The sequence below is a fragment of the Geobacillus sp. PK12 genome, assembly GCF_004123125.1.
In the GTDB taxonomy this organism is placed as follows: domain Bacteria; phylum Bacillota; class Bacilli; order Bacillales; family Anoxybacillaceae; genus Geobacillus; species Geobacillus zalihae.
Genome location: NZ_SDKL01000033.1, coordinates 54643 through 107316, shown reverse-complemented (window position 1 = coordinate 107316; position 52674 = coordinate 54643). Strand labels below are relative to the sequence as shown.

The 52674-nt window shown below is 55.0% G+C and carries 59 protein-coding genes and 1 rRNA gene (1 of these 60 only partly in view); 11 read left to right on the top strand and 49 right to left on the bottom strand.

What is annotated here, in order from left to right; all coding sequences use genetic code 11:
• Window positions 1–138 (bottom strand): 16S ribosomal RNA (locus tag ETR37_RS12150); the annotation flags it as partial.
• 576 nt (window positions 139–714) lie between these two features.
• On the opposite strand from ETR37_RS12150, the gene ETR37_RS12145 reads away from it, so the two are divergent.
• Together ETR37_RS12145 and ETR37_RS12140 are read left to right on the top strand one after the other, a co-directional pair.
• A complete protein-coding gene (locus ETR37_RS12145; RefSeq protein ID WP_081212822.1) occupies window positions 715–1005 on the top strand; it encodes a hypothetical protein in 291 nt (96 codons plus the stop codon).
• 64 nt (window positions 1006–1069) lie between these two features.
• Window positions 1070–1513, top strand: coding sequence for an Hsp20/alpha crystallin family protein (locus tag ETR37_RS12140; RefSeq protein WP_033006456.1), 444 nt, complete (start codon window positions 1070–1072; stop codon window positions 1511–1513).
• A gap of 16 nt (window positions 1514–1529) precedes the next feature.
• Here the strand turns inward: ETR37_RS12140 and ETR37_RS12135 are convergent, their stop codons facing one another.
• The 4 genes from ETR37_RS12135 to ETR37_RS12120 are packed head-to-tail and all read right to left on the bottom strand — an operon-like array spanning window position 1530 to window position 6306.
• Window positions 1530–2552: a LacI family DNA-binding transcriptional regulator gene (locus tag ETR37_RS12135; protein ID WP_020756380.1), complete on the bottom strand. Its 1023-nt coding sequence runs from the start codon at window positions 2550–2552 to the stop codon at window positions 1530–1532.
• Window positions 2553–2608: 56 nt separating this feature from the next.
• Window positions 2609–4135, bottom strand: coding sequence for a UDP-glucose--hexose-1-phosphate uridylyltransferase (gene galT, locus ETR37_RS12130; protein WP_129447305.1), 1527 nt, complete (start codon window positions 4133–4135; stop codon window positions 2609–2611).
• A 3-nt stretch (window positions 4136–4138) separates the two neighbouring features.
• Entirely contained in the window at window positions 4139–5125 is a 987-nt protein-coding gene (gene galE, locus ETR37_RS12125) for a UDP-glucose 4-epimerase GalE (protein ID WP_020756378.1), read from the bottom strand.
• The gene (locus tag ETR37_RS12120) at window positions 5122–6306 is read right to left on the bottom strand and encodes a galactokinase (RefSeq protein ID WP_129447304.1); all 1185 of its coding nucleotides are present in this window, start codon (window positions 6304–6306) and stop codon (window positions 5122–5124) included. Before ETR37_RS12120 ends, galE begins: the two co-directional genes overlap by 4 nt.
• A gap of 141 nt (window positions 6307–6447) precedes the next feature.
• Here ETR37_RS12120 and ETR37_RS12115 point away from each other — a divergent pair, with 141 nt between their 5' ends.
• Window positions 6448–7230 carry an EcsC family protein gene (locus tag ETR37_RS12115; protein ID WP_081132678.1) on the top strand — a complete coding sequence of 261 codons (783 nt, stop codon included), beginning with the start codon at window positions 6448–6450 and terminating at the stop codon, window positions 7228–7230.
• A gap of 64 nt (window positions 7231–7294) precedes the next feature.
• On the opposite strand, the gene ETR37_RS12110 is transcribed toward ETR37_RS12115, so the two are convergent.
• From ETR37_RS12110 to ETR37_RS20025, 7 genes are all read right to left on the bottom strand, one after another.
• Complete coding sequence (locus ETR37_RS12110) at window positions 7295–9481, bottom strand: alpha-galactosidase (protein WP_129447303.1); 2187 nt, start codon at window positions 9479–9481, stop codon at window positions 7295–7297.
• A gap of 108 nt (window positions 9482–9589) precedes the next feature.
• Entirely contained in the window at window positions 9590–11248 is a 1659-nt protein-coding gene (locus ETR37_RS12105; protein ID WP_033006057.1) for a glycerol-3-phosphate dehydrogenase/oxidase, read from the bottom strand.
• 159 nt (window positions 11249–11407) lie between these two features.
• Window positions 11408–11962, bottom strand: coding sequence for a glycerol-3-phosphate responsive antiterminator (locus tag ETR37_RS12100; RefSeq protein WP_020755754.1), 555 nt, complete (start codon window positions 11960–11962; stop codon window positions 11408–11410).
• Between the two features lie 15 nt (window positions 11963–11977).
• Window positions 11978–12133 carry a hypothetical protein gene (locus ETR37_RS19160; protein WP_164832333.1) on the bottom strand — a complete coding sequence of 52 codons (156 nt, stop codon included), beginning with the start codon at window positions 12131–12133 and terminating at the stop codon, window positions 11978–11980.
• Window positions 12134–12149: 16 nt separating this feature from the next.
• Complete coding sequence (locus ETR37_RS12095; protein WP_020755752.1) at window positions 12150–13547, bottom strand: HAMP domain-containing sensor histidine kinase; 1398 nt, start codon at window positions 13545–13547, stop codon at window positions 12150–12152.
• On the bottom strand, window positions 13544–14218 hold the full coding sequence (locus ETR37_RS12090) for a response regulator transcription factor (protein WP_013144934.1): 675 nt from the start codon (window positions 14216–14218) through the stop codon (window positions 13544–13546). The genes ETR37_RS12095 and ETR37_RS12090 overlap by 4 nt, the downstream gene beginning before the upstream one ends.
• A gap of 167 nt (window positions 14219–14385) precedes the next feature.
• A complete protein-coding gene (locus ETR37_RS20025) occupies window positions 14386–14508 on the bottom strand; it encodes a hypothetical protein (RefSeq protein ID WP_013524106.1) in 123 nt (40 codons plus the stop codon).
• A gap of 231 nt (window positions 14509–14739) precedes the next feature.
• On the opposite strand from ETR37_RS20025, the gene ETR37_RS12085 reads away from it, so the two are divergent.
• Window positions 14740–15204, top strand: coding sequence for an Hsp20/alpha crystallin family protein (locus ETR37_RS12085; protein ID WP_011231644.1), 465 nt, complete (start codon window positions 14740–14742; stop codon window positions 15202–15204).
• A gap of 115 nt (window positions 15205–15319) precedes the next feature.
• Here ETR37_RS12085 and ETR37_RS19155 read toward each other — a convergent pair whose 3' ends face one another.
• Window positions 15320–15481, bottom strand: a complete 162-nt coding sequence (locus tag ETR37_RS19155) for a hypothetical protein (RefSeq protein WP_015375249.1) — start codon at window positions 15479–15481, stop codon at window positions 15320–15322.
• A gap of 83 nt (window positions 15482–15564) precedes the next feature.
• Here ETR37_RS19155 and ETR37_RS12080 point away from each other — a divergent pair, with 83 nt between their 5' ends.
• Both ETR37_RS12080 and ETR37_RS12075 read left to right on the top strand, forming a co-directional pair.
• Window positions 15565–15750 carry a hypothetical protein gene (locus tag ETR37_RS12080; protein ID WP_011231645.1) on the top strand — a complete coding sequence of 62 codons (186 nt, stop codon included), beginning with the start codon at window positions 15565–15567 and terminating at the stop codon, window positions 15748–15750.
• Window positions 15750–16004: a sigma-G-dependent sporulation-specific acid-soluble spore protein CsgA gene (locus tag ETR37_RS12075; protein WP_015375250.1), complete on the top strand. Its 255-nt coding sequence runs from the start codon at window positions 15750–15752 to the stop codon at window positions 16002–16004. The genes ETR37_RS12080 and ETR37_RS12075 overlap by 1 nt, the downstream gene beginning before the upstream one ends.
• Window positions 16005–16087: 83 nt before the next feature.
• Here the strand turns inward: ETR37_RS12075 and ETR37_RS12070 are convergent, their stop codons facing one another.
• Window positions 16088–16432, bottom strand: coding sequence for a YppG family protein (locus tag ETR37_RS12070; protein ID WP_013144931.1), 345 nt, complete (start codon window positions 16430–16432; stop codon window positions 16088–16090).
• A gap of 192 nt (window positions 16433–16624) precedes the next feature.
• Here ETR37_RS12070 and ETR37_RS12065 point away from each other — a divergent pair, with 192 nt between their 5' ends.
• Window positions 16625–16825 carry a YppF family protein gene (locus ETR37_RS12065; protein ID WP_011231648.1) on the top strand — a complete coding sequence of 67 codons (201 nt, stop codon included), beginning with the start codon at window positions 16625–16627 and terminating at the stop codon, window positions 16823–16825.
• A gap of 119 nt (window positions 16826–16944) precedes the next feature.
• Window positions 16945–17115, top strand: coding sequence for a hypothetical protein (locus ETR37_RS19150; protein ID WP_013144930.1), 171 nt, complete (start codon window positions 16945–16947; stop codon window positions 17113–17115).
• A gap of 81 nt (window positions 17116–17196) precedes the next feature.
• Here ETR37_RS19150 and ETR37_RS12060 read toward each other — a convergent pair whose 3' ends face one another.
• Both ETR37_RS12060 and ETR37_RS12055 read right to left on the bottom strand, forming a co-directional pair.
• A complete protein-coding gene (locus ETR37_RS12060; RefSeq protein WP_081132673.1) occupies window positions 17197–17580 on the bottom strand; it encodes a YppE family protein in 384 nt (127 codons plus the stop codon).
• A 116-nt stretch (window positions 17581–17696) separates the two neighbouring features.
• The gene (locus ETR37_RS12055) at window positions 17697–17939 is read right to left on the bottom strand and encodes a hypothetical protein (RefSeq protein WP_013144928.1); all 243 of its coding nucleotides are present in this window, start codon (window positions 17937–17939) and stop codon (window positions 17697–17699) included.
• Window positions 17940–18163: 224 nt separating this feature from the next.
• Between ETR37_RS12055 and recU the strand changes: the two genes are divergently transcribed.
• Together recU and ETR37_RS12045 are read left to right on the top strand one after the other, a co-directional pair.
• Entirely contained in the window at window positions 18164–18766 is a 603-nt protein-coding gene (recU, locus tag ETR37_RS12050) for a Holliday junction resolvase RecU (RefSeq protein WP_011231652.1), read from the top strand.
• A 33-nt stretch (window positions 18767–18799) separates the two neighbouring features.
• Window positions 18800–21490: a penicillin-binding protein 1A gene (locus ETR37_RS12045; protein WP_129447302.1), complete on the top strand. Its 2691-nt coding sequence runs from the start codon at window positions 18800–18802 to the stop codon at window positions 21488–21490.
• A gap of 103 nt (window positions 21491–21593) precedes the next feature.
• On the opposite strand, the gene nth is transcribed toward ETR37_RS12045, so the two are convergent.
• The 18 genes from nth to ETR37_RS11955 form a co-directional block, all read right to left on the bottom strand.
• Window positions 21594–22265, bottom strand: a complete 672-nt coding sequence (nth, locus tag ETR37_RS12040; RefSeq protein WP_011231654.1) for an endonuclease III — start codon at window positions 22263–22265, stop codon at window positions 21594–21596.
• 103 nt (window positions 22266–22368) lie between these two features.
• Window positions 22369–23070, bottom strand: coding sequence for a DnaD domain-containing protein (locus ETR37_RS12035; protein WP_011231655.1), 702 nt, complete (start codon window positions 23068–23070; stop codon window positions 22369–22371).
• Between the two features lie 67 nt (window positions 23071–23137).
• Window positions 23138–24466 carry an asparagine--tRNA ligase gene (gene asnS / locus ETR37_RS12030; protein WP_020278328.1) on the bottom strand — a complete coding sequence of 443 codons (1329 nt, stop codon included), beginning with the start codon at window positions 24464–24466 and terminating at the stop codon, window positions 23138–23140.
• A gap of 28 nt (window positions 24467–24494) precedes the next feature.
• Entirely contained in the window at window positions 24495–24635 is a 141-nt protein-coding gene (locus ETR37_RS19145; RefSeq protein ID WP_020278327.1) for a hypothetical protein, read from the bottom strand.
• A 24-nt stretch (window positions 24636–24659) separates the two neighbouring features.
• A complete protein-coding gene (locus tag ETR37_RS12025; RefSeq protein WP_129447301.1) occupies window positions 24660–25841 on the bottom strand; it encodes a pyridoxal phosphate-dependent aminotransferase in 1182 nt (393 codons plus the stop codon).
• A gap of 21 nt (window positions 25842–25862) precedes the next feature.
• Window positions 25863–26339 carry a cell wall elongation regulator TseB-like domain-containing protein gene (locus ETR37_RS12020; protein WP_015375254.1) on the bottom strand — a complete coding sequence of 159 codons (477 nt, stop codon included), beginning with the start codon at window positions 26337–26339 and terminating at the stop codon, window positions 25863–25865.
• 5 nt (window positions 26340–26344) lie between these two features.
• The gene (locus tag ETR37_RS12015; protein WP_011231659.1) at window positions 26345–26515 is read right to left on the bottom strand and encodes a YpmA family protein; all 171 of its coding nucleotides are present in this window, start codon (window positions 26513–26515) and stop codon (window positions 26345–26347) included.
• A gap of 336 nt (window positions 26516–26851) precedes the next feature.
• Window positions 26852–29581: an ATP-dependent DNA helicase DinG gene (dinG, locus tag ETR37_RS12005; RefSeq protein WP_129447300.1), complete on the bottom strand. Its 2730-nt coding sequence runs from the start codon at window positions 29579–29581 to the stop codon at window positions 26852–26854.
• 47 nt (window positions 29582–29628) lie between these two features.
• Window positions 29629–30012: an aspartate 1-decarboxylase gene (gene panD / locus ETR37_RS12000; RefSeq protein ID WP_011231662.1), complete on the bottom strand. Its 384-nt coding sequence runs from the start codon at window positions 30010–30012 to the stop codon at window positions 29629–29631.
• Window positions 29994–30896 carry a pantoate--beta-alanine ligase gene (panC, locus tag ETR37_RS11995; RefSeq protein ID WP_011231663.1) on the bottom strand — a complete coding sequence of 301 codons (903 nt, stop codon included), beginning with the start codon at window positions 30894–30896 and terminating at the stop codon, window positions 29994–29996. Before panC ends, panD begins: the two co-directional genes overlap by 19 nt.
• Window positions 30893–31732 carry a 3-methyl-2-oxobutanoate hydroxymethyltransferase gene (gene panB / locus ETR37_RS11990; protein ID WP_011231664.1) on the bottom strand — a complete coding sequence of 280 codons (840 nt, stop codon included), beginning with the start codon at window positions 31730–31732 and terminating at the stop codon, window positions 30893–30895. Before panB ends, panC begins: the two co-directional genes overlap by 4 nt.
• Window positions 31733–31998: 266 nt before the next feature.
• Entirely contained in the window at window positions 31999–32988 is a 990-nt protein-coding gene (locus ETR37_RS11985; RefSeq protein WP_011231665.1) for a bifunctional biotin--[acetyl-CoA-carboxylase] synthetase/biotin operon repressor, read from the bottom strand.
• The gene (locus tag ETR37_RS11980) at window positions 32946–34160 is read right to left on the bottom strand and encodes a CCA tRNA nucleotidyltransferase (protein ID WP_015375257.1); all 1215 of its coding nucleotides are present in this window, start codon (window positions 34158–34160) and stop codon (window positions 32946–32948) included. Before ETR37_RS11980 ends, ETR37_RS11985 begins: the two co-directional genes overlap by 43 nt.
• Window positions 34157–35293, bottom strand: coding sequence for an N-acetyl-alpha-D-glucosaminyl L-malate synthase BshA (bshA, locus tag ETR37_RS11975; protein ID WP_011231667.1), 1137 nt, complete (start codon window positions 35291–35293; stop codon window positions 34157–34159). The genes ETR37_RS11980 and bshA overlap by 4 nt, the downstream gene beginning before the upstream one ends.
• The gene (gene bshB1 / locus ETR37_RS11970) at window positions 35290–36000 is read right to left on the bottom strand and encodes a bacillithiol biosynthesis deacetylase BshB1 (protein WP_011231668.1); all 711 of its coding nucleotides are present in this window, start codon (window positions 35998–36000) and stop codon (window positions 35290–35292) included. Before bshB1 ends, bshA begins: the two co-directional genes overlap by 4 nt.
• Window positions 36001–36005: 5 nt before the next feature.
• Window positions 36006–36440, bottom strand: a complete 435-nt coding sequence (locus ETR37_RS11965) for a methylglyoxal synthase (protein ID WP_011231669.1) — start codon at window positions 36438–36440, stop codon at window positions 36006–36008.
• Window positions 36441–36471: 31 nt separating this feature from the next.
• The gene (gene dapB, locus ETR37_RS11960; protein ID WP_013524123.1) at window positions 36472–37269 is read right to left on the bottom strand and encodes a 4-hydroxy-tetrahydrodipicolinate reductase; all 798 of its coding nucleotides are present in this window, start codon (window positions 37267–37269) and stop codon (window positions 36472–36474) included.
• Window positions 37266–37601 carry a nucleotide pyrophosphohydrolase gene (locus ETR37_RS11955; RefSeq protein WP_011231671.1) on the bottom strand — a complete coding sequence of 112 codons (336 nt, stop codon included), beginning with the start codon at window positions 37599–37601 and terminating at the stop codon, window positions 37266–37268. The genes dapB and ETR37_RS11955 overlap by 4 nt, the downstream gene beginning before the upstream one ends.
• Before the next feature lie 160 nt (window positions 37602–37761).
• Here ETR37_RS11955 and ETR37_RS11950 point away from each other — a divergent pair, with 160 nt between their 5' ends.
• A complete protein-coding gene (locus ETR37_RS11950) occupies window positions 37762–38634 on the top strand; it encodes a YitT family protein (RefSeq protein WP_011231672.1) in 873 nt (290 codons plus the stop codon).
• Between the two features lie 137 nt (window positions 38635–38771).
• On the opposite strand, the gene ypjB is transcribed toward ETR37_RS11950, so the two are convergent.
• The 15 genes from ypjB to trpC all read right to left on the bottom strand — a co-directional run.
• On the bottom strand, window positions 38772–39560 hold the full coding sequence (gene ypjB, locus ETR37_RS11945; protein WP_129447299.1) for a sporulation protein YpjB: 789 nt from the start codon (window positions 39558–39560) through the stop codon (window positions 38772–38774).
• A 350-nt stretch (window positions 39561–39910) separates the two neighbouring features.
• The gene (lhaT, locus tag ETR37_RS11935; RefSeq protein ID WP_129447307.1) at window positions 39911–40531 is read right to left on the bottom strand and encodes a lipoprotein heptaprenylglyceryl N-acetyltransferase LhaT; all 621 of its coding nucleotides are present in this window, start codon (window positions 40529–40531) and stop codon (window positions 39911–39913) included.
• A gap of 78 nt (window positions 40532–40609) precedes the next feature.
• Window positions 40610–41374 (bottom strand): menaquinol-cytochrome c reductase cytochrome b/c subunit, encoded by a 765-nt coding sequence (locus tag ETR37_RS11930; protein WP_011231675.1) that lies wholly within the window; start codon window positions 41372–41374, stop codon window positions 40610–40612.
• A 49-nt stretch (window positions 41375–41423) separates the two neighbouring features.
• Window positions 41424–42098, bottom strand: coding sequence for a menaquinol-cytochrome c reductase cytochrome b subunit (gene qcrB, locus ETR37_RS11925; RefSeq protein WP_011231676.1), 675 nt, complete (start codon window positions 42096–42098; stop codon window positions 41424–41426).
• 3 nt (window positions 42099–42101) lie between these two features.
• Window positions 42102–42611, bottom strand: a complete 510-nt coding sequence (locus ETR37_RS11920) for a Rieske (2Fe-2S) protein (protein WP_011231677.1) — start codon at window positions 42609–42611, stop codon at window positions 42102–42104.
• A gap of 144 nt (window positions 42612–42755) precedes the next feature.
• Window positions 42756–43211: a YpiF family protein gene (locus ETR37_RS11915; protein ID WP_011231678.1), complete on the bottom strand. Its 456-nt coding sequence runs from the start codon at window positions 43209–43211 to the stop codon at window positions 42756–42758.
• Window positions 43212–43299: 88 nt separating this feature from the next.
• Window positions 43300–43833, bottom strand: coding sequence for a ReoY family proteolytic degradation factor (locus ETR37_RS11910; protein WP_013144907.1), 534 nt, complete (start codon window positions 43831–43833; stop codon window positions 43300–43302).
• A gap of 56 nt (window positions 43834–43889) precedes the next feature.
• On the bottom strand, window positions 43890–45146 hold the full coding sequence (locus tag ETR37_RS11905) for a tetratricopeptide repeat protein (RefSeq protein ID WP_023634018.1): 1257 nt from the start codon (window positions 45144–45146) through the stop codon (window positions 43890–43892).
• A 270-nt stretch (window positions 45147–45416) separates the two neighbouring features.
• A complete protein-coding gene (aroA, locus tag ETR37_RS11900; protein ID WP_021322190.1) occupies window positions 45417–46700 on the bottom strand; it encodes a 3-phosphoshikimate 1-carboxyvinyltransferase in 1284 nt (427 codons plus the stop codon).
• A 27-nt stretch (window positions 46701–46727) separates the two neighbouring features.
• Window positions 46728–47831 carry a prephenate dehydrogenase gene (locus tag ETR37_RS11895; RefSeq protein WP_129447297.1) on the bottom strand — a complete coding sequence of 368 codons (1104 nt, stop codon included), beginning with the start codon at window positions 47829–47831 and terminating at the stop codon, window positions 46728–46730.
• 87 nt (window positions 47832–47918) lie between these two features.
• On the bottom strand, window positions 47919–49016 hold the full coding sequence (gene hisC / locus ETR37_RS11890) for a histidinol-phosphate transaminase (protein WP_081212530.1): 1098 nt from the start codon (window positions 49014–49016) through the stop codon (window positions 47919–47921).
• A 31-nt stretch (window positions 49017–49047) separates the two neighbouring features.
• The gene (gene trpA, locus ETR37_RS11885) at window positions 49048–49854 is read right to left on the bottom strand and encodes a tryptophan synthase subunit alpha (RefSeq protein ID WP_015375265.1); all 807 of its coding nucleotides are present in this window, start codon (window positions 49852–49854) and stop codon (window positions 49048–49050) included.
• On the bottom strand, window positions 49838–51052 hold the full coding sequence (trpB, locus tag ETR37_RS11880) for a tryptophan synthase subunit beta (protein ID WP_015375266.1): 1215 nt from the start codon (window positions 51050–51052) through the stop codon (window positions 49838–49840). The genes trpA and trpB overlap by 17 nt, the downstream gene beginning before the upstream one ends.
• Window positions 51053–51401: 349 nt before the next feature.
• Window positions 51402–52046, bottom strand: a complete 645-nt coding sequence (locus ETR37_RS11875) for a phosphoribosylanthranilate isomerase (protein WP_011231686.1) — start codon at window positions 52044–52046, stop codon at window positions 51402–51404.
• A protein-coding gene (gene trpC / locus ETR37_RS11870) for an indole-3-glycerol phosphate synthase TrpC (RefSeq protein WP_033005824.1) crosses the window boundary here: on the bottom strand, window positions 52033–52674 show its 3' portion. It continues 135 nt past the right edge of the window; only the last 642 of its 777 coding nucleotides appear in the window; its start codon lies beyond the right edge, outside the window; its stop codon occupies window positions 52033–52035. Before trpC ends, ETR37_RS11875 begins: the two co-directional genes overlap by 14 nt.

The following is a 52674-nucleotide window of genomic DNA, read 5'->3' as shown; positions in this document are numbered from 1 at the left end:
GCGGGCAGGTTGCCCACGTGTTACTCACCCGTCCGCCGCTGACCGAATCAAGGCAAGCCCCAATCCGGTCCGCTCGACTTGCATGTATTAGGCACGCCGCCAGCGTTCGTCCTGAGCCAGGATCAAACTCTCCAAAAGAAAGTTGATTGGCTTTTGCTTCGGCCCATGCGGACCTCCGCTTTTCGTCGCGCTTCGTTTCGTTCAGTTTTCAAGGAACGACAGTTACTATTATAAACAATCTTTCAAAAATGTCAACTACTGATTCTCTTCTAATTATTACCGCGTTCATTTCGTCGCGGCAATTATTCATTATACGCAGTGTTAACTATTTGTCAATAGTTTTTTTATTTCATGATTGTTCGATCGTTGCACTCCGACATTCCGTCGAAGCGCGATTTTTATTTTATACACTATCTCACCTTATGTCAACTACTTTTTTAGGTTGAACGCTCTCCCACCTACGCTAACGCTTAGAGGTGGGAGATTTTTGGGAACACCCGCCCCACGGCAGGCTGTCAACCAATCCATCCTCGTGCGTCCCACGGTTCGACTGCCTTACAACGACAGCAAACGAAACCAGCCCCCACTATCTACATTCGACTTGGCCTCCCGAATCGCTTCGACTGCTGTATGATATAATTTCTTAAAAAGAATATGTTGCAAGGAGCAGACCTCGAGGATCGCTATGTATATTTTTTAAGGAGGGAAGCAGCCGTGACCTATCCATTTTCTGCACTGCTTGACGGCTACCGCCGCCTTTGGCCGAACCGATCGCTGACGACCGGACCGCTTGATGAACAAGAAAGCCAAACTCTTTTGTATGAAACGATAAGGCAAGAGCTGCGCGATGAATGGACGCATCCGCGCGTGCGGCAATCGTCCGAAGTGAAGTTTTATTACGCCGTTAAGCGGGTGGCCGCTTCTGACTTGCCGGATGGCATGAAAGTAGCACTCATTCAAGCGTATTTGACGGTGATGGAACAATTGCAAGCCAATCATACATAAAACAGACGAATTCGGTTCACACTACTGAGCGAACAAACATTTCTTGTTAAGGAGGATGGCAGTTATGGCGTTAATTCCGTATGACCCGTTCCGGCACTTGGAATCGATTCGCCGGGATATGAACCGCTTTTTTGCTAGTGATTTTCCATCGCTGTTCACTCATATGGATGAGCAGCACTGGATGCCGCGCATCGACATGCATGAAACGGCCAACGAATACGTCGTTTCGTGCGATTTACCGGGGCTGGAGCGGAAAGAGGATGTGCACATTGACGTGCAGAACAACATGTTGACCATCAGCGGCACGATTCAACGCCACCACGATGTAAGAGAAGAACATATGCACCGGCGCGAACGCTTCTTTGGTCGCTTCCAGCGTTCGATCACCCTGCCGGCGGATGCGGCGACGGAAAACATTCGCGCGACGTACAAAAACGGTGTGCTTGACATTCATATCCCGAAAACAACGACAGGAACGAAAAAACGCGTTGATATCGAGTTCCATTAATGCGGAAGGGAGCGGCTTATCGACCGCTCCCCTTTTCGTTGCCCTCGCTGCTTGAGCGGATGACGAGCTCTGTCGGCACGACGACCTTTTTGCAAATCGCTCGTTTCGTCGTCAACCGTTCGATGAGCAGCTCAACCGCTGTTTCACCCATAAATTCTGTGTATACTTTCACCGTCGAAAGCGGCGGGTGAAGAAATGCTGCCGTCGGAATATCATTGAATCCGACAATCGCCGCCTCTTCCGGAACAGCGATCCCGGCTTCATGCAGCGCACGCAGGGCGCCGATCGCCATCGAGTCGCTGGCAATGAAAAACGCCGTCGGCAAGTCGCCGCCTGAAACAGCCTCTTTCATCAGCCGATAGCCATCTTCAGCCGTGAAGGCACCGATCCATACATAGCGGGAATCATACAGCCCTTTGACATACAAATATTCGTAAAACGCCGCTTCGCGCTCATCGCGGATCGGCGTTTCCTCGTCGACATATTCACGGCCGCCGATATAACCAATTTTCGTATGCCCCAACCGAAGCAAATAATCAAGCACTGTCACCGTCGCTTGACGCAAGTCGATGACGACTGAATCAAACCGATGCTCATCAGGCGAACAGTCGACAAACACAATTTGTTTGGCCCCGGCGGCAAAAACCTCGACTTCCTTCGGCCCGAATTTTCCGACAGCGATGATGCCATCGAGCGCCTCCATCCGTTCAATCGGATAGGCACCGTTTTGTTTAAACAATTTGACGAGTTCGATGCCGCGGTCAAAACACTCTTTTTCCACTCCGAGGCGAATCGCCATATAATACGGGTCATCGATTTCCTGGCGCTCCGAATACCAGTGAATGAGCCCGAAGCGAAACGATTCGCGCGCTTGCTGGCTTCGCTCCCGCAATGTTTTGTAGTTCAGCTCTTGGGCGACTTCAAAAATGCGCCTTCTCGTTTCATCGGAAACGGACAGCGTTGCATCGTAATTAAGCACGCGCGACACCGTCGCGACCGAAACGCCGACTTTTTCCGCGATTTCTTTTAACGTAGCCATCGTCTGTTTGCGATCCCTTCCTTATGTTTCATATGAAACGCGTTTTTTCGCCGCATTTAAACAAGAGACGACATGCGCTCCACAGCGTGCTGCAGAAAGCGGCGAAACGCATCCTTCCCTCGCTTGTCCCGCTTAAACACCCCGGCATGTTCCAACACGGTCACAAACCGTTGTCCGACTTCGTGCCGCAAAATGTCATGGACGTTGTCCTTCGTGATGTCCGGATAGGCCGAGTGAATGGCTTCGCACCAATCCCAATGTTTATGCATCGACTCGTCCCAGTCTTCTTTTTTTGTCCGATGCACGAGATAATCGGCCAGCGTCTCCAGTTCCACGGCAAGCCGTGCCGGCAGCACCGCCAGCCCCATCACTTCGATCAAGCCGATATTTTCTTTTTTAATATGATGCAATTCTTCATGCGGATGGAAAATGCCGTACGGATGTTCCGCTGACGTCCGGTTGTTGCGCAACACGATGTCCAACTCAAACAAATCGCCGCACCGCCGGGCGATCGGGGTGATCGTGTTGTGCGGAACATCGCCGCTGTAGGCCATAATCTCGACGCTTGGGTCGCTGTACGTCCGCCATGTTTCATACAAAAAGGCAGCCGCATCCAACACGTCCTCTTTTGGTCCAGTCAAACGGATGACGGACATCGGCCAGCGCACAATGCCGGCTGTGACCGACGGAAACGATGGCAGCGGGATACACTCTTCGATCTCCGCCTTTTCCATCGCAAACGGATAACGCCCTCCTTGGAAATGGTCATGCACTAAAATCGAGCCGCCGACAATCGGCAAGTCGGCGTTCGAGCCAATGAAATAGTGCGGGAACTTTTCGACGAAATCGAGCAAGCGCTCAAGCGTCTTCCGCTCCATTTTCATCGGCACATGTTCGGCGGAAAAGACGATGCAATGTTCATGATAGTACACGTAGGGAGAATATTGGAAATACCACTGTTCATCCAATAACGTGATCGGGATGACACGGTGATTGGAACGGGCGGGATGACGCCACGTTCCTTCATACCCTTCGTTTTCTTTGCATAATACACATTTTGGATACGAGGATGACGGCATCTCTTTTAATTTGGCGATTTCCTTCGGGTCTTTTTCCGGCTTCGCCAAGTTAATGGTGATATCCAATTCTCCATAGATGGTTGACACTTTCCAGTGCTGATTGTTGGCGATGCGCGCCGTTTGAATGTAATTGGACGCTTGGCTCAACGAATAAAACCAGTCCGTCGCCTCCTGCGGGCTGCGGCGGTACCGCTCGTAAAAGGCGCGGATCACTTCCGACGGCCGCGGCATGACGCAGTCCATCAGTCTCGCATCCCATATATCGCGCTCGGTCGTGGTATTCGTTTCCAACAATCCTTGTTCATACGCCCAATCAATCATAGCGTCCAATACCGGGGCCGGCGAGGCCAAGGGAACGTCCTTGACCTCGGCCGGCTGCCATTCCGTGAGTCGGAGCGTTGCCAGCAGGCGGTTGCGCGCGTACACCACATCTTCCGGCGCTAAAAGGCCGCGTTGCTCGGCATAACGGATCAGTTGTTCAATCGCCGTCCAAATTCGTTCCATCGCTCACACACCCCGATAGCCGTTTGGCCGCGCTTTGTGCCACTCCCACGCCGAGGCGACGATATCCGTAATGGACAAGTATTTCGGCTCCCAGCCGAGCTCGCGCTTTGCTTTTTCCGATGAAGCGACAAGCCGCGCCGGGTCGCCCGGCCGCCGCGCCACGACGCGGGCAGGGATCGGGTGTCCGGTCACTTGCCGCGCCGCTTCGATCACTTCTTTGACGCTGAAGCCGTTGCCGTTGCCTAAATTGTATACATCGCTGTCTGCCCCGCTCCGTAATTTCTCGAGCGCCAGCCAATGGGCATCGACGAGATCAAGCACATGAATGTAGTCGCGGATGCACGTGCCGTCGGGCGTGTCGTAGTCATCGCCGAAAATGTAGATTTCCTCGCGCTGGCCAAGCGGCACTTTTAAAATCAATGGAATCAGATGCGTCTCCGGGTTGTGGTCCTCACCGATTGTCGTGCCGTACGCCCCGGCGACATTAAAGTAGCGGAGCGAAATCGAGCGGATGCCATAGGCGCGGTCCGCCCATTTCATCATTTTTTCCATCGCCAGCTTCGTTTCTCCATACGCGTTCGTCGGTTCCGTCGGGTCGGTTTCGACGATCGGGATTTGTTTCGGCTCCCCATACACCGCGGCAGTTGAAGAAAAGACGATTTGCTTGACGCCAAATTCCTTCATCACTTCAAGCAACACTTGTGTGCCGTACACATTGTTGTCGTAATATTTCAGCGGCTCTTCCATGCTTTCGCCGACCAATGAGTTCGCCGCAAAATGAATGACCGCCTCAATGTCGTGCTGGCGAAACACCTCGCGCAAAAAATCGCGGTCGCGAATATCGCCTTGGCAAAACACCGCATCAGGGTGAACCGCCTCCCGGTGCCCCGTCTGCAAGTTATCCACCACGACCACGCGCTCCCCTTTTTCAAGCAGACGGTACACCGCATGGCTGCCGATATACCCTGCCCCTCCGCAAACCAAAATCATCGGCTCATCTCCTCCAGTCCCGTGAGTTCTCTCGCCCCGTCACCAACTTCAACGACATAAAAGCTTGCTTCATAACCGATTTTTTCGGCATACGCGTTTCCGACCCGTTCAATGAAATCTTGAACGCATGCCTTTTTCACAATGTTCACCGTGCAGCCGCCGAATCCTGCCCCAGTCATGCGCGCCCCGACCGTTCCTTCGTGCGACCATGCCGCTTCAACGAGCGTGTCGAGTTCAACGCCTGTCACTTCGTAATCATTGCGCAGCGACAAATGTGACTGTTTCATCAACTCGCCAAAGCGGACGAGATCCCCGCGCTCAAGCGCCCGGGCGGCTTCAAGCGTCCGCTCGTTTTCCGTCACCGCATGGCGGGCCCGTTTTTGTTCAAGCGGGGAAAGAAGATGTGCATAACGGGCCAGTTCCGCGCTTGTCAGCTCGCCGAGCGAGGCGATGTTCCGCACGCTTTGCAGCTTCGCAAGAGCCGCCTCGCACGTCGCCCGCCGCTCGTTGTACGCCGAGTTCGCCAGGCCGCGCTTTTTGTTTGTGTTCGCGATGACAATCGAACAATCGTTGAGCACGAGCGGCAAATAGCGGTACTCGAGCGTCTGGCAGTTTAACAGGATGGCGCAATCTTGTTTCCCCATGCCGACGGCGAACTGATCCATAATGCCGCAATTGACGCCAACGTATTTATTTTCTACGGTTTGGCTCATTTTCACAAGTTCTAGTTGGTCAAGCCCGCGCCTGAACAGTTCGTTGAGCATGACCGCGGTCACGAGCTCAATCGACGCGGATGACGACAGTCCTGCGCCGTTCGGGATCGTTCCATAATACAAAATGTCCAATCCGGTCTCAAGCGGACGTAACGCTTGAAACGCAGCCAAGATCCCTTTCGGGTAATTCGCCCAGCCGTGCTCGCTCCGGTATGACAAGTCATCGTAAGAGACCGTGATCACTCCCGTTTCCGGGAAGTTTTGGGAGTAAAGGCGGACAAACGGCTCATCCGTTTGCCGGACAAGCGCATACGTGCCGATCTCGAGCGCGCACGGCAGCACATGCCCGCCGTTGTAATCCGTATGCTCACCGATCAAATTGACGCGGCCGGGGGCGAAAAAGGTGCGGATGCCTTCGCCCAAGCCGCCGAAAAGTTCGATAAATTGCTGTTTTAAGGTAGGGATCATGGAAGGGCCTCCTTCAAGTCTTTATAGTAAATATTTTACTTAATATTTTACTAAAGATCAACGGCGAAACGAAATCTTTTTTAATACGTATAATCGTTTGAACATTTATTCACCTTAATATAGGAAGGAGGCGGAGCGGAGATGGAAACGCGACAGATGTTGAAACAAGAACTCCAAACCATCACCCACTGGGAACACTCCCAAAAAGACCTATGGTTTTGGGAAAAGCTCGGCCGCTTGCCATTTCAAGTGCTCGATAAACTGACCCCCAAAATCATCCATCGAAAACTCGGGCAGCTGCTTGATGAATTGGGCAGCTATATTCAAAGCGGCGGGCAATATTTGGTGAATGAAGGAAAGGTATTGGACAAGCTTGGCGTATCGTCGTTGGCCGAAGTGCCGCACTTGCCGCTCGAGACGATGGACCGCGTTTGCGACGAGTTGATCGATGCGCGCGTCACGTTCGCCCAGCTGCAAGGGGCGGCGACTGGAATGGGCGGGGCGCTGACGCTGGCGGTGGACATCCCAGCGCTTCTCGGCTTAGCGCTGAAAACGCTGCAAGAGATCGCCATCGTGTACGGATATGACCCGAAGGAAAAAGAGGAGCGCGTGTTTGTCGTCAAATGCCTGCAGTTTGCCGCGGCGGACATCGTCGGGAAAAAAGCGATTTTGGACGAACTTTCGTCGTTCTCCCATGAACGCGGGCGCGTCTTTTCCGAACTGCAAGGATGGCGGGAAGTGATGATGACGTTCCGCGACCAGTACGGATGGAAAAAGCTGTTTCAAGCCGTGCCGATCATCGGCGTCATTTTCGGTTCGCTGTTTAACAAATCGTTTATGGAAGACATCGCCGAAACCGGGAAGATGCTTTATCGGAAGCGGCGCATCATCGAGAAGCTCAAACAGTTTGAACCCGGCATCTAACATGCCGGGTTCGATTCGTTTGTTTCGCGCTGATGCATCCGCTCAGGCCGCATCATTCCCCCTATCATCGAACGGCTTTCAATCGCCACATCATGCTGATAAAATCGCCCAAGCGGTGCGGCAAGGCCACTCCGGCATACATCAGCTCGTCGCCGCCGTAGACGCCAAGGCCTTCGATTTCATAGTCTTGATTCGGGTCAAGCCCTTTGAGCCGCAAGTATGACAGCGGCGCGTTCGCTTCCGCCAGAACACGGAAGTAGGCGACGAGCGCTTCCGACTGATCTTCCGAGACGAACATCCACGCCGCCTCGTTGCCTTCAAACGGGCTGAGCAGCCGATAAAACGTGCCGAACTGGACGAGGCGGCGCACATCTTTGTAAAACGCGACTTGTTCCTTGATGATTTGTTTTTCTGTTTCCGTCAATTTCGTGATATCGAGCTCATAGCCGAAGTTGCCTGACATCGCGACATGACCGCGCGTCTTGAGCGACGTCACCCGCCCGACTTGGTGGTTCGGCACGGCCGAGACGTGGGCGCCCATGGCGCTCACTGGGTAAACGAGGCTTGTACCGTACTGGATTTTCAGGCGCGAGACAGCGTCAGTGTTGTCGCTCGTCCATGTTTGCGGCATATAATAGAGAATCCCCGGGTCAAACCGCCCTCCGCCTCCCGAACAGCTTTCAAACAAAATGTGCGGAAAGCGCGAGGTGATCTCGTCCATCACCCGATAGAGCCCAAGCATATAGCGGTGCGCCGTTTCGCGCTGGCGCTCGGGCGGCAGGGCGGCCGAACCGATTTCCGTCATATGGCGGTTCATGTCCCATTTCACATAAGTGATGGGGGCGCTCGCAAGCACGTTCGAGATCGTTTCAATCATATAGTCGCACACGTCTTGGCGGGAATAATCGAGCACAAGCTGGTTCCGTCCTTCAGAGCGCGGGCGGTTGGGCACATGGAGGCACCAGTCGGGATGTTTCCGGTACAGTTCGCTGTTTGGCGACACCATTTCCGGTTCGACCCATAAGCCGAACTGGAGTCCAAGTTCGTTTATTTGTTTTGCCAGCCCGTCCAAGCCGTTTGGAAGCTTGCGCCGGTTGACGATCCAATCGCCGAGCGAACGGCGGTCGTCATCGCGCTCGCCAAACCAGCCGTCGTCCAGCACAACCAGTTCGATGCCAAGCTCCGCCGCCGTTCGGGCGATATTCATCATCTTTTCCTCTTTGAAGTCAAAATACGTTGCTTCCCAGTTATTGATCAAGATCGGACGTTCGCGGTCGCGGAACGCGCCGCGCGCTAGGCGGGTGCGGTACAGTTCGTGGTACGTTTGCGACATTCCGTTTAACCCTTGATCGGAGTAGACCATAACGACTTCCGGCGTTTGGAACGACTCGCCCGGTTCCAATAGCCACGTAAAATCAAACGGATTGATGCCCATCGAGACGCGGGCAGTGCGGAACTGGTCCACCTCGATTTGGGCGAGGAAATTGCCGCTGTACACCAAGCTGAACCCGTACACTTCGCCTTGGTGTTCATCGGCGTTTTTGGCAGCGAGCGCAATAAACGGGTTTTGTTGGTGGCTGCTCGCGCCGCGGCGGCTTTCCGCCGCTTGCACGCCGGTCAGAAGCGGGAGCCGCTCGATCCAGCGCTCGCGCCCCCACGCTCCGGGGAGATGGATCCAATCATAGTCAGCAGTTGGGAAATCAACGCTCATACTGAGCGCACGCAGCAGTTTCAACCGCTCGCCGCCTTTGTTTTCAAAACGGGCCGCGCGCGTGATGACGTTCCATTTTTCATACGCCGTATACTGCAGCGTGACCTCTAGGCCAATCAGCGCATCTTCAAGAACCATTTCAAGCGTCTCCGCTTCTTGTTCGTGCTCAACATACGTCGCCGGAAGCCCATCAAGCTTTGGCTTCCCCTTGAAAATGCGATGCGTTTTGTAGCGCAAATCGGTCACGGTCGAGCCATTCTCAAGCTGCACTTGATACGCCGGAGAACGAAAATCGGTATTCCCATAGGCTGGATATTCTTGCGGCAGCGTATCGAGCGAAAACGTGCGGTCGGATGGGTCGGGGTTAGGGGAAAACGCGCGGTCCAGCCGCGGAAATGCCCGCGCGCCGCGAACATCGCGTACCGCTTTTCCCCAATAGACATGCGCCAAATAGCCGGAGCGGAAAAGCTGCATCACGTAGCTCGCCTTGCCCGCCCGCAAATGAAACTGCTTCGTTTGTGGATTGTATGCAACTGACATTCTCTTCCCCCGCTTTGTTTTTGTTTAAATTTTACTTAATTTTTACGAAAAAATCCATCAAAAAAGCGCCCTGGATTCAGGCGCTCATCATTTCCTTCAAAGGATCATTCACTCCTCTCCTTCCTCCGCCAACACAGCACGCCGCAGTTCCTGATCGAGTTCCTTCCCATACATGTCCCGCTCTTCCTCGGTCCACCCAAAATACCGCGCCATAAACGCGACAACCGCCTCTTTCTCACGCCGGACCGAATCAATATCAAACAACAGCGCTCCGGTGCGGCGGATGAAGTAGTCGACTGGTTTGACCGCCATTTCTTCCTCGATGGCGTAGACGAGGCGGACGAACGTTTCGCGCGTTAAGCCGGACGAGCGGTCGTACTCGTTGCTTAAGGCAAAGAGGCGGTCGACATTTGTGCCGTACTGTTTTGCCAGCCGCGCCCCTTGTTCTTCTGTCAGCCCATAGCGCGCCGCTTCCTTCGCCTTTTCGGCGATGAAGACCGGCAGCCGGTGCGAGCCGCCGACATCGCCGCCGGAGATCGGCAATTGTTTCGTCTGGCATGGACGGAACGTTTTCTGCTCTTCTTTTTCGAGCTGCTTAGCGACGAGGTCGACGACGGTTTCCGCCATTTTCCGGTAGCCGGTCAGTTTGCCGCCGGCGATTGTGATGAGGCCGGATGGCGATGTCCAAATCTCGTCTTTGCGGGAAATTTCCGACGGGTTTTTCCCTTCTTCGTAAATGAGCGGGCGGACGCCGGCCCAACTCGACTCGACATCGTCGGCAGTGACGCCGACAGACGGGAACATGTAGTGAATCGCTTGCAATAAGTAATCACGGTCTTCTTCGGTCATGGCCGGATGAGCAGGATCATCGTCATAAAATGTATCGGTCGTGCCGACATACGTTTTCCCATCCCGCGGAATGGCAAACACCATCCGGCCGTCCGGGGTGTCAAAATAGACGGCCTGCTTGAGCGGAAAACGCTTTTGATCGATGACGATATGGACGCCTTTTGTCAGCCGAAGCCGCTTGCCGGTTTTCGAACCGTCTTTGTCGCGCAGCGCATCAACCCATGGTCCAGCAGCATTGACGACTTTTTTGGCGCGGATGTCATACACTCGTCTGCCGATCATGTCGCGGCAGCGGGCGCCGGTGATGCGGCCGCGCTCGTCGTATAAAAACTGTTCGGCTTTGACGTAGTTGACGGCGTCGACGCCAAGCTCGACCGCTTTTTTGACCACCTCGATCGTCAAGCGGGCATCGTCGGTCCGATACTCGACGTAATAGCCGCCGCCAATCAGGCCGTCGCGCTTTAAGAGCGGCTCTTTTTCCAACGTCTGCCGGGCATTAAGTATCGTGCGCTGCTCGCTTTGCTTGACGCCGGCCAGCCGGTCATACAACCAAAGGCCGATCGACGTGCTCCACTTGCCGAACGTTCCGCCGCGGTAAATGGGCAGCAGCATCCACTCCGGTGTGGTGACGTGCGGGCCGTTTTCATACACAATCGCCCGTTCGCGCCCGACTTCCGCGACAAGCTTCACCTCGAACTGCTTTAAGTAGCGCAAGCCGCCGTGAACAAGCTTCGTCGACCGGCTTGACGTGCCGGCGGCGAAATCTTGCATCTCGACAAGCGCGACCGTCATGCCGCGCGAGATGGCATCAAGGGCGATGCCAGAGCCGGTGATCCCCCCGCCGATGACGAGAAGATCATATTGTTTTTCGCTCATCGCTTGAAGAACATCGCTCCGCTGTTTGCTTGAGAACGTCATGCATGATTCCTCCTTTTGAAAAAGACAAAAAGAGACCAGTGCAAACACGATAAGCATGACGCCTACCATGCATGCGTGGTCTCTCCTTGTCTCCTGACTGATGATTAACTTGTTACCTTTATTGTAGCAGACGGCGGCCGATTTGACCAGCTCAACGCATTATCCATTGTAGTGGCGCCAAAGCGTTTCATTTGACGTCGTCACCGATGCCGCGCCGGCTTCCAGCGCCCGCTCGACATCGTCGACCGTGCGGATGAGGCCGCCGGCGTAAATCGGTTTTCCCGTCCGTTCTTTCACTTCGCGGATGATGTGCGGCATGGCGCCCGGGATGACTTCGATGCAGTCCGGATTCGTTTTGGCGATCAGCTGATAGCTTTTCTCCAACGCATGAGAATCGAGCAAAAAGATGCGTTGCACGGCCAAGACTCGTTTTTGCCGCGCCTTCATAATGACGCCCGCTTTCGTGGAAATGAGGCCATGCGGGCGGAACTCTTGGCAAAGGTATTCCGCCGCATGTTCATCATGGCTCAGCCCTTGCACCAAGTCGACGTGAATGATCAACTCCTTGCCATGCCGGCGCGCATAGGCAAAGATGCTTTTTAACTGGGCAATATGCACCTCAAGCAACACGCCGACCGTGTAACCGCTTGACAAAAAGGCGTCAAATTGCTTCATCGTTTTAATGGCCGGAATGATGCGCTGTTTCGCTTCCATTTTCTTTTCTTCGATTCATCCTCTCATTTTGTCGATCTCATCTAAGCATGACAGTGACATCATCGTCCGCGGTTTGCATGTCGCGATTTTCACCCCGCGCTTGCGGAACTTCTCGACGACGTGATGAATCGCTTTTTTGCCTGCCGTCTCTTCGCCATGGGAATGTCCCATGTCTCTCACTCTCCTCCTATTCCGCTTTCGGAATGGCCAGTTCGACCGTCGTTCCTTGATCGATCTCGCTTTCCACTGTAATTTGCCCGCCGTATTTATCGATGATTTCCTTGGCGATCGAAAGCCCGAGCCCGGCGCCGCCTTGTTCGCGGCTGCGCGCCTTGTCGACGCGATAAAAGCGCAAAAAAACGTTTTTCAGCTCGTCTTTCGGAATGCCAATGCCATGGTCGCGGACGGCGACCGTCACAAACGGCCCTTCCTCGCGCAAGGAAATCGCGATTTGTTTCACTCGCTGAGAATATTTTACCGCATTGTCAAGCAAAATGAACAGCAATTGTTCAAAATGATGCTTCGCCATCGCCGCGCGCGCAATCGGCTTATCCGGCTGGTCAATCAGAAATTGGAAGTCCGGGTGCAAGACGCGGAAATTTTTGACGACTTGTCCGACAGCCGCCGCGGCATCCATCGGCGCGACCTCATCCGGCACCGTGATCGCCTCGGCGCGCGACAAGTCCAGAAGCTCGAGAACGAGCCGCTTCAGCCGCTCCGCCTCTTTCATCGCCGCCTCAAGCGATTCTTCCAAAATCTCCGGGTTGTGCTTCCCCCACCGTTGCAGCAACGAAAGATGGCCTTGCAAAATGGCGAGCGGCGTGCGCAGTTCATGGGACGCATCCTCGACAAATTGCCGCTGCATGGCGAACGACCGCTCAATTTCATCCATCATGCCGTTGAACATCACCATCAGTTCCGCAATTTCATCGCGCGCCGGAGGCACATCAATGCGCCGTTTCAGCCCGTTGTTTTTGATGTCGGCCATCGTTTTGGCCAGCGTTTGCAACGGCCGGACGAAGCTTTGCGCCACGAACCGGCCGGCGACAGCGCTTGCGGCCATGGCCAAAAAGCCGATCGCCGTCATGATGAGAAAGAGCGTGTTGGTCACTTGCTGGAACCTCGCCAGCCGGCGGGCGATTTCGATCGTTCCATGCAAGTTGCTGATATGAATCGGCTGACGGAGCAGCAAAAACCGTTCATTGTTGATGAAATGCTCATCCATTTTCCGCTTGTCGGGCATCTCGCTCGGCGATAGCGACACCGCTGCCCCATTTGAAACGGAGACGATGACGTTTCCTTTCTCATCCGTGACGCGAATGAGTTGGTATCGTTCATTCAACCTTTCCAAAAACGCGCGGCTGCGGCGAATCCCTTCCCATGATAGATTACGTTTTTCCTCGTAATAGGTTTCAATTTCCGCCACCGTTTGTTCCATCGTTTTTTCTTCTTCCTTCAGCAGCCATTGTTTGACCATATGATATTGCAAAAACGTAAACACAAAATACGTAATGAAAATCGCCCCGGCCGACAAAACGGTCAGCTTCCCTTTCAGCGAAAGCCGGCGAATCGCCTCCCTCTTCATGGCCGCATCACATATCCCGTGCCGCGCACCGTTTGGATATACCGCTCTTTATCGTGTTCGTCAAGCTTTTGCCGCAAGTAGCGGACATAGACGTCAACGACGTTCGTCTCGACTTCGGCGTCAAATCCCCACACTTTGTCAAGGAGCGCATCACGCGTCAAGACGACATTGATGTTTTGCATAAAGGCGACGAGCAAGTCGTATTCCCGCTTCGTCAGCTCAATAAATTCGTCTCCTTTTTTCACGGTGCGCGCCTGCACGTCAACGACTAAATCTTTAAACGTCAACACTTGGGCGTTCGCTTCCGGATGAACGCGGCGGAACAAGGCGCGGATGCGGGCGAGCAGCTCTTCAATGGCAAACGGTTTGACGATGTAGTCATCGGCCCCGTTATCGAGTCCCATGACGCGGTCAAACACGCTATCGCGCGCTGTGATCATCATGATCGGCGTCGATTTCGCCGCCCGGATGCGGCGGCATACTTCCATGCCATTGAGACTCGGCAGCATCACATCAAGCAAAATGAGATCCCACTGCTCCGAAAGAGCGAGCTCGAGCCCTTCGCGTCCATCGGCGCATACATGCACGTCAAAGCCTTCGTGCTTTAAGTCAAGCTCCAAAAACCGGGCGAGCCCGGCTTCATCTTCAATCAATAAAATACGTCCGTTCATCAGCTGCTCCTCCTCCATTGCGGCTGTTTGCTTTCATTTTATACATCTTTCACTATACACAACAAATCGTCCACCGCCAACGGACAGCCAGCAGTCAAAAAAGGAATGGGGCGCCTGTTCGAGACGCCCTCAAAAATGAATCGGCCAAAAGCGGCGCAGGCAGCTGTTTACGAGTGGCGGTCAACGATCCAATCGACAATGGCTTGAACGATTTCCAACGCTTGATAGGAAAGAAGCGACACGGCTGTTCCAGAAAAAAACAATGTCACCAACCAATGAACCCAATGCATCGCGCCATCCCTCCTCCCGCCGCCGGGCAACCGACAGCGTTATTGATGTGCATCACATGGATGGTGGTGTCATTATATTCCATCTGGGTTAAAACAAGATGAAAACTCCCTAAAAAAGTACGGAGTAGCTTTTTTTTCGCTCCGTACATACATTGACAGTGAATCGCCTTGCCAATCGGCAGCGTCCCGACAGAGTCATTTCGCTGTTTTGAAAAAAGGGAGGGAAGCGCAATGAATGAATCGTTTCAACCACCAGCCAATGGGGGAGGCCATCACCCGTTCCATCATTTGCGGAAAATGATGAATCAATGGTTTGATGAACGGCCGCTGCAAAAACTGTTTGAAACGCTCGATGACTATTTCGCACAAACGTTTGCTGCCGCGTACATTCCGATCGAGGTGAAAGAGACGAAGCACGATTACCAAATCATTGTCCGGCTGCCTGACATCAAAAGGGAACAAATCAGCTTGCAATGGCAGGAAGATGGGCTGCAGCTGATCGTCGATCACAATGAAACCATTGAATCGGCAGATCATCACGGCCATGTATACGAACGCCGCCACGCACGGCGGCGCGTGGCGCGGCTGATTCCGTTTCCGTATCCGGTCGCTGAGCATGAGGTGAAAGCCTCGTTTCAAAATGGGACGCTCACCATCCAGCTGCCGCAAAAACGGAAATATATCGATATCGATTGAAGACGATCCAGCCTGTGTGTGCGTTCAAAAACCATTTTGGCAACGGCCAGCGCCGCGCTTGGGCGTGAAACAAGCCGTTCCCTGCATGGGGAGCGGCTTGTTTCTTGTCCATCTTCTATTGTTTATGGAGTGAATTTCCGGAACGTTCGCCCTCTTCCGGCGTTCCTTTTTTGATCACCCATTCATTGGCGATTTCCTCACGGTTGTTCGTGTATTTGTTTTTCCGCTTCCAGTTGTCGTTGCAGTCTGTCACCGCCGCCCCCTTATTGTTTGCCATTTGCTTGCCTTGCCGCGGTCAAAACGATGCATACATACTTTCTCGGCTGACAAGCTACGCTACTGATAGGAGGTGCAAAACGAATGGCGAAACTGCCCGATTTCAAACAATTGAACGACCGACTGATCAACGAGCCGTCGGATGAGCCGATGCTTGTCATCAAAACAAACCTCGACCCGGACCGCGTGACGGAAGAAAATCCGTACGTCCAAGGCCGCACAAACACAAGCAAAGAGTTTGTCTCTTTTTTTGAAGGGGGCGGACGATGATGGAACAAACACTCGCTTACTTGCGCGAAGTGCTGTCCAACTATTTGGATCACCACAGCGACACCCCAAAACGCATTTACAAAAAACTGATCAGCAAACCATACCGAGGCGAAGGGGAATTTGTCCGCGACTTAACGCAAGAAGAAAGCGCCTTTTTGGACCGCATTTTGCCCCATGAAATCCGCTATGCGATGGATGAGCGCGATTATGAGCGCGTGTATCAGCTCAATGAAGTGTATGAGTTGCTCATTTGACAACGTGACAACCGCTCCCCGTGCAAACGGCGGAGCGGTTTCCCTTTTTCAAGCGCGCTCGACCGTCGCGCCATGACGCGGTTTCATTTTTTAAACGTACCGAGCAATCCTTTCAACACGCCATTCACTTGATTGACCGTATTGATCATTTGCCCCACGGTACTCATCATTTTGTTGATATCGTACGTTCCGTCGCTGTTTTTAAACTGGGCGAGAAACGACGGGCGCGGCGGCGGCAAAAGCGGTCCTGGCTTTGGATACGGCATCGGATACGAGGGAGGCGCGGCATGGCCGGACGGAAGATGAGGCCAGTGAACCGGCGCCGATGGGAAGGATGAAACCCCATAGTGAAAATAAGGACTATAATGGCCGCCTGAGCCGTATGGTCCATAAACCGGCGGCGAAACTGGGCGCGGATAACGGTGCATGTCTCCTCTCCCCCATGTTTGATAATCGATTCCCCCTAGGCTAAGGAGGCGAGCTGCCACTAGTATATGTGCAAACGCCTGACGACGTGTGCGGACATGTCACCTCTTGTCGGAAGTTTTAATTTTCCGAAATCATTCTTTCTCCCTATTTTCATGGTACGATGTAAAAAAGGGGAAGGGGGAAAAGCATCAATGAACGTGACGGAGTTAAAGCATAAGTTTATGGCGGTCAAACATTGCGAACCGGCTGAGGCGAACGAACTGCTTGATTTTGCCCGCCGTCTGTATTTGCGCGGGGAAATTTCGCTCGCCGAGTACCGCGATCTCGTGCGTGAGCTCGAAAAAGCCGGCGCCTCTCAGCCGGATGAAGCAGGGGAATACGCTGGGCTGTAGGACGATGAGGGAGCTTTTCCCTTCTTTTTTTTGCCCCTGTTCCTCAAGACGCATAAAAAACGATGTTTCTTCCCACCCTAAAGAGGCGAGAGGAATTGTCGTACAAGGGGGGATTGGCGATGGGTCGAGGCGTCCACTTTAACCATAAATTGAAAGGCCATGACCATGAAAAGCCGAAACATGGAAAACCAGCGCCGCCCAAGCATACGGAGCGGGTCGAATACGAGATCAACACCGTCGCTACTGCAGAAGGCGGCCCTGTCTCGATCACAACAGGCAAAGACACATAAAACAAAAAAGGGGGCTAATCCAAAACGCACTCGCGTTTTGGGTCAGCCCCTTTTTCCGTGCGGCCGCTTTCTCCTGCCCCGTCAAAACCTCTCCTTGCCTGCTTCGCTCGTGTCGTCAAGCCGTTCCTTGACAAGCGCCAGCGTATAAGCGACGGCCTGGCTGTATTGCTTGATGCGGCGCTCAGGGACGGATGGATAAAAGGCCTCAACGCACAGCTTCGCCATATGGTCGGCGGCGGCCTCAATTTGCCGCTCATGGACATATTTCGGCCGCGCATGGCGGACCCAGCGGGAAGCGGCGTCCTTCCACCGTTCGGCAACGGCCTGCACCTCTTCGGCCATCGGTTTCACGTCGCCAAAAAAATCCGGCTCCTCGTTCTGCTCGTGGGCGCGCCGGGCGATCAAAAGCAACTGTTCGTTGTATTGTTGCAGGCGCTTCGTCAACGCCTTAAGCTCTTTTTCCATGGCGCCTCCTCCTTTATCCATGCCGGCAAATCCGGTTTGCCCTGTGCCCTATGGCCCGGAGAACGGATGCGTTTTGCCGCGATGCGCTTCTGTTTGATGATACCATATCGGCCGGCTTACACGAAATACAATTTCGACGAAAGCGGAAGTGCAGCGCTCTGCTTCTCCTTCTCAAGCCGCTGTTCCACGCCGGCGATCTGCCCTTCAAGGCGCCCGAGCTGCGCTTGATTTTGCGCATAACGCTCTTCGATGACATCGGCGATCACTTTTTCCATTTTCGCATCGACCTGCTCGATGAGTGCAACTATTTCCTGCAGCTGCTTTTCGATCTCCTCTTTTTTCACGAGCCGTTTTTCCATTCCCTCTCCCCCATTTCTCGCATGATGATATTCCATTCGCGGCGGGAAGGACGACTCCTGCTGCGGCGACAAAAGTAGAACGAATTCGGCAAAGAAAGTGGCAAGCAGCCGCCATTCGACATTGACCTCCTTCGCTTGCCTTCAGTCGAAAGGAGGAAAAGAAAAAGAGCGCATATGACCGGAGCGTATGGTATAATAAAAACCATTCAAAGGAGATGAACGCGATGGCACTCAAATACCCGAGCGGAAAAGAGTATCGCGGAAACAAGCCGAACGCCGCGCGCCGGCCGGCGGCCGATTATGCCAATCGCGGCATGACGCTCGAAGACGACTTAAACGCGACGAATGAATATTACCGGGAACGCGGCATCGCGGTCATCCATAAAAAGCCGACCCCGGTGCAAATCGTGCGCGTCGACTATCCGAAACGGAGCGCCGCCGTCATTACCGAAGCCTACTTCCGGCAAGCGTCGACGACCGACTACAACGGTGTGTACCGCGGCAAGTACATTGACTTTGAGGCGAAAGAGACAAAAAACAAAACGGCGTTTCCGCTGAAAAATTTCCACGCTCATCAAATCCGCCATATGGAGCAAGTCGTCGCCCACGGCGGCATTTGTTTTGCGATTTTGCGTTTTTCTTTGCTCAATGAAACGTATTTGCTTGACGCCTCTCATTTGATCGCTTGGTGGAACAAACAGGAAGCCGGCGGACGAAAGTCGATTCCGAAACAAGAGATCGAACGGCATGGACATTCCATTCCGCTTGGCTACCAGCCGAGAATTGATTATATTAGTGTAGTAGACAACGTGTACTTCACCCGTTGAAGTGAAAACTTGTAAGAAAGGCAGGATTTGCTTATGTCTGGTGAATATCGTTCTCGCGTAGAACGAAAGCAGGCAGCGAAACAGACCAAACAGAAGAAAGCGAAAACGAAACGAGGAAGGTCATGGTTGAAAACCGTCGCCATTGCGATATTGCTGATGATGGTCCTTGGCGCCATCGGGGGTATTGCCACTTTCGCCTATTTCGTTAAGGACGCTCCTCCGCTGGATGAGGCCAAAATTAAAGATCCGCTTTCTTCCGTCTTGTACGATATGAATGGAAAACAAGTAGCGGAGCTTGGCGGCTACAAGCGAACGTACATTTCGTATAAAGACGTGCCGAAAGTGCTTGAAGATGCCGTCTTGGCAACAGAGGACGCCCGCTTTTATGAACATCACGGGATCGACATCGTCCGCTTGGCCGGCGCCGTCCTCGCCAACATCAAGGAAGGATTTGGGGCGGAAGGCGGCAGCACGATCACCCAGCAAGTCGTGAAAATGACATTCCTTTCATCAAAGAAAACGTTGGAACGGAAAGCGCAAGAAGCGTGGCTCGCGCTACAGCTGGAACAAAAATATTCGAAACATGAAATTTTGGAAATGTATTTGAACAAAATTTATTATTCAGACGGCATTTATGGCGTCGCACGCGCCGCCGAATATTATTTTGGCAAGACAGACTTGAAAAAACTCACTCTTCCGGAAGCAGCTTTGCTCGCTGGCATGCCCCAGGCCCCAAACCGGTATAATCCGTACGACCATCCGGAAGCAGCGAAAAAACGGCGTGACACCGTATTGTCGCTTATGGCGAAACACGGCTTCATCAGCGAAGAAGAAGCGGAAAAAGCGAAACAAGTGCCCATTCAATCGATGTTGGCGAAACGGAAAAAAACGCAAAATGACGTACCATATGACGCCTTCATTGATGAAGTGATCAAAGAAGTGACAGATAAGGCGAACGTCAACGTCTTTGAAGATGGGCTGAAAATTTATACAACGCTCGATCAAAACGTTCAAACATACGTAGAAAAGCTATTAAACTCTGACAAATACTTTACCAATAAGAAGGATTTGCAATCCGGCATCGCCGTCGTCGACACCAAAACAGGCGCCATTCGCGCGTTAGGCGGCGGTCGCCATCGCGACAATATCGAATTCGGCTTCAACTACGCAATCCAACCGGTCGGCCAGCCCGGTTCAACGATCAAGCCGATTTTGGACTATGGCCCGGCGATTGAATATTTAAAATGGTCAACCGCGCACATTCTTGTTGACGAGCCGTATACGTATTCGGACGGCACGCCGATCCGCAACGCCGGCGGGGGATATATGGGGCCGATCACCTTGCGGACGGCACTGGCAAAATCACGCAACATCCCGGCATTAAAAACGTTCCAAGCCGTCGGCAAAGAGCGGGCGATGGAGTTCGCTAACCGACTCGGCATGGGCTTTGATGAAGTATATGAGCCTTACGCTATCGGCGGAGTATCCCGCTACGTATCGGTGCTGCAAATGGCTGGAGCGTACACTGCTTTTGGTAATAACGGCGTCTATACGAAGCCATATGCCGTGACAAAAATCGTCTTCCCGGACGGCACGGAAATGGATTTGCAACCCAAACCAAAACGAGTGATGCACGACTATACCGCCTACATGATCACGGACGTGCTGAAGTCTGTCATCCGCTCCGGAACAGGTCAATTGGCCAATGTTCCAGGACTTGAGCTCGCAGGCAAAACAGGGACGACGAACTATGGGAAAGATGGAGCAAAATTCGGCCTTGACCGGGACGATGTGCCGGACAGCTGGATTGTCGGCTATACGCCAAACTATACGGCGGCCATTTGGGTCGGCTTCAGCAAGCGAAGCAGCACGGCAAAGCTTAGTATAGAGGAACAAAAAATCCCGAAATACTTGTTGAAAAACTTAATGTCCCACATCGATGACGGCAGCGGAAGCTTCAAGCAGCCGGAGAGCGTCGTCAGACTGCCGATCAAAAAAGGCACGAACCCGCCGAAACTTGCCGGCAAATACACGCCGGAAAGCGAAATTACGTATGAATTGTTCGTGCGCGGCACTGAGCCGACGGAGACGGCGAACGACGTGCCGGAAGAACTGCCGGCGGTGAAAGGGTTGACCGCTGTGTACGACCAAGCGGCGAACGCCATCTCGGTTTCGTGGTCATACGATGAGCAAACCGATGAGACGATCTTCGAGGTGCGCGTCAAAGATGGCCAAGGTCAAACGAATACGATCACCACAAAAGACCGTTCGATCACGATTTCCAATCCGACGCCAGGATGGACGTACACAATCGCCGTGTACGCAAAAGACGGCGAACGAATGAGCAAACCGGCCATAGCCAGCGTTCATGTCCCCGGCGGAGAAGATCAAACTCCCGTGCCACAACAACCGGGGGATGACAGCCAAGGCAGCGGCGGGCAAAACGGCGGCACCGATCAAGGCAACAGCGGGAATAACGGAAACGAAAACGGTCAGGGAAACAACAATGAACAAAACGGCGGCGCAAGCGGCGGACAAGAAAATGGCAACAGCGGCGGGGCCAACCAAAACAATGGCCAAACGGATGGAACAAACAACCAAGGAACGAACAACAGCGGCCAAACGAACGGAACGAACGGTGGAACGGGTGCAAACAGCGGAACGCCGCCTGTCTCCCCGCCGTTAAAAAACGGATCCGGAGCGGGTCTTGGCACCCGTCCATAACCGTTGCATTCCCAAAAAACGGATGGCTTTTGCGCCATCCGTTTTTTCATGACCGACCGGCATGCTGCTGGCCCTTCTTCACCAAGCCCTTTCACGGCTCCGTTCACTTCTGATTTGCCGCTTTTTCCTCCCGTTTTCGCATCCGTTTTTTTCCTTCACGGCATAAATGAAGAAGAGGACATGACGGACATTGCGGAGACTGTGCCTTGCAATGGTAGCGGCCGAAAAAAATCATTCGGTGGTGGGTGATCGACCATTCTTCTTTTGGAATGATTTTCATCAGCGTCTTTTCGACTTCCAAAACCGAGTCGTCCCAGCGGCAAAAGCCGAGCCGTTTGCTGACGCGCTCGACGTGTGTATCAACCGCGATGGCCGGCACGCCGAACGCAACGGACACAACGACGTTCGCCGTCTTCCGCCCGACGCCCGGCAGCTTCATCAACTCATCGCGGTCGCGCGGCACTTCGCCGTTGTACTTGTCAATCAACATCGCGCACAGCTTTTGAATGTTTCGCGCTTTGTTCCGATATAAGCCGATTGAGCGGATATCTTGCTCGAGCTCCTCAAGCGGCACCGCAATATAATCGTGCGGCGTCCGATATTTTTCAAACAGCCGTTTCGTCACCTTGTTGACGAGCGCATCGGTGCATTGCGCCGACAAAACAACCGCAATCAGCAGCTCAAACGGATTGCGGTGCACCAGCTCGCAATGCGCATCTGGAAACATTTTGGCCATCTCATCCAAACAGTAGCGGATTTGTTGCTTTGTCAGCACCTCGTCTCCTCCTTATTGCCATATTGGCCCGAACAAAACGACGCCTTTTACCGGTTCGATTGGCCATTTTTGGACAAACAAAAACGAGAGACAGCGCCTCTCGTTACGAGTCGAGCCAATTGAAAAACGGGATCGTCTGTTTAAATTCTCCCGCCGTCTGTCTCGCGGAACGGGAGGACGGCTTGCGAAACTTTTTGCCGTAATCGTGCGCCTGTTCAATCGTGCGAATGCCGTTCTTTTTCCATTCAAACAAGATGCGATCGATGTAGCGGAAATTCAACTTCCCCGACAGCACCGCTTCGCGCAGCGCCGCTTTAATGATGGCCGGCTCATGGCCGTCTTGATCGATCCACATCGCAAGCGTTTCACACTCGAACGGGGAGAGCGGGCGGCCAAACTCCTGCTCAAAAACGGTGTATAAGCTCTCCTCTTCCTCCTGCCGGCCGAGTTCCCCCTGTTGAGCCGCCTGGGTGTACAAATGATGCACGAGCTTCTCCCAAAGCGGTTCAAGCGTATATTTTTCGTTGCGAATGCCTTGTTCATCCGTATGCTCTTCAATCGCGATCATCCCTTTTTGCAAGAGCCGACGCACCATCTCCATGCATTCCGCTGCCGAGACCGTCATTCTTTCGGCCAGCTCGGCCGGCGTCGGAAACAAGACGCCTTCTTCGAAAAACGACTGCATATGCAAAAGCAAGACGAGCTCCCCCTCGCCCAACCCAAGCTGCTTGTAGTGGCCAAGCAACAGCTTCGGGACGGCGATGCTTCCTTGCGCCAGCCATTCGGCCACCTTTTTCTTTTCCATGCCGATGCACCTCAACTATAGTATAACATGACGGCGGCGAAAAAACCCCCTTTTTGCAGGGGGTTTTTTACGGATAAAGCCGGTTGAGCAGCCGCGGGAACGGAATCGTCTCGCGCACATGTTCGACGCCGCAAATCCAAGCGACAGTGCGCTCCAAGCCGAGCCCGAACCCTGAATGCGGCACAGAACCGTATTTGCGCAAATCCAAATACCATTCATACGCTTCAAGCGGCAAATGGTGCTCTTCAAGGCGGCGCTTGAGCAGCTCATAATCGTGAATCCGTTCCGAGCCGCCAATGATTTCCCCGTATCCTTCCGGCGCAATCAAATCGGCGCATAGCACAACGTCGGGGCGGTTCGGGTCCGGCTGCATATAAAACGGCTTCAAAGAGGTCGGATAGTGGGTGATGAACACCGGTTTGTCAAAACTTTCGGCGATGGCCGTCTCATGCGGCGCACCGAAGTCATCGCCCCACTCGATGTCGGTCAATCCTTTTTCATGAAGCAGCTTGATCGCCTCATCATACGTTAGGCGCGGAAACGGCGGTTTGACCAGCTCAAGCTTCGACACGTCGCGCCCGAGCCGCCCGAGTTCAAGCCGGCAGCGCTCGAGCACCGACTGCACAAGGTAGGAGACGTACTCTTCTTGCAACCGCAAATTGTCTTCAAACTCATAAAACGCCATTTCCGGCTCCACCATCCAAAACTCGATCAAATGGCGGCGTGTTTTCGATTTTTCGGCGCGGAACGTCGGGCCGAATGAGAACACTTTGCCGAGCGCCATCGCCGCCGCTTCCATGTAGAGCTGGCCGCTTTGCGACAAATAGGCATCCTCATCAAAATATTTCGTATGAAACAGTTCGGTCGTTCCTTCCGGTGCGCTGCCAGTCAAAATCGGGGCGTCGACTTTCACAAACCCGCGGTCGTTGAAAAACTCATACGTCGCCCGGATAATTTCGTTGCGAATTTTCATGATCGCGTGCTGGCGCCGCGACCGAAGCCAAAGGTGGCGATGGTCCATCAAAAATTCGACGCCATGCTCTTTCGGCGTAATCGGATAGTCAACTGCTTCTTGAATGACTTGCAAATCGGCAACCGACAGCTCGTAGCCAAATGGGGAGCGCTCGTCGATGCGCACCGTGCCCGTCACATAGAGCGACGTTTCTTGCGTCAATGTTTTTGCGCGTTGAAACACCTCTTCCGAGACGTTCGCCTTTTCGACGACGCCTTGAATAAAGCCAGTGCCGTCGCGCAGCTGCAAAAAGACGATTTTCCCGCTTGAGCGCTTGTTCGCGAGCCAAGCGCCGATCGTCACTTGTTGTCCTACGTATTGATTCACTTCCGCAATCGTCGTCGTTTTCACGCACTGATTCCCTCCAATAATCGACACGTCCATCATTCGCTATTATACCGTTCCGTCGGCGTCACGGCAACGACCAGCCAAAGCAGCGCAAAACGATGCTGCCCCCACCAATCGCCCTTCGGCGCAGCCGCCCGGAGCCAGCCGACAGACCGACGCGGAAAAAGCGGCTTTGCGCCAAACAAAGCCGCCCTTTTCTTTCCACTCTGACACCTTGGCGCAAAGCGCCTTAGGCCCGCGCCTCCATAAACCGGCGGATGCGTTCGATCGCTGTCTCGAGCGCCTCAAGCGAGGTCGCGTACGACAAGCGGACGTAATCTGGCGCCCCAAACCCAGAACCAGGCACAAGCGCGACTTTCGCTTCCTCCAACAAGACGGCGACGAACTCGTCGACCGTGCGGCATCCGGCCATATCCGCCGCCTTTCGGGCGTTCGGGAACAAATAAAACGCTCCTTGCGGTTTGATGCAGGTGAAGCCTGGAATTTGCACAAGCTTGTCATAAATGATGTCAAGCCGCTTTTCAAACGCTTGGCGCATTTGTTCGACCGGCTCCTGCGGCCCGCTGTAGGCGGCAATGGCCGCATATTGAGCGATCGATGTCGGATTCGATGTGCTATGGCTTGCTAAATCGGTCATCGCTTGAATGATGTCTTTCGGTCCAGCCGCGTAGCCGATGCGCCACCCTGTCATCGAGTGCGATTTCGATACGCCGTTGATGATGATCGTCTGCTCCTTCAGCTCCGGCGACAGTTCGGCGATCGACACATGTTTCGCCCCGCCGTAAATCAATTTTTCATAAATTTCGTCCGAAACGATCAACACGCCATGCGCCAAGCATACTTCCCCGAGCGCTTTCAGCTCCTCGGCCGTATAAATCATGCCGGTCGGATTGCTCGGGGAGTTGATAATCACCGCCTTCGTCTTCGGGGTAATCGCCTGTTTCAGCTGATCCGGCGTCATTTTAAAGTCGTTTTCTTCCAGCCCTTCAACGTAAACCGGAACGCCGCCAGCCAGCTTCACTTGTTCCGGGTAGCTCACCCAATACGGCGTCGGAATGATGACCTCATCGCCTTCATCAAGCAGCACTTGAAAGAGCGTATAAAGCGCATGCTTCGCCCCGACACAGACGATGATTTCCGCCGGCTCGTATGAAAGCCCTTGATCGCGGGCAAATTTTTTGATGATTTCCTCTTTCAGTGCCGGCAACCCGCCTGATGGCGTATATTTTGTATGCCCTTCATTCATCGCCTTGATGGCCGCCGCGATAATGTGCTCAGGCGTGTTGAAATCCGGTTCGCCGGCCCCAAGGCCGATCACGTCATATCCGGCCGCTTTCAGTTCCTTTGCTTTCGCCGTAATGGCCAATGTCGCCGATGGCGTCAGCGACGCCACCCGTTTTGCCAGTTTCATCGCTTCTTCCCCCTCACGTCCTCACTGTTGAAAACTGTACCTCTTCAGGAAGGCCCCATCCGCAAAGTGAAGGTAATAAAACGAATACCTTCCTTCCGCATCAATATATGTCAACTCCCAAAGAGGCACGCCTTTTTCCATGCCAAGCGTCGCGTCGATGATGCGCCGCGGTCGGCGGTCGCGTTGCAAAATGGCGCGCGCTTCCGCCTCGCTGATGCCGCTGTCCACGCCCTTGACGACGACACTCCCCTTTTTTTCAGGCACCCAAACGACGACCGCTTTCCCTTGTTTTGTTCTTCCGATGAATACGGTGCACGCTTCGTCGCCATAATATGTATAGACTTTCTTCACATCAGCAAGCCCGGCGGCTTCCTTCGCCCGCGCCAACGCATGTTCCACCATCAGCCGCTTGGGCGCCATCGCCTCGTCATAAATCGACCATGCCTGCCAAATGAGGAATCCAAAAAAAAGCAGAGTGAACCAACCCCACTTTTTCATCGTGATCACGTCCGATAAATCGTAAAGATGGCCTGGCGCTTGTCGTTTTCATCCAAGGCAAGGCCAAACATCAAATTGTCGCGCTTCAGCGTTCGGTTCAAGCAGTCGACAATTTTGTACAAGTCGTCGGAGTGCTGAACTTTGACGGTAGCGAGCACTTCGATTTTGCTTTCCATTTTCGTCGTTTCCTCCTGTGCGGCGCAAATTTTGTTACTTATACACGCCGGCGGCTCCGGCAACAATACAAATACAGCGAAGGTGACATCAAAGGCGTGCTTCTTCGCACCTCTGCGGCCAAGCCGACAAAGCCAAACGGCAAGGCGCAAACTGTCATCGCAGTTGTGCTTCTTCCCTATTATAGCAGGTTTGTCCGATCATTTCATAACAAATTTGCCCGCCTACACCGTCAACGCCAATTTGCTTCTTTCCCCCCGCTTCATGCGGGGTTTTTTGCCGCCTGACACCTTTAGATTGCGCCGTTTCGTCCATCTTTATGAGAAATAAAGCGCGCTTTAAGAAAGCCAAGTTTCCGCCTTGTCGAGCAGCTCAGAAAGCGCGCCTTCATGCACCGAAAGCGGCGGCAAGGAAGCGAGAAAATCCGCGCCGTACGGGGAAGCCAAAAGCCGCCGATCCAGCACAAATACGGCTCCTTTGTCGTCTTCCGTGCGAATGAGGCGGCCAAACCCTTGCTTAAAACGAAGCACCGCCTCAGGAAGCGCCAGCTCGGAAAACGGATCGCCGCCTTCTAGGCGAATGCGCTCGCTTTTTGCCTCCATCACGGGATCGTCCGGGGGCGCAAACGGCAAGCGGGCGATGACAAGCACATCGAGCGCTGAACCTGGCAGATCGACCCCTTCCCAAAAGCTGCTCGTCCCAAACAACACCGCATGCTCAAACTGCAAAAACGTCCGCAAGAGCTTTGCCGGACTGCCGCTTTGCACCCCTTGAGCGATCAAAACAAACGGCTCGCCTTCTTCCTCCGTCTTCAACGCATCAACCGTCAGTTTCAACAGTTCATACGAAGGGAACAACACAAGCACCCGCCGTCCGAGGCGTCGGGCGATCGCAAGCACCGAAGCGGCGACCGCTTCGGCGTAATCTTCAAGCGGCACGGCAGAAACGAGCGGCATGTCCGCCGGCACGAAGAGCGCGGCCTGCTCCTCGTAACGAAACGGCGGCGGAAACGAGCGGCAAAGTGGATAAAAATCCTCAAGACCGAGACGCGCCGCCATATACGTGAACCGGCCGCGGACAGTGAGCGTCGCCGACGTCAAAACGACGCTCCGTTTTTTCATAAACAGTTGATCGGCGAAAAAGTCAGCAAGGTCAACCGGCTGCGAGTAAAGGCGGACAGCGTTCGCCGCCCCTTTTTCGTCCGCTTCGATCCACCGGACGACACCCGGCTCCTTTTCGGTCAGCAAACGCACAAGCGCAGCCATTTGCCGGTTGAGAGCCGCCAAATCAGCCGACAGCAAGGCGGATGGTGGGAAATCGCCACTCGTATCAGCGGATAGAAGCGGCTTCGCTTCAGCGGATAGCGCCGCCGCCAAATCGCGCAGGCGCCAGCATAACTCCACCGCCGCCTGCCACGCCCGGCTCTGTTCGTCCGTCGGCGAAAAGCGATAGCGGCAACGTCCAGCGCGAGCTGGCTTTTTGTCCAACGCATAGCGGCGCAACAGGCGGAACAGCTCGTCCCCTTCAAACTGCAGCTCCTCAAGGCGCTGCTGACAACGGACAAGAGCCCCATTCGGTGCGTCCTGTTCTGCTTCTTGCCATTTCGCGATCGTCTGCGCGATTTTGGCGGTCAGCAGGCGAAACGACACATAGCCAATCTGCTCGCCAAAACACCGGGCGGCGGCATCTTCAAGCCGATGCGCCTCATCGATGATCAGATGGCGAAACGGCGGCAAAAGCGACGCCGGGGCGGTCAAATCATGAAGCAAAAGCGCATGGTTGGTAATGACCACATCCGCCCGTTCGGAGCGCTCTTTCGCCCGGGCGAAAAAATGATGCCGCCCGCCGTCTTCCTCTTCGCCGATGGCAAGCGCGGACAATAGGAGACGGGCGCCGGATGACACATTCAATTCGTCCAAGTCGCCGCTGTCGGTCTCAAGCAGCCAAACGAGCACCTGGCATTTCAAGAGCGCCGCATCGTACGTGTCAGACGGCTCCGACAAAAACGAAGCGAACTTGTCAAGGGATAAGTAATTTTGCTTTCCTTTCAAAACGGCAACGCGGAGCGGAAACGGCGCGATTTGCCGCAATACCGGCCAATCGCGGCGAATGAGCTGCTCCTGCAGCTGGAGGGTATGCGTGCTGATGACGACCCGCTCTTGCTGCTCACAGGCAAAAAAAGCAGCGGGAATCAAATAGGCGAGCGATTTGCCAAGTCCGGTCCCTGCTTCAATGAGCGCGTGCTGGGACGTCGACAGCGCCTCATAAACGAGCCGCATCATCTCCCACTGCCCCGCGCGCCGCTTGTAGCCGGGAAGCGGAAGGGGCGGCTCCTGTTCGCAAAAGGCAGCGAACGAAGCCAAAGCGGGGCGCCGATCGCTCTCATCTGGCTCCGGCGCCGGTTGTTTCAACGCAATGCCGCGGTATACGGCGACAGCGCGGTCGGCCGGCGCCTTGTTCCGCTTTTTGGCGATGACCGCATCAAGGAGCAAGTAAATATCGCTTTTCAAGTGGCGGGCAAGACCGCGCAGTTGCTCAAGCGTCATAAGCGGCAGACGGGAGAGCCGCTTGAGCAAGGCAATGAACAGCTTGGCGGTCACTTCCGCATCGCTGTCCGCTTGATGCGGACGATCGTGGTGAAGGCCGAGCTGCCTCGCCAAATCGCCGAGCTTATAGCTTTCGGCAGTCGGCAACACGATGCGGGCGAGCTCGACCGTATCGATCGTCGGACCGGCAAACGGCGGCCAGCCAGCCCGTTCAAGCTCGGCCTGCAAAAACGGCAAATCAAAGTCGACGTTATGGGCGACAAAGTAAGCACCGTGCATCAAGGCGGCGATCTCGCCCGCCTTGTCAGCAAACAGCGGCGCTCCTTCGACCATCTGTTCGTTGATGTTCGTCAGCTGCTGAATGAACAGCGGAATGGGCTGTTCCGGGTTAAAAAAGCTGGCAAACCGTTCGACAATCAGGCCATCTTCGACGACCGCCATGCCGAGCTGGATGATCCGATCGCCTTTTTTCGGCCCATTTCCGGTTGTCTCCAAGTCAATGATGACAAAGCGCGTTGCCATAAACGATCACCTCAAAACGAAAAGGGGCGGAAAGCCCCTTTTTGCCCTCATAAAACCGTATGCGCCGGCTCTTCGGCGATGAGCTGCACAATTCGGTTGTTTTCGTCCATAATCGCGATTTTCGGTCGATGGGCGGCGATTTTTTCCTCTGGAACGAGCACATATGAGATGACGATAATAACGTCCCCTTTTTGCACAAGGCGGGCGGCGGCGCCGTTTAGGCAAAAGACACCGCTGCCGCGCTCACCGGGGATGACGTATGTTTCAAAACGGGCTCCATTATGATTGTTCACTACCTGTACTTTTTCATTCGCCACAATGCCGACGGCATCCAAAATATCTTCATCGATCGTGATGCTGCCGACGTAATCGAGATTGGCCTCTGTTACACGAGCGCGGTGAATTTTGGCGTTCATGAGCGTGCGAAACATGCTTGCTCCCCCTTTCCATCCCCTTGTTCGCCGGTTTTGGGCAACTCAATCATGATATTGTCGATCAACCGGGCGCTCGCAAATCGGACGGCGACAGCGATCAGCACTGTCCCGGCGAGCGTCTCAAGCGGCGTCAAGTCCGGATATGAACATACTTCGACATAATCGATCTCAGCGTGCGTATGCGCTTCAATATGCTCTCTAACCATCCGGCGGATGGCCGCTGCGCTCCGCTCCCCTCGTTCGACGGCGGAAGCGGCTGCTTGAAGCGCTGCATACAGCGCCGGCGCCTCACTCCGTTCTTGCGGCGACAAATAGACGTTGCGCGAGCTTTTCGCCAGCCCGTCCGCCTCGCGGACCGTCGGCACCGGCACGAGCTCGATCGGAAAATTGAGATCGCGGATCAAGCCGTCGACGACCGCCACCTGTTGGGCATCTTTCATCCCAAAGTACGCGCGGTCGGGCATCACAATGTTGAACAGCTTCATGAGCACCGTCGCCACGCCGTCAAAATGGCCGGGGCGCGACCGTCCGCACAGCACGTCGGCGCGCGCTTGAACGATCGCTCGTACGGTAAGCGGCTCCGGATACATCTCGTCCGCTTCCGGATGGAACAAGACGTCGACTCCATGCTGTTCGGCGATGCGCCGGTCGCGCTCGAAATCGCGCGGATAACGGGCAAAGTCTTCGTTCGGTCCGAACTGAAGCGGGTTGACGAAAACGCTTAGGACGACGATGTCGTTTTCCGCGCGCGCCCGATCGATGAGGGAGGTATGCCCTTCATGCAAATAGCCCATCGTCGGAACGAACCCGATCGTCTTTCCTTCACGGCGATATTGGCGCATGAGCGCCTGCATCGCTGCAATCTGATCCATCACGATCATCCTTGCTTTCCTCCGTAAAGCGCCACCCATTCTTCTTCCTTCATCGTAAACGTGTGCGCCGGCTCCGGGAACTGGCGCAGTTTGACATCAGCGACGTAGTTGGCTAACGCCTCAACGATCGTCTCTTGGATGGACGCGTATTGTTTCACAAACTTCGGCACGCGGGTGACACCGTAGCCAAGCAAATCGTGATACACGAGCACTTGGCCGTCGACTTCCGCCCCGGCGCCGATGCCGATGACGGGAATGGTGAGTTCCCGGGCCATGGCCGCCCCGAGCTGCTTCGGAACACACTCTAAGACAAGGGCGATCGCTCCCGCCTGCTCGCATTGTTTCGCATCATCGAGCAGCTTTTTCGCACTTTCGGCATCTTTGCCTTGCACTTTATAGCCGCCAAGAACGCCGACCGATTGCGGCGTCAACCCGAGATGGGCAACGACCGGCACGCCGGCTTTCGTCAGCGCGGCAATCATATCGACGACTTCATCCGCTCCTTCGACTTTAACGGCGTTCGCCCCTGACTCTTGCATGATGCGGCGGGCGTTTTGCAGCGCCTCTTCTTTGGACGCATGGTACGACATAAACGGCATATCGGTGACAATAAACGTGTTCGGCGCACCGCGGCGAACCGCCTTCGTATGGTGGATCATATCATCGACCGTCACCGGGATCGTTGAATCATACCCGAGCACAACCATGCCGAGCGAATCGCCGACCAAAATCATGTCGACGCCGGCTTGCTCGGCAAGCTTCGCGGACGGAAAATCGTAGGCGGTCACCATCACGATCGGCTCACCCGCCTGCTTCATGTGGAAAAAATCGGTTTTCGCTTTCATTTTCGTTCCCTCCTCTTTGACTGCAGAGGAGATGAACCGCCCGAAACAAAACGTCCTTCTTTCCCGCCTTGAGAAAGAAGGACGCCATAAAACCGCCGTCGGTTTCGTTCATCCCTCTGTCCTAGTCCTTCAAAAAAGGATCAAGGCAGATCATTTCCTTCACCTATTCGTGCTGTCGGCCTCGGTGCAGTTCTTCTTGCGAAAGATACTGCCCTTTTCCTCGCTTTGTATTTTAACAAAATTGTTACAATTTTTCTAGTGGCAAATTAGAACTGAATATCGGCAGAATGGATGTAATGGATGTCCTTTTGCTCATCTTCAAGGATGAGCAGCCCGTCGTCGGTGATGCCGCGGGCGATGCCGTGAATCACGCCGTTCAGCGTTCTCGCTGTCACCGGCTTGCCGATCGAAACGGCGTACCCTTCCCAAAGAAGCTTAATCGGACGGAAGCCATGCGCCAAATATTGCTCATACAGCCGCTCAAGCCGGAACAAAATTTCCTGAATGAGCGGGGCGCGCTTTACGGGCCCGCCCTTTTCAATGGCCAGCGATGTCGCGATGGTCCGGATATCCTCCGGAAACTGCTCGATCGTTTGGTTGACGTTGATGCCGATGCCGATGATGACCGAATGGACGCGGTCAGGGTCGGCTTGCAGCTCTGTTAAAATGCCGACGCACTTTCTGCCGTCAAGCAAAATGTCATTCGGCCATTTAATGTCTGGGACAAGCCCGGTCACTTCCTGAATCGCCTGGCTGACGGCCACCGCGGCAAGCAGCGTCAGCTGCGGCGCCCGCTGCGGCGGGATGGCCGGCCGCAAAATGAGGCTCATCCAAATGCCCGTCCCTTTTGGGGAAAACCATTTCCGATCCAAACGCCCGCGCCCGGCCTTTTGCTCTTCCGCGACGACGAGCGTTCCTTCCGGCGCCCCTTCATACGCGAGCCTTGCCGCAATGCGCTGCGTCGAATCGACTTCGTCAAAAAAGTGGATCGTGTGGCCAAGTTTTTCCGTTTTTAAGCCGAGCTGGATTTCGTTGGCCGTCACTTTATCCGGCGTGCTGATAATCCGGTAGCCAAGGCGGCGCACTGCTTCGAGTTCAAATCCTTCTTTGCGCAGCTCCTCGATATGCTTCCATACCGCCGCCCGCGAACAGCCGAGCTGTTCGCTGATTTTTTGCCCGGACAAAAACTCGCCGTTCGCTTCGGCAAACAACTCTAACAGTTTTTTTCGTGTGTCCGATTGCGCTCCATGAGCCATGCGTAAATCCGCTCCTTCTCATTTTCGACTTCGCTGCTGACGACCGCCCGCCAGATGGCATCCAGCGTCTCTTTCACCCACGGACCGGCCGGTTTTCCAGCCCAGCGAATGACGTCTTTCCCGTTGACGGCAAGCTCCCCTTTCGTTTTGATCGGCAGCGCCGCAAAGCGGCGGCGGAGCTCCTCATGATGCGGTTCAGACGGCGCGCCGCAAAGCGCGGCGCGCACCGCTTCAACCGATAGCGCCCGCTCGAGGCCGGCTGAAAACAACTGTTCGTTCGTCCACTCCTCCGGCCTAGGGACATCATCGAGCGCCGCCAAAATGGCGCCAGCTTCATCGATTACTTTGTTGGGAAGCTTCCAGGCGCGCAAAAACGGACGGATGTCTTTGACATCAAGCGCGCGGCAAAGAAGCGCCCAGCGCTCTTCGCGCTTTGTAAGCCACGGCCAGCGAAAGGCGGCGGCCGAGCGCAGCAGCTGCACTTTTGCGGCCAGCCCAGGCAAATAAGCGAACAGCCCGGTATCGGCCAACAGCGGCAGCGCCTCGGCAACGAACGGACCGGCGAGCAGTTTTTCCATTTCCATGGTCATCCGTTCGACAGAAATGTGGGCCATAAGCGGTGCGTTTTGGACAATCGCGCTCTTCGTATCCTCAGAGAGCGCAAATCCGAGCTGGCTGACGAAGCGAACAGCCCGCATCATGCGGAGCGCATCTTCGCGAAACCGTTCGTCCGCCGCCCCGACCGTGCAAATGAGCCGCCGCTCGATCGCCTCTTGTCCGCCAAACGGATCAATGATCGTTCCGCGTTCATCCATGGCGATGGCGTTCATCGTGAAATCGCGCCGCTTTAAGTCTTCCTCAAGCGAACGAACGAACGTCACCGACTCCGGACGGCGATGGTCCTCATAATCGCCGTCCGTGCGGAATGTCGTCACTTCGTACGCCGTTCCTTCATGCACGACGACGACCGTGCCGTGTTTCGAACCGACGTCGATCGTTTTCGGAAACAAGCGCATCACTTCTTCCGGCAGAGCGCTTGTCGCAATATCGACGTCGCCAATTGGACGCCCGATCAACAAGTCGCGCACCGCGCCGCCGACAAAATACGCCTCATAGCCATGCCGCTTCAATTGTCGGATAATGCCGAGCGCCTGTTCAAACGGCGGTTTCATCGTTTCACCTTCCTTGCCGCAAGCGAAGCGTACAGCTGTTCATACTGGCCGACGATGTCGGCCGAGCGGAACTTGCGCTCAACCGTTTGCACCGCCTGTCTTGCCATCTCAGCGTGCAACCGGCAGTCTGTCAACAGCGCCATCGCCTGTCTTGCTGCCTCTTTGACATCGCCAAGCGGGCATAAAAACCCGGTTTTCCCATCCTCAATCACTTCCGGAATCCCGCCGATGGCCGTGCCGATGCACGGAACGCCGCACGCCATCGCTTCAAGCAATACGAGCCCGAAGCTTTCTTTTTCGGACAAAAGCATCATCACATCACTGATCGAATACAGCTCTTCGAGTTTATCCTGTTTTCCTAAAAAGCGGACATCATCTTGCAGCCCAAGCTCTTTCACAAGCCGGCAGACGACGGTCATTTCCGGACCGTCGCCGACAAGCAAGAGCTTGGCTGGCACGTGCCGGCGCACGATGGCAAACGCTCGCACTACATCAGGCACACGCTTCACTTTCCGGAAATTCGAGACATGGATCACAACTCGTTCATCGTCGCGAATGCCGTACTCGCGCCGTAAATGGCCCGCTTCCCGACGACGGTAGACGCGTTCATCGACAAAATTGTAGACGGTATGGATCGTCGCTTGCACATCGAGCAGTTCATACGTCTGCCGGGCAAGGGCGTCAGACACCGCCGTAACGATATCCGACTGCTCGATGCCAAATTTGATCATATCGGAAAGCGACGGGTCATAGCCTAACACGGTGATATCCGTGCCGTGCAGCGTCGTGATGATCGGCAGCTCGCCGACCATTTGCCGCGCCAACACCGCACAGACGGCATGAGGAACGGCGTAATGGGCATGAAGCACATCGAGCCGTTCCCGCTTTGCCACCTCAGCAATTTTGCTTGCCAATGCCAAATCGTACGGCGGGTATTGAAAGACGGAATATTGGTTGACACTGACTTCATGATAATAAATGTTGCCGTACACTTTATTCAAACGAAACGGCATGCTCGATGAGATAAAGTGAATCTCATGCCCCCGCTCCGCCAGCAGCTTGCCAAGCTCAGTGGCGACCACTCCGGAGCCCCCGACCGTCGGATAGCAAACAATCCCGATTTTCAGCTTCATCGCTCCTCCTCAAACAAATTGGAAAGATGAATCGGCGTTTTCGTCAAAAACCCTTCCGCATACGCCGCGCCGATTTGTTGACCGAACCAGCGCTCGCGGCTTTCAATCATCTCGATGTAGCCGTTGGTCAGCGGGGTGTCAACCGAGCCAGGCCGTTTTTGAAACTGGCTTTCGTACGCGCGCAGGCTGTCCAGCTTGTCATTGATCGTTTCGCTAATATCGATGAGAAAATGCGGGCGGCAAAAGGCATTGATCATATAATAATACACCGCCCGAACGCGGTGCGCATCGCCAAGCTCTCCGGCGCCATAGCGGCGGATGCCGGCGGAAAAGACCGCTTCCTCGACAAGGCGGGCGCATCGCCCGTGATCCGGATGTCGATCTTCCCAATAGGGGGCGAATACAAGGCGCGGCCGATAGCGGCGGATGACCGCTGCGATCTGGCGGATCGCCTCTTCCTCGACGTAAAGGCCGCGGTCAGGCAACCCAAGATTGAACCGCTCGGATACACCGAGCCGGCGGGCCGCCTCGGCCGCCTCTCTCTGCCGCTCGTCGACCGTGCCGTTGGACGACAGCTCGGCTTGCGTCAAGTCGCAAATGACAATACGGTACCCACGGCGTACGTATTTGGCGATCGTCCCTCCCATGCCGATTTCGACATCATCCGGATGGGCGCCGAACGCCAACAAGTCACACGTTTCCTTCATCGCTGTCACCTTTCTGTTTTCGATTCCTCCCCGCCTTTTGTTTGGCCGCGCACAATGCTGCGCCATGCCAAATCGCCGCGCTCCAACGCGCGGATGAGCAGCTCGGCCGTGCCGATGTTCGTCGCCAACGGCACGGCATAGACGTCGCAAAGCCGCATCAATGCGCTGATGTCCGGCTCATGCGGCTGGGCGGTGAGCGGATCGCGGAAAAAAATGACCAGATCCATTTCATTGCGGGCGATCATCGCCCCGATTTCTTGGTCGCCTCCGTACGGCCCTGATTGGAAGCGATGAACGGGAAGACCGGTCGCCTCCTGGATGCGCAAGCCGGTCGTGCCGGTGGCGTACAATTCATGGTTGGCAAGCACAGGCGCATAGGCGGTCGCAAATGCGACCATCTCTTCCTTTTTTTGGTCATGGGCAATTAACGCGATTTTCATTCCATTCTCCCCCGTTTGCGCAGTTTGCACACTATTCCAAAATATGCTCCAGCCCATAGACAAGCGTATGTAAATGCATCACCGTTTCCACTGCCAGCTTCACCCCGGACATAAACGAGCGGCGGTCGAACGAATCGTGGCGGATCGTCAACGTCTGGCCGTTGCCGCCGAAAATCACTTCTTGATGAGCGACAAAGCCCGGCAGACGGACGCTGTGGATCGGGATGCCGTCATATTCCGCGCCGCGCGCGCCAGCAAGCGTTTCCTTTTCGTTCGGGTGGCCTTGCTTTTTCGACGGTCGCACTTCGGCAATGAGCTGCGCCGTCTTCAACGCCGTTCCGGACGGTGCGTCAAGCTTTTGATCATGGTGCAATTCAATGATTTCCACATCAGTGAAATATTTGGCCGCCATGCGGGCGAATTTCATCATCAACACCGCTCCGACGGCAAAGTTCGGCGCAATGATGGCGCCGATTTCTTTCTCTTCCGCCAGCTTGGTGAGCCGCTCGATATCTTCCGGCGTAAATCCAGTCGTGCCGACGACCGGACGAACGCCGTAACGCAGCGCCAGCTCGGTGTGCCGCTTTCCGGCTTCCGGCGTTGTCAAATCGATCAATACATCCGGCTTCACCTCGGCAAAACAGCGGGCCGCATCGGTGTAAATCGGGGCGTTGACGCCGGAAAATCCGTCGATCTCCGCTAAATTTTGTCCATCGTAACGGCGGTCGATGACCGCAGCCAGTTCAAAGTGATCGGTTTGCTGCACGAGCGCAACCGCTTCTCGGCCCATGCGGCCGCGCGGCCCCGCGATGACAATGCGAATCGTCATGATCCTTCCTCCTTCCGCGTCCAGCGGTCGCGGTCGCGGGTGCGAAACTTGTCCATCACCCGGTCGTGCGCCGCCTGCAAATCAATGCCGAGCGAATTGGCGAAGCAAATGAGCACAAACAGCAAATCGCCCAGCTCTTCTTCCACCGTTTTTTCTTGTTCGGTCGCCTTTTTCGGTTTTTCCCCGTAGTAATGGTTCACCTCGCGCGCCAGCTCGCCGAGCTCTTCCGTCAGCCGCGCCAGCATGGCGAGCGGGCTGAAATAGCCTTCTTTGAATTGACTGATATAGTCATCCACTTCCTGTTGCATTTGTTTCATCGTTTTCTCCTGCATGGCTTGTCACCTCGCCTGTTTTCATGTTAGCGAAAAGCGGCGCATTTGACAAATGTTTTCGCCCGCTGTCAATTCCGTCCGTTTTCGCTCGTCATTGCCTATATGGACAAGTTCCTCTATAATTAAGGGCGCCGACTATTTTTGCGGACGGAGGGACGGTATGATTTTTGGACTAAAGATCAAAAACTGCCTGTTTATTTTGCTTGGCGCCGCCATTTTCGCCTTCGGGCTCGTTCATTTCAACATGCAAAACAATTTGGCGGAAGGCGGGTTTACCGGCATTACGCTTCTTCTTTATTTTTTGTTCGGACTGGATCCAGCGATCACCAACTTGGCGCTCAACATTCCGCTCTTTTTCATCGGCTGGAAGCTGCTCGGCCGCCAGACGTTTCTCTATACCGTCATCGGCACGGTCGCCGTTTCCGTCTTTTTGTCCATCTTTCAACGCTACATGATTCATATGCCGCTTCGACATGACATGACGCTCGCCGCCTTGTTTGCCGGCGTCTTTATCGGCGTCGGCCTCGGCATTATTTTCCGCTACGGCGGCACAACCGGAGGCGTCGATATTATCGCCCGCCTCGTCCATAAATATAAAGGCATCAGCATGGGCAAAACGATGTTTGCCTTTGACGCCACCGTCATCACGTTGTCGCTTCTTCTTTACCTGTCATACCGCGAGGCGATGTATACGTTGGTCGCCGTCTTTATCGCCGCCCGGGTCATTGATTTTCTGCAGGAAGGCGGCTATGCGGCAAAAGGGGCGACCATCATCTCAGAAAAAAGCGAAGAGATCGCCAACCGGATCTTGACAGAGATGGAGCGCGGCGTCACTGTGCTCAAAGGGCGCGGCTCGTATACGAAGCGCGACCGCGACGTCTTGTATTGCGTCGTCGCCAAAAACGAACTGCCGCGCTTAAAAAGTGTCATTATATCCGTTGATCCGCATGCGTTCGTCGCCGTCACCGATGTGCATGATGTGCTCGGCGAAGGGTTTACGCTCGATGAACAAAAGCGGCCGCTGGAACCATGAAAAGCCGCTGGCGCGAAAGCCCAACCGGGACAAGCCCGGCAAGCGCCGCTTGAAAGTGCCGGGGCGGTGCTTGCACAAAGCGACGGGAAAACAAAAAAGAGGGGGAAATGTTTCCCCCTCGCAAAAAGCGCCGGTGCTTAGTCTTCCGGCTGCCGCGCCCGCTTCTCTTCCTTTTCTCCTTTGTACTTCCGCCAGCCAACGTACGTCAGCGTCAACACGATCACTCCGCCAGTGGAAATCATCACCCAAATCAGCGACGGATCAGCTTCGTCCTTTTTCACCCCGGCAAACAGCGCTTCAAGATCTTGACGCGCATCGGCGAGTTGCTCGCGCTGCTCGTCTTCGCCGCGTTGCCAAAACGCGGCGGCCTGCAACGCCTCAAGATCATCATCGACCTTTGTCGCGATATCCGGCGGCACGTCGATTTTCACACTCGGCTCGATCAATGTATAGCGGTCAAGCAACTGGCGGAGGGCAGCGGCATACGCTTTCTGCTCGCCTTGTTGTGCCGCCTTTTCGACCGCGGCAAACGCCTCCATGACAGCCGGCTCCATCTCCGTCCAAAGCGGCTGGTATGTCGAATGGATGGCGTCAACAACAAGGCGAAACTGGGTGATCGCCGCCACTTTGTCTTCCGCGGAGATCGGCGCCGTCATCGCCTTGACTGCCTGCTCGTGCGTCACGGTCACCGCCCGCAATTCATCGGCCGATTTCAACCGTTCTTTTGCCCCAAGGGTGAAAAACCGCTCGGAAAAATAGCGGAGCACTTCTTTTGCTTCGGCAAAACGACCGTTTTTCGCCAATTGCAGCGCCTCGTCGGAAATATCGTCCAACTGCTCCCAACCGTTTGTTTGTCCAGCCGCGCCAATGGGCGCTGGCCATAAAAAGGCGAGCGACAACAACATGGCTAGCCCGATTCGCTTCATCATCGTCCCTCCCTCATCCACTAGTACAATGTATGAAGGAGTGGACAAGAGTAGACCAGGCAACTGCTATATAGATGCAATTCGAAGCTTTGCCATTTGCACCTTTTACCGAGTATTTGATCGACTGTCGGGGGACCGAACAACGCCGCTTCCAGACCCATATATGGGTCTAGGGGGGGCAGGCGGTTGTTCGGTCTTCCGTCACGCCAAGGCGTGACGGAGGCAAGCCTGTGGCTTGCCTTCGACAGTCGAAAATGGACAAACCGCTTTTCCGTCAAGGATATGTGAAACTCCTTCGTTGCATCTATATAGAAAGCTGCCGCCCAACGTTCCTCCTTGTGTTCCACGCTCTACTCTGATGCCTGCCGGAAAGACATGCCGCCCGGCAGAAGCGGCTGGCGCCGGAGGCGGACGCCAAGCTGATACGCAGCGGCAATCGATGCGATGCTCAACCAAAACGTAAAATAGCCGATTTCGTTGGCGTAGTCAGCCAGCACACTATAGCGCGGCATCATGCCAAAAACGTAGTCGATGACATCGTTATGCAGCGTCCACACGGCCGCCAGCATAAGGTGAAGGAAGCGGAATCGATAAAACCGGGCGTACATCATTCCTTCGATCGCCATCGCCCCGTGCGAAACGATGAGCATCCAGCCGGCCCAATCCAGCGTGCCGGTGACGCGCCAAACGAGCACATTCATCACGACCGCCCAAATTCCATACTTAACAAGCGTCACCAAAGCCAACGCTTCAAAAAGCGGCGCCGACCTGCCGAAAAGCCATGCCACAAGGACGACAAGAAAAAAAAGGCTCGCCGTCGGACTGTCGGGAACAAACGGCAAAAAGACGGGCGGCGTATCGGCAAGTTGATAACGATACCAATAATATCCATAGATGGTGCCGGCCGCGTTGACGAACAAGAGCAGCCAAACAACCGGCCGGGAAGCCAACAGCGCATAAAGCCATGCCATCATCTGCACCTCGCCTCGGTTTCATGTTGGCACGAAAAAAGCTGACTAACGCGAGTCAGCTTTTTCGTGTCGAAACGATTATTCCGCTTTCAGTCCAGCGATGAATTCGGACAGTTTTTTCAACTCTTCATCCGTGCCCTTAAAGACGCCGGGCGGCATGTTGCCTTTCCCTTCTCTCGCGATTTTCGCGATTTCTTCCGGTTTCAAGCCGGTGCCGATGAGCGACGGACCAGCACCGCCGGACAAGTTTTGTCCGTGGCACGATGTACATGTGTTCGCTTGGGCGATTTTATAGCCTTCCGCGTTCGTGTCAATTTTCACTTCCGCCCGAATTTTCCCTTGTTCAGCCGCTTTTTTCCAGTCGTGTGTGACGACCGCTTCCCATGTCAAATAAATCATCGCCGCAAGCGCCAACAGCATCATCCCGGTCGCGACCGGACGCTTCCAAGGACGGCGCTCTGGGCCGCGGTCCAAAAACGGCGCCAATAAGAGCGCGCCGAACGCCAACCCCGGGATGATGATCGCGCCGACGACCGTATACGGACCAGACGCATACGAATATTTGAGCAATTGGTATAAGAACAAGAAATACCAGTCAGGCAGCGGCACGTACGTCGTGTCCGTCGGGTCGGCGATCCGCTCAAGCGGCGACGGATGGGCGACCGTCAAGCATAAGAAACCGACGAGAAAGACCGATCCGACCAACCATTCCTTGAGCAGGAAGTTCGGCCAAAACACTTCCGTTTTCCCGGGATATTCCGAATAGTCCTTTGGAATATTCGGTTTTCTCACCGCGGGAACACGGGAATCGCCGACGAATTTCATTCCTTTTCCGCGATGCATTGCGTGGTTCCCTCCTTTTTTCTATCGCCTCTAAACGCGGGCCGACCGATCATAGCGGACCGGAAATGCCTTGTCTGCGAATCATTAAAAAGTGCGCTGCCATTAAGCCGAGCAAAGCGGCCGGCAAGAAGAAGACGTGAATGGCAAAAAAGCGCGTCAACGTTTGCGCGCCGACAATTTCCGGGTCCCCAGCTAACAGCGTCTTAATGGCCGGGCCAATGAGCGGCGTCGCTTCCGCGATTTGCAAACCAACTTTCGTCGCAAACAGCGCTTTCATATCCCACGGCAACAAGTAGCCGGTGAAGCCAAGACCCATCATCACCATAAAGATCAATACGCCGACGATCCAGTTCATTTCGCGCGGCTTTTTATAAGCCCCTTGGAAAAAGACGCGCAGCGTATGTAAAAACATCATGACGATGACCAAGCTCGCCCCCCAATGGTGCATGCCGCGCACAATTTGGCCGAACGCCACTTCGTTTTGCAAGTAATACACCGATTCCCACGCGTTTTTAATATCCGGGACGTAGTACATCGTCAAAAACATGCCTGACAAAATTTGAATGACCGTGACAAAAAACGTCAGCCCGCCGAAACAATAGACAAAGGCGGAAAAGTGATGGGCGGGGTTGACGTGCTCCGGAACTTCGTGATCGGCGATATCCCGCCATAAAGGCGTAATATCTAAGCGTTCATCGACCCAGTCATACAGCTTGTTTAACACGCATTACGCCTCCTTTCTTGGTTTCGCCTTGCCTAAATACAGCTTGCCGTCTTTCACTTTGTACTCGTAACGGTCAAGCGGAGCTTGCGGCGGCGTCCCCGGAACGTTCGTGCCGTCCTTCTCATAGCGCCCATAGTGGCATGGGCAGAAAAACTGGTTCGGATGCTCTTTGTCCGTGTTCCAGTCGACCGTACAGCCAAGGTGTTTGCAGATCGGCGACAGGGCGATGATCTCCCCTTTGTCCGTTTTATACACCCATGCTGATTTTGGCTCTTCCGACTCGTACCAAGCGTCTTTCACCTTCACTTTAAAGTCGAAGCGCTTCGGTTCGGTCGTAATCTCTTTGACGTCTGCTACCGCGACCATCTCCGTCCCTGCTTCATCCTTCAAGATCGGATCGAAAGCAAAACGGAGCATCGGCATCAGCATTCCTGCCGCCATAAAACCGCCGACGCCGGTCAGCGTGTAGTTTAAAAACTGACGTCTCGTTACACGATGTTTGTTGTCGCTCATCGTCTTCCCCCCTCTATGCAAAATCAAGTCCGCACCGGACGATTGTATGTATAACACATATGGAAAACTAGGACATTCTAATGATAGCTCAATTGCTGGACAAGGTCAATATCGCAGGCGGCAAAACGTCGGACTTTGCCGCGTCTACTCTTGCGCCCATCGACCGATGAGAAAGCGGAGCAGCTCGGCGGCCTGCTCTCTGACAAGCTCGTGCTTGTACGATTCACCCATGCTCTCGAGCGGAACAACCGGAACGAACCAAACGCGGTCAGCTTCTTCGCCCTCTTGCCACGCACGGTCGCACGTCACATAAAACAGATGCTTCATTCCTTCCCGCTTAAGCCGGTTGGTCCAATCCGCCAGCCTTTCGGTAAGCAGCGCCCGCGGCTCATCGGCAAAATACACAAACGACGGCATCAAAAACAACCGGCCCTTCAGCTGCCGCTCGACCTCGGCCGCGATGAGCCCGACAAGCTCCCCGCCGGAAGCGAGCCGCTTCGCTCCTTGGCCGAAAGCCACCGGCAAAAGCGGAAGGAGCGCCGTGTCGATGTAGTCGCGCTCTCGTTCATAGAGGGCGACGTCCTCGCCTGTCCACTTCATTCGTACTCTCCTTTTCCTCAAAGTTTCTTCCCTTCATCACCATACCATATTTTTCGGCAAAAGAAAAACCTTGCCGGCGGCAAGGTTTTTACAATTTGTTTAATTCATCGGTCAGGCGGCGGAACGCCTCTTCATCATGGCGGTCAAGCGCCTCATCGATCAGCTTCATGAGCCGCCCGCGCCGGAATTCGTAAATGGAGCGTTCCAAAAACTGCTCGGCGAGGCGCTGGTCGTTTTCGCTCACTTGCGCCTGCTTCGGCGCATACGGGTTTTCCTCAAGCACAGCGACATATTGCGGCGAGTGAAAAGAAGCGCGGAAATTCAGTTGAATGTAAATATCTTCGTCGCGGTTTAAACGGATGTCATGGAACGATTTCTCTGCATCGGTTGTCATCACATTGCCTTTGTAAAAACGGAACGGCACATCGTCGACGCAGTGAGTCGACATAATGATGCCGCGCGGGCAATATTGGGCATTCTCGACAAAATGCACCTTTTGCATGAGCTGGTCATGGCTCATCAAATAGTTTAAAATCCAGACACACTCGCGCCGCTTCAACTGATAGTGGCTTAAAAACCAACGGATAAACTCTTTTTTCTCATTGACGGATACGTGCGTCATTGTGCGCTTCCCCCTCGATCGGTTTCCAAGAAAGAGGTTGGGCCACCGCTTCTCCCCTACTCTTCGAGCTCAAGCAGCATCTCCGCCGCCTCCGTATGGGTTGGGTCGAGACGGACGATCTGTTGAAATATTTCTTTCGCCGCCGCCCGATTTCCTTCCTCGATGAGAAAATATCCGTACTCTTCGAGGAACTCGACATTGTGCTTAAAGAAATTATATGCCTCGCTGTAATGATTTAATGCATCGTCGTACATCTCAAGCCGATGTTTGGCGCGCCCAAGGTCCCATTCAAACTGCGGATCGTACTCGCCATCGGCCATCGCCTGCTCAAGAAGCGCCACGACATCCTCATAGCGCTGTTCGTTTAGCCAAAGCGCCGATAAAACCGTGAGCGCCTCGATGTACCCGCCATCGATCTCAAGCGCTTTTTTCAAATGTTCCTCTGCCTCCTCCGGCTTGTTCAGCTTGAGCGCCAGCTTGCCTGCGTAAAGACGGAGCTCTTTGTTCCATTCGTCGACGCCGATGCCCTCAAGCGCCGTCTCATAGCTTTGCACGAGCCGTCCTTCTTGTTCATACGCTTTCGCCAAATAAAGGTAAAGCGGAGTGTAGTCCGGATCGAGCTCTTTTAAAGCGCTGAGCTTATCGATGGCCGTTTGTGTATAGCCGGCCTGCAACGCGGTGAATCCGTAGGCGAACAGCGTCCGACTGTCCATTTTTTCATTGAGCGCCTCCTCATAATACGGAAGCGCCGCCTCGAATTCCCCGGAACGGCTGAGCGCCTCAGCGATCCGCTCAGTGATCAAGACGCCGGCCATCTCCTTATTCGTCTTCCGCACCTGTTCATAAAGCGGCACGCTTTTTGAGTATTCCCCGTGCGAAAAATACAACTCAGCCAACGCAAACTGCACGATCGGCTCATCTGGAGCTTTCTCGTACGCTTGACGCAGCTTCCGCTCGCTCACTTCCGCCAGCCCTTGCATTTCGTACAAATCGGCGGCAAGAAGGCACGCGCGGACAAACTGCGGATCGTCTTCGTCGATCTCCGACAAAATGGCGAGCGCTTCCTCTTCGGCTTCAAGCTCCGTATACACTTCCGCCAAAAACAGGCGAATGTCGCCGTCATCCGGATAGCGGGCAGCCAGCTCCTCAAGCAGCTCCTTCGCCTCTTCCGGCATTCCCCATCCGTACAAGCAGTCGGCAAGCGCGTATTTTTCTTCATCACTTCCATATTTTTTCACTTTCGGCACGAGCGCCAACGCTTGGTCGACGTTTCCGTTTTCCACTAAGCGAATGATTTGTTCGACGCGTGTCATCGTTTCGTCAGCCCTCTCTTGCGGCAGGCGGCCATCCGCCTTTGCCATTCAAATCGTTATGTACTGTTACAATGGGAACATGAATGATGATAATCGATCATGGCCGTTTCCGCAACCAAACCGCTCGCCGTCTGGAAGGTGCGTCGTTTTTTCATCCAGAAACAGGAAATGTATCCGCTTTCAAAAAATACGGAGCCCTTCCTCTCACTGACAATATATGAACGAACAACGCAAAATATGACCGCCCGCCCGCTTGGGGCGGGAGGCCTTTTACAGCAGCGAACGGAGGTCGGCAAAAAACGCCGGATAGGAAACGGCGACCGCTTCCGAACGCTCGAGGCGGACCGTCCCTTTGGCGATGCAGGCAGCAACGGCGAGCATCATGCCGATGCGGTGGTCGCCATGGCTGTCGACAACAATCCCGTCGGCATAAAGCGGCGTTTTGCCGCGGATCATCATGCCGTCGTCGGTTGCTTCGATGTCAGCGCCGAGTTTTTTCAACTCGGTGACGACCGTATGGATCCGATTCGTCTCTTTCACCTTCAGTTCGCTCGCGTCTTTGATGACGGTCGTTCCTTCCGCCTGCGTCGCGAGCAAGGCAATGATCGGAATTTCGTCGATCAATCTTGGAATCAGATCCCCGCCGATTTCGACCGCCCGAAGCGTCGACGTGCGGACCGTAATATCACCGACCGGCTCGGTTTCCTCGTGGCGGACGTTGTCAATCGCAATATCCGCCCCCATTTGTGTAAGCACATCGATGATGCCGGTCCGCGTTGGATTTAAGCCGACGTTTTTCAGCGTAATTTCGCTGTTTGGCACAATGGCGCCGGCGACAAGGAAAAAGGCGGCTGACGAAATATCGCCGGGAACGTAAATGTGCGTCCCGCGCAAGCGTTGCGGACCGGCCACCGAGACGGTCAAGCCATCCACATTCACTTCACCGCCAAACAACCGAACCATCCGCTCGGTATGATCGCGCGAGCGGTGCGGCTCAGCAACAGACGTCACACCGTCAGCGAATAAGCCGGCGAGCAAAATGGCCGATTTTACTTGCGCGCTCGCCACCGGCGAAGTGTAGCGAAGCGGGCGAAGCGCGCCGCCGCGGATGGAAAGCGGCGTATAATTGCCGCCCTCACGCCCGTCAATACGCGCTCCCATTTCGCGAAGCGGCTTCGTCACCCGCCCCATCGGTCGCTTGGCGATCGATTCATCGCCGACAAGGCAGGCGTGAAACGGCTGGCCGGCCAAAATGCCCAAAAGCAGGCGCGCCGTCGTTCCCGAGTTGCCGACATCAAGCACCGCAGCCGGCTCGCGCAGCCCGCCGGGGCCGGCTCCTTCGACAACGACTGTCGTCCCGTCCTGGCGAATGTCAACGCCGAGTTTCCGGAAACAGTCGATCGTGCTTAAACAGTCCGCCCCAGGCAAAAAATGGTCAATCACCGTCCGTCCAGAAGCAAGCGCCCCGAGCATGACGGCGCGATGGGAAATCGATTTGTCGCCAGGGACTTCGATCATTCCTCGGAGCGACGACACGTTGGTTGGCAACTGCATGCAAAATCCCTCCATTGTTTTTCCTTGCTACCCTTCATAGGTGGCATAGTTCGTATGTTTGGCGAGGCACGCTTTCGCCCGCGCCCGATCGTCTTCGCTTTGGAAGCTGAGGCGGAGCACGCCGTAAATTTCTTCGCGCGTCTCAATGATGCGGATGTTCGTGATGCTGATGTTTTCTTCGGCCAAATAGCCGGTCACTTCGGAGATGACGCCCGGATAATCCGGCACGTCGACATACAAATCGTAAAACGACGGAATCGCTCCTTTCGTTCTCGACGGCAGCCCGTCGCGAAACTGTTTCGCCTCCAAAAAGTAATGGTAAATCGCGATGCTGTTTTCTTCTTCGACAAACGAACGCAGCCGCTCCATTTCGGCGATCCAGCGGTCAAAGAGCGCAAGCAGTTCATGCTTGTTATGGATAAAAATATCGCGCCACATTTCCGGATTGCTCGACGCGATGCGGGTGATGTCGCGGAAGCCGCCGGCCGCCAGCCGGCTGACGAGGGCGTTTTCGCACTCGTATTCGCGCGCCTGATGAACGAGGCTCGCCGCAATCAAATGCGGAAAATGGCTGATTACGCCAGTGATGCGGTCATGCTCTTTGGGCGTTAAGATGACAAACTGCGCTTTCGTTCCCGCAAGCCACTGTTTCAACGCCTCGACTTGCTGCGGCGGCACATCGTCCGTCGGCGTCAAAATGTAAAAGGCGTTTTCAAACAGATGAGCCCTTGCCGCCGCCACACCGCTTTTATGCGACCCGGCCATCGGATGGCCGCCGATGAACGCTACGCCATGATCCAACAGGCGGCGGGCGCCTTGGACGATGCGCTGCTTCGTGCTGCCGACATCGGTCACGATCACGCCGCGCTTCAACCGCTCGAGCGGCATCGATGAAAGCAGCGCCTCCGTCTGCATGACCGGAACGGCCAGAACGATCAAATCCGCCTGTCCGTATCCGTCTTCGGGCGAATGGGCGGCTTCGTCGATCACCTTGAGCGAACGCGCCAAGCCGAGCTGCCGCTCATTGACGTCGTAGCCGATGATCATCGCCTCCGGATGCGCTTTTTTAATCGCCAATGCAATCGATCCGCCGATCAAGCCGAGGCCGACAATGAACACTTTTCCTTCCAATCGTCCCACCTACTTTATGTAAACGTGCGCCCGCTGCTTTTGAAAAGCAACGGGCCGATCTTTTCTATCCATCCCGCCGCTGAACGGTCAGGCGAGCTGTTTTTCCCGAAGCAGTTGCGAAACGAGTTCCAACACCCGGTCGTTTTGCTCTTTCGTGCCAACCGTCACACGCACGCCGGTCGGCAGCCCAAGCGCTTGGCCCGAGCGGACAATGACGCCGCGCTCCAGCAAATAGCGGAACACTTCGTCGCCATCCAACCCGAAATCAATGAACAAAAAGTTTGTCTGCGACGGGTAATACTTCAGGCCGTTCTCCTCGCAAAAGCGATAATACCGCTCAAGCTCGGCGCGATTTCGTTCGACGCAGGCGCGGATGAACGCTTGATCGTCAAGTGCGGCCGCCGCGGCCGCTTGGGCGATGGTCGACGTGTTAAACGGCTCGCGCGCCGGCTCGACGGCGCGGATGAGCGTCTCACTCGCCACGCCGTAGCCGACGCGGAGCGCAGCGAGCCCGTATGCTTTCGAGAACGTGCGCATGACGACAAGCTGCTCGTACTCGTTTAAAAGCGGCACCGTTTGCGGGTAGTCGGGCGCCGTCGCATATTCGTAGTACGCTTCGTCCACGACGACAAGCACATGACGCGGCACGCGATCCAAAAAGGCGCGCAGCTCGGTGTCATTCACATACGTGCCCGTCGGGTTGTTCGGATTGCAAATCCAGACGATGCGCGTGTTTTCATCGATCACAGCAAGCATCGCCTCCAAATCATGACGCCCATCAACAAGCGGCACTTCGCGCACCTCGGCCCGCTCGATGATGGCATTGTGCCGGTATTGCGGGAATGTCGGCGCCGCCATCACTGTATTCGCCCCCGGCTCTAAAAAGGCGCGGCAAAGAATTTGCACCACCTCATCCGAACCGTTGCCAAACAGAAGCTGTGTTTCCTTGACGCCAAGATGCTTCGCCACCTTTTCGCGCAACGTGCGGGCGCAGCCGTCCGGATAGACGGCGAGGCGGTCAAGCTCAGCGGCGATGGCCGCTTTTGCCGATGGCGACGAACCGTACGGATTCTCGTTAGAAGCAAGTTTAATAATCTCAGGCAAGCCATATTGCCGTTTGACTTCTTCGATCGATTTTCCCGGCTGGTACGGAGAAAGACCCCGGAGCGATTCCTTTACTTGCATGATTGTCGCCAACTCCTTCAATTCGGAACTTTTAGCGCGAAGAATAGGCTTCTCGAAGCGGCGCGGCAAGCGAACGGGCGTAGGCAGCAAACTCGGCGACGGCCGCTTCCCTTTCGTCCGGCGCCTGCAACCTCGGAGCCAGCTGCTCGACTTTTTGCACGAGCGCGCTGCCGACGACAACGCCGTCGCACACCTCTTTCAACATCGCGACTTGCTCCGGCGCCGAAATGCCAAAGCCGACGGCGACCGGGACGCGGCTATGCCGCTTCACTTCGCGGAGGAAATCGCCGAGCGTCTCCGGCAGCGTCTCACGCACGCCTGTAACGCCTAGCGAGGAGACGCAATACAAAAACCCTTGCGCCGCCGAAGCGATCCGCTCGATCCGCTGCTTCGACGTCGGCGCAACAAGCGAAATGAGCGGGAGACCAAACCGTTCGCCAAGTTCGCGGAGCGGACCGCTTTCCTCAAACGGCAAATCGGGAATGAGCACGCCGTCGGCGCCATTTTCCCGCGCTAAAGCAAAAAAGGATTCTTCTCCTAATTGTAACACAGGATTGTAATACGTAAAGAGAATAATCGGAATGTTTACCCCTTTTTTTCGCATCTCGCCAATAAGCTGAATGGCTTTCGGCAGCGTCATGCCCCCGTCAAGCGCCCTTGCGGCGGCGCGTTGAATCGTCGGTCCGTCAGCGAGCGGGTCGGAGTACGGCACGCCAAGCTCCAATATGTCAGCGCCGGCCTCCTCAAGCGCCAAGGCGAGATCGATCGTCACATCGGGAGCCGGATCACCGGCAACGATAAACGGGATAAATAGCGGCGGATTAACGGACAGTGGCAATGTCTTCACCTTCCCTCGCACCAAGATGGCGCATCATCGTTTGCACATCTTTATCTCCGCGGCCGGACAGGCAAATGAGCACCGTTTCATCCGGCGGCATCTCGCGGGCGAGCTCGACGGCTTTCGCCACCGCATGGGCCGACTCGATGGCCGGAATGATGCCTTCCGTTTGCGCCAACAATTGAAACGCAGCGACGGCCTCGGCATCGGTCGCGCTTTCGTAGCGGACGCGGCCAATGCTCGCCAAATACGCATGTTCCGGGCCGACGCCGGGGTAATCAAGGCCGGCTGAGATCGAATACGGTTCGAGAATTTGTCCGTACTCGTCTTGCAACAGGTAGGTCATCGCCCCGTGTATGACCCCTTTCGTCCCTTTTGTGATGGTCGCCGCATGGTGCGGAGTGTCGATCCCTTTGCCGGCCGCCTCGACGCCGACGAGGCGGACGTCATCTTGCAAAAACGGGTAAAACATGCCGATGGCGTTGCTGCCGCCGCCGACGCAGGCAACGATGACATCCGGCAGCTTCCCTTCACGGGCGAGAAACTGTTCTTTCGCTTCATCGCCAATCACGCGCTGAAACTCGCGCACCATTTTCGGGTACGGATGCGGACCGACGACCGAGCCGATCATGTAAAAATGGTCGTCGCAGTGGGCGACCCAATAGCGAATTGCTTCGTTCGTCGCATCTTTCAACGTTCGGTTGCCGCTTGACACCGGCACGACTTCGGCGCCCAACAGCTTCATGCGAAACACGTTCAGCTCCTGCCGCTTGATGTCTTCTTCGCCCATAAAAACGATGCAATCCATGCCGAAATGGGCGGCCACCGTCGCCGCGGCGACGCCGTGCTGGCCGGCTCCGGTTTCAGCGATCAGCTTTTTCTTGCCCATCCGTTTTGCCAAAAGCGCCTGGCCGATCGCGTTGTTGATTTTATGGGCGCCCGTATGGTTTAAATCTTCGCGCTTTAAATACATTTTCGCGCCGCCGACTTGCCGTGTCAAATTTGGCGCGAACGTGAGCGGGGTCGGGCGACCGGAGTAATGCTGCAAAATGCGGATGTATTCTTGTTTGAACGATTCATCGGCAAGCGCTTTGTCAAGCTCCGCTTCGATTTCCTCAAGCGGAAGCATGAGCGTCTCAGGGACAAACTTGCCGCCGAAATCGCCAAACCGGCCGTATTCATTCGGAACGCGTTCCATCATCTAACCCCACCTTCTCCTTCATAAAAGTTGAAAGACGAAGAGCCGCATTTCTTCAAAGTGCCTGTGTTTGTTAACCGTCCGAGCGTCAGCGCCGTCTTTTGGCCCTTCGCTTTGTTATTTTTTTATCAGGTGTGTTGATGAACCAATAAAAAGTCTGTTGAGAAGGCTCTAGTCCGAGCTTTTCTGCCGTAGTCGGCAAGCGGCTCGCTCATGCTGCCGCATGCCCTCCTCGAACAATGAACGCTTTGCGGGCAAATGTCATTCGCCCGCCGGCGTTCTTGTTCGAGGGAAGAGGCAGAAAATTGTGTTCAGCCATATCATTCTGTGTTTTTTCGTACATAACGGATCATCGACACCCGTGATGTTTTATTTTTTCTTCGATTTGTTTCATCTTCGTTGGATCTTTGCGTCCGTCCGTTTCAATGCCGCTGCTGATATCGATGCCATCCGGGCGGTAGACAAGCAGCCGCTCGATATTGTCCGGAGTGATGCCGCCGGCGATGAAGCACGGCACGCCTTGGCGGGCCGCCTCTTCCAAATAGTGCGGCACCGCCTCCCAATCAAAAGCGACGCCCGTCCCCCCCCAGGCGCCGGCGGCGCGGCTGTCAACGACGTAGCCATCGGCAATGCCAGCGTACTGCCTCATCGCCGCAAGCGCACCGTCGCCATGGTGGATCGCCTTCCAGACGGAAAGCGGCACCGCCTCTTTCACCGCCGCCAGCTCCGCCGGCGTTTCACGGCCGTGGCATTGGATGACATGAAGCGGCAGCTCGGCGGCGACAGCGGCGATCCGCCTAACAGGGGCGTTGACAAAGACGCCGACAAGTTGCTTTGCGCCAAGCTTATGGGGCTCAAGCCATTGCTGCACTTCACTCGGAGAGACGTTCCGCCTGCTTTCGGCGAAAATAAAGCCGAGGTAATCAGCCCCGCTCGCGATAGCGGCCTGCACGTCTTCAGCCGAACGGTTGCCGCAATATTTAATTCGAATCATCCCCATCTTCCTCCCCAAACAGCCGGTAGACCGCTCGCTCCACATCATCTTGGCGCATGAGCGACTCGCCGACGAGCATGGCCTGCGCTCCGTACGATTTGACCGTCTTCACATCATTGAAGGAACCGATCCCGCTTTCGCTGACGATGACGCACGATGGCGGGATGAGCGGAGCGAGCGTTTTGGTCGCCTCAAGTGTTGTCACAAAGGTATGCAAGTCGCGGTTGTTGATGCCGACGATCTCCGGCGTAAACCGATCGAAAATCCGCTCGAGCGTCTCTTTCGCATGCACCTCGACCAAACATTCGAGCCCCAAGCTGTACGCTTCATGATAGAGCTCCTCGAGCGTTTCCGGCGGGAGCGCCTCGCCGATCAATAAAATCGCATCCGCCCCGAGTCGGACGCTTTCCTCGACTTGCCGCCGATCGATGATGAAATCTTTGCGCAGCACGGGAACGTTAACCGCTTCTTTCACCGCTCGCAAATAGCGGCGATGCCCTTGGAAATACCGTTCATCCGTCAGCACGCTGATCGCGTCGGCACCGGCGCGCTCATATGCTTTCGCGATGGCCACCGGGTCAAAATCCGGGCGAATGATGCCTTTTGACGGCGACGCTTTTTTCACCTC

What these genes read in the sequence shown, in the direction of transcription:
- ETR37_RS11905 (WP_023634018.1), bottom strand. Translation starts at nt 45,146, where the DNA reads ATGACACGCGTCGAACAAATCATTCGCTTAGTGGAAAACGGAAACGTC.
- ETR37_RS12020 (WP_015375254.1), bottom strand. Translation starts at nt 26,339, where the DNA reads ATGAAAAAGTGGGGTTGGTTCACTCTGCTTTTTTTTGGATTCCTCATT.
- galE (WP_020756378.1), bottom strand. Translation starts at nt 5,125, where the DNA reads ATGATTTTGGTTTGCGGAGGGGCAGGGTATATCGGCAGCCATGCGGTG.
- hisC (WP_081212530.1), bottom strand. Translation starts at nt 49,016, where the DNA reads ATGCAAGTAAAGGAATCGCTCCGGGGTCTTTCTCCGTACCAGCCGGGA.
- ETR37_RS12120 (WP_129447304.1), bottom strand. Translation starts at nt 6,306, where the DNA reads ATGATCCCTACCTTAAAACAGCAATTTATCGAACTTTTCGGCGGCTTG.
- ETR37_RS12035 (WP_011231655.1), bottom strand. Translation starts at nt 23,070, where the DNA reads ATGGAAAAGAAAAAGGTGGCCGAATGGCTGGCGCAAGGAAGCATCGCC.
- ETR37_RS11955 (WP_011231671.1), bottom strand. Translation starts at nt 37,601, where the DNA reads ATGCAGGAGAAAACGATGAAACAAATGCAACAGGAAGTGGATGACTAT.
- asnS (WP_020278328.1), bottom strand. Translation starts at nt 24,466, where the DNA reads ATGGACGTGTCGATTATTGGAGGGAATCAGTGCGTGAAAACGACGACG.
- ETR37_RS11950 (WP_011231672.1), top strand. Translation starts at nt 37,762, where the DNA reads ATGATTTTTGGACTAAAGATCAAAAACTGCCTGTTTATTTTGCTTGGC.
- lhaT (WP_129447307.1), bottom strand. Translation starts at nt 40,531, where the DNA reads ATGGCATGGCTTTATGCGCTGTTGGCTTCCCGGCCGGTTGTTTGGCTG.
- ETR37_RS20025 (WP_013524106.1), bottom strand. Translation starts at nt 14,508, where the DNA reads ATGCATTGGGTTCATTGGTTGGTGACATTGTTTTTTTCTGGAACAGCC.
- ETR37_RS12070 (WP_013144931.1), bottom strand. Translation starts at nt 16,432, where the DNA reads ATGCACCGTTATCCGCGCCCAGTTTCGCCGCCGGTTTATGGACCATAC.
- ETR37_RS19150 (WP_013144930.1), top strand. Translation starts at nt 16,945, where the DNA reads ATGGGTCGAGGCGTCCACTTTAACCATAAATTGAAAGGCCATGACCAT.
- ETR37_RS19155 (WP_015375249.1), bottom strand. Translation starts at nt 15,481, where the DNA reads ATGGCAAACAATAAGGGGGCGGCGGTGACAGACTGCAACGACAACTGG.
- recU (WP_011231652.1), top strand. Translation starts at nt 18,164, where the DNA reads ATGGCACTCAAATACCCGAGCGGAAAAGAGTATCGCGGAAACAAGCCG.
- ETR37_RS12110 (WP_129447303.1), bottom strand. Translation starts at nt 9,481, where the DNA reads ATGTCAGTTGCATACAATCCACAAACGAAGCAGTTTCATTTGCGGGCG.
- bshA (WP_011231667.1), bottom strand. Translation starts at nt 35,293, where the DNA reads ATGAAGCTGAAAATCGGGATTGTTTGCTATCCGACGGTCGGGGGCTCC.
- ETR37_RS11910 (WP_013144907.1), bottom strand. Translation starts at nt 43,833, where the DNA reads ATGACGCACGTATCCGTCAATGAGAAAAAAGAGTTTATCCGTTGGTTT.
- ETR37_RS12015 (WP_011231659.1), bottom strand. Translation starts at nt 26,515, where the DNA reads ATGGAAAGCAAAATCGAAGTGCTCGCTACCGTCAAAGTTCAGCACTCC.
- ETR37_RS12135 (WP_020756380.1), bottom strand. Translation starts at nt 2,552, where the DNA reads ATGGCTACGTTAAAAGAAATCGCGGAAAAAGTCGGCGTTTCGGTCGCG.
- ETR37_RS12025 (WP_129447301.1), bottom strand. Translation starts at nt 25,841, where the DNA reads ATGAAACTGGCAAAACGGGTGGCGTCGCTGACGCCATCGGCGACATTG.
- ETR37_RS11915 (WP_011231678.1), bottom strand. Translation starts at nt 43,211, where the DNA reads ATGAAGTGGACAGGCGAGGACGTCGCCCTCTATGAACGAGAGCGCGAC.
- ETR37_RS12095 (WP_020755752.1), bottom strand. Translation starts at nt 13,547, where the DNA reads ATGAAGAGGGAGGCGATTCGCCGGCTTTCGCTGAAAGGGAAGCTGACC.
- panC (WP_011231663.1), bottom strand. Translation starts at nt 30,896, where the DNA reads ATGATCGTGATGGATCAGATTGCAGCGATGCAGGCGCTCATGCGCCAA.
- ETR37_RS12085 (WP_011231644.1), top strand. Translation starts at nt 14,740, where the DNA reads ATGAATGAATCGTTTCAACCACCAGCCAATGGGGGAGGCCATCACCCG.
- ETR37_RS11980 (WP_015375257.1), bottom strand. Translation starts at nt 34,160, where the DNA reads ATGAAACCGCCGTTTGAACAGGCGCTCGGCATTATCCGACAATTGAAG.
- ETR37_RS11875 (WP_011231686.1), bottom strand. Translation starts at nt 52,046, where the DNA reads ATGATTCGAATTAAATATTGCGGCAACCGTTCGGCTGAAGACGTGCAG.
- dapB (WP_013524123.1), bottom strand. Translation starts at nt 37,269, where the DNA reads ATGACGATTCGCATTGTCATCGCGGGGCCGCGCGGCCGCATGGGCCGA.
- ETR37_RS12045 (WP_129447302.1), top strand. Translation starts at nt 18,800, where the DNA reads ATGTCTGGTGAATATCGTTCTCGCGTAGAACGAAAGCAGGCAGCGAAA.
- ETR37_RS11930 (WP_011231675.1), bottom strand. Translation starts at nt 41,374, where the DNA reads ATGCATCGCGGAAAAGGAATGAAATTCGTCGGCGATTCCCGTGTTCCC.
- ETR37_RS12055 (WP_013144928.1), bottom strand. Translation starts at nt 17,939, where the DNA reads ATGGAAAAACGGCTCGTGAAAAAAGAGGAGATCGAAAAGCAGCTGCAG.
- ETR37_RS11965 (WP_011231669.1), bottom strand. Translation starts at nt 36,440, where the DNA reads ATGAAAATCGCGTTAATTGCCCATGACCAAAAAAAGGAAGAGATGGTC.
- ETR37_RS19160 (WP_164832333.1), bottom strand. Translation starts at nt 12,133, where the DNA reads ATGGGACATTCCCATGGCGAAGAGACGGCAGGCAAAAAAGCGATTCAT.
- panD (WP_011231662.1), bottom strand. Translation starts at nt 30,012, where the DNA reads ATGTTTCGCACGCTCATGAACGCCAAAATTCACCGCGCTCGTGTAACA.
- trpB (WP_015375266.1), bottom strand. Translation starts at nt 51,052, where the DNA reads ATGGAACGCGTTCCGAATGAATACGGCCGGTTTGGCGATTTCGGCGGC.
- panB (WP_011231664.1), bottom strand. Translation starts at nt 31,732, where the DNA reads ATGAAAGCGAAAACCGATTTTTTCCACATGAAGCAGGCGGGTGAGCCG.
- ETR37_RS12075 (WP_015375250.1), top strand. Translation starts at nt 15,750, where the DNA reads ATGGAACAAACACTCGCTTACTTGCGCGAAGTGCTGTCCAACTATTTG.
- ETR37_RS12065 (WP_011231648.1), top strand. Translation starts at nt 16,625, where the DNA reads ATGAACGTGACGGAGTTAAAGCATAAGTTTATGGCGGTCAAACATTGC.
- ETR37_RS12090 (WP_013144934.1), bottom strand. Translation starts at nt 14,218, where the DNA reads ATGAACGGACGTATTTTATTGATTGAAGATGAAGCCGGGCTCGCCCGG.
- ypjB (WP_129447299.1), bottom strand. Translation starts at nt 39,560, where the DNA reads ATGAAGCGAATCGGGCTAGCCATGTTGTTGTCGCTCGCCTTTTTATGG.
- bshB1 (WP_011231668.1), bottom strand. Translation starts at nt 36,000, where the DNA reads ATGAAGGAAACGTGTGACTTGTTGGCGTTCGGCGCCCATCCGGATGAT.
- aroA (WP_021322190.1), bottom strand. Translation starts at nt 46,700, where the DNA reads ATGCAGTTGCCAACCAACGTGTCGTCGCTCCGAGGAATGATCGAAGTC.
- ETR37_RS12080 (WP_011231645.1), top strand. Translation starts at nt 15,565, where the DNA reads ATGGCGAAACTGCCCGATTTCAAACAATTGAACGACCGACTGATCAAC.
- ETR37_RS12100 (WP_020755754.1), bottom strand. Translation starts at nt 11,962, where the DNA reads ATGGAAGCGAAACAGCGCATCATTCCGGCCATTAAAACGATGAAGCAA.
- galT (WP_129447305.1), bottom strand. Translation starts at nt 4,135, where the DNA reads ATGGAACGAATTTGGACGGCGATTGAACAACTGATCCGTTATGCCGAG.
- dinG (WP_129447300.1), bottom strand. Translation starts at nt 29,581, where the DNA reads ATGGCAACGCGCTTTGTCATCATTGACTTGGAGACAACCGGAAATGGG.
- ETR37_RS12105 (WP_033006057.1), bottom strand. Translation starts at nt 11,248, where the DNA reads ATGACGTTCTCAAGCAAACAGCGGAGCGATGTTCTTCAAGCGATGAGC.
- ETR37_RS11985 (WP_011231665.1), bottom strand. Translation starts at nt 32,988, where the DNA reads ATGGCTCATGGAGCGCAATCGGACACACGAAAAAAACTGTTAGAGTTG.
- ETR37_RS12060 (WP_081132673.1), bottom strand. Translation starts at nt 17,580, where the DNA reads ATGGAAAAAGAGCTTAAGGCGTTGACGAAGCGCCTGCAACAATACAAC.
- ETR37_RS11920 (WP_011231677.1), bottom strand. Translation starts at nt 42,611, where the DNA reads ATGAGCGACAACAAACATCGTGTAACGAGACGTCAGTTTTTAAACTAC.
- ETR37_RS12140 (WP_033006456.1), top strand. Translation starts at nt 1,070, where the DNA reads ATGGCGTTAATTCCGTATGACCCGTTCCGGCACTTGGAATCGATTCGC.
- ETR37_RS12115 (WP_081132678.1), top strand. Translation starts at nt 6,448, where the DNA reads ATGGAAACGCGACAGATGTTGAAACAAGAACTCCAAACCATCACCCAC.